Source organism: Gordonia sp. ABSL11-1 (genome assembly GCF_030315685.1).
Classification (GTDB): domain Bacteria; phylum Actinomycetota; class Actinomycetes; order Mycobacteriales; family Mycobacteriaceae; genus Gordonia.
Genome location: NZ_JASXSI010000032.1, coordinates 1 through 45,589, shown reverse-complemented (window position 1 = coordinate 45,589; position 45,589 = coordinate 1). Strand labels below are relative to the sequence as shown.

Below are 45,589 nucleotides of genomic sequence, written 5' to 3'. Positions count from 1 at the left end.
TCAAACAAGCCCATTTCGGACCGGGTGGTTTCGCAGAGCAGACGAACGAGCAGTCCGCAGCGCATCAGATCAGATGACGAACAGCGGACTCACACGACCAACAGCGGGTTGACGGGGCTGCCGGATCCGCCGGTTATGCGTAGTGGTGCGGTGATGAACATTCCCGCATAGGCGTTGTCTGCGACTGGTTCCCGGAGATCGAGAAGCTCGATGAATGAGATACCGCGCTTCGTGATCATCTCGCGATGCACTTCGATGAACTCGTCGCCGTCGCGTCCGAGGACCTCCACCGCAGGATTGTCGGCCCCGACAGCGGCGATATCTCGATCGGCCAGATACCGTGCGCCGCCCATATCGAGACCGGGGGTGCGGTCGAGGGGGACTGAGTAGCCCTCGCGAACCCCGTCGAGATAGTGGCGGAGCCAACCGGTGTGAATCAGCACGATATCGCCCCTGCCGACTTGCATGCCCGCCATGACTTCAGCGGCCTTGAGCATGTCAGCTGTGACCGCCTCGGTCTCCGGGAGATGGTCAACGTTGGCGGCGGCGGCCACATCGAGCACCACGCCACGTCCCACAATCCCTCCCACTTTGTCGATCCCGCACCGATGTGCGCCGTCCGATGGCGTGAAAGATGAACTGGGGAATCCGTTGTACACCCGGTGATCATCGAACACATGCGACAGGGCATCGATATGAGTGCCATTGTGAGTGGGTGTGATGAGTAGGTCCGCGTTGGCGCCGGCCCCTTGTGGGGCGCCGGCGGCCGACCAACGGTGCTCATCCCGTTCCGTCGTGAGCGTTAGGCGTTGGGAGGGACCGCGGTAGGCGAAGACGGGAACGCCTTCGCGTTGGATCGGCAGGCCCAGCGGGTACACCTGACCGGTGCGTACTGAATGTGCTGCGGCGACGGTTCGGTCGGGGGTGATGAGATTCAGGGCGCCTCGTTCATCCTCGTGGCCCCAACGCCCCCACGAGTCAGTCATCGCGGCAACGGTGCCCGACGACACTCGTCTGGGCGTGGGGTGAAAGCGGCGGGCACGGCGGTCATCGTTTCTTGGCGGTGGCGACGAGTTCGCGCGCGACGTCGACGAGCCAGATGTTGTCCACGTGGAGGTGTTGGGCGGCGACGTTCGCGTCCCGGACCACCCGCCCGAGAACTGACGGATTGCGGAATGCCTGTGTGCCACCCCAGAGGCGAGCGAAGGCAACGACCTCTTCCATAACCCGGTGCACCCACACCGCGGCGTGGCGCATACGCGCTCGGAGTTCGGTGCTGATCTGCCCTTCCTGAATGGCCTGGGCCTCGGCCGCCCGATAGGTCTCCAGAAGGTAGGCCCGCGCGCTGTGGTACTGCGCGTCGGCCTTGGCGAACTCGAACAAAAATACCGGATACTCGTCCACAGGGCCGGGATAGCCGCGTCGGCCTTTGCCTTCGGTGATCTCTGCGACTTCCTGAAGAGCGCGTTTCATGATGCCCAGCGCGACGCCCGCATGCCCGGCCACCGCGATGCCATCTTTGCCCAGGGCGAAGACAGACTCCGGGCGCACCGGGTCGAGCGAGTAGGCATCCATGATTCGGTCGTCGGGCACGAAGACCTTGGTGACGTCGATGTCGTGACTTCCGGTGCCTGCCAGGCCGGTGACGTCCCAGTTGCGCACGATGTCACCCGAGGTGCTGGGCAGGACCGCGTACAGGGCCTGCCGGGCGCCCTTGTCATCGAGGAGGGGAGCGCCGTCGGCGTCGACCACGGTGAAACCCAACCCGAACCAGTCTGCCCAGTCCGAGCCGCTGGCAAAGGTCCATCGCCCCGATAGAATATAGCCGCCGTCGACTTTCTCCCCCTTTCCCACCGGTGCCGCAAATCCGGCGACCATGCTCTGAGTGGTCGGCGAATAGAGTTGGGAGGCACCGGCTTCGGGCATATATCCGGCGATCATTCCGGCGGCGCTGATGTTGACCATGGCGATCCAGCCGGCAGAGGCATCGGCACGGGAGAGCTCTTCGACAACCTCGATGGCATCGATGGTGCTGCCACCGGATCCGCCGGCGGCCTCCGGGATGCCGGCCCAGAACAACCCTTGCTCGCGAATCGCGGCAACGGCTTTCCCGGTGACCTTCCCGCCTTGTTCGGTCTCGTCGGCCTCGGCATCGATGAGTGCCGCCACTTCGCGTGCACGGTCGATCAGGAGGTTGCGGACTTCGTGCTCGGCAGCGTCGGTTGCTGATGTGAAGTCGGTGGTCATGGTGATCGTCTCCTTGCGGAATGTGGAACTGTCGGCAAAGCCGTCGATGAACTCACGCACCTACCCACCACGTGGTGTGGCGCCGTGCGCTGTAGCCAACGACAAGCACTGGCGCGAGTCTGCTGAAATTGCCAGTTCACCGTGGCAAGCGTTCAATAATGCGAACACAGGATCGCGATTGCAAACAAACCCTACAGTGTTCCAGATCACGTGTCAATCGTCTTCCGGGCGCTGTCACTCCACAGATTTCGGCCCCAGAGACGGGCTCAGGTGGTGGCCGCCGCCTGATTCATTGCGGCCGTGAGTTCGCCAACGGTCGGATTGCGTCGCAGTGTGAGACCGCCATTGACGTGGAGGGTCTGGCCGGTCATGAAGCATTCGTCAGAGGCGACAAAGACTGCGGCATTGGCCACGTCCTCGGCGGTGTTGAGGCGCCCCAATGGGATCTCGCGGCAGAATGCTTCGACTACGCCTGGTGCGGAGAAGCGCTCAGCCATAGGGGTTTGGGTGTATCCGGGGGCGATCGAGTTGGCGCGAATGCCCGCCCTCCCGTAGTCGTTCGCGACAGATCTGGTGAGGTGCTCGAGGCCTGCCTTGGCGCCCATGTAAATGCCGTGATTCTCGAACATGATGGAAGCGACCGCGCTGGTGACGGTGATGATCGAACCGCCCTTGTCCTGCATGGAGTCAACGGCGGCCTGAAGGAAGTAGAAGCCGCCCTTGAAGATGGTTGAAGCCATCGATTCCACGTCGTCCTCGGTCGTATCGAGAATGGTTGTCGGCAATAGGCCGGTAGCCGCGGTGCTCACGGCGACATCGACACCGCCGTGTAGCCGTGCCACCTCGTGGAAGAGGTCGAATACCTCGGTTCGTGAGCGGACATCGCAGGCCAGCGCCGATGCCCCGCGGAGCTCGGCGAACCGGTTGGCCTCGTCAATGTCTCGGCCGGAAACGACGACGTCGGCGCCTTCGGCAATGAAGGCGCGTGCGATCGTCTGTCCCATGTTTCCAGGCTTCGACGCACCCAGTACCAGTGCGGTCTTCCCTTTGAGTCGTGTCATGGTTCGCTTTCTGGTGCGGGGGGCTACGGGAACTGTCGGCGAGGTGCCGAACCGGATGTGGTCGGCCGATCCGAACGCGGTGCCGTGTTGCGGGCTGACGATGCACCGGCGCAATTAGTGTGACGTAAACCATGAACATCGTCAACAGGTGACTCGGGGCACATAGCGGGGAATTGCCAGTTCGAATCGTGAGTTCCGTGAGTATTCCGGTCTATGGTTTGCGTTGAATCGTAGTCGCGTAGCCTCTGATCGGCCCGCGGCCAGGAGTGCGCGACAATCGACCGGCCGGAGTGTGGCCCCGCTGCTCACCTCGTCGAATAGGCGGAGTGGCCGCGGCCCTCGCCGCAACCGCCACCATCGTCGCCCACGGCCTACGACGGTTGCGTGCTCCCGGGGAATGCCCTTGCCTCGGTGTATGGTTTGACGTACCGACCCTGTCGGGGACGGCGATAACGTCGTGCCTCAGTGTGATGTAGAGAGGGATTTTGGCTGTGGCTAGCCCACCCATTACGCGCGTGATGCGGGTGCTCGACTATCTCGCATCGCATCCAGACGATGGGTTCACGGTGTCTGAATTGGCTCGACGACTCTCGCTCAACAAGGCGACCTGTCATGCGATCGTGACCACTCTCGCCGAACGTCGGTACCTTACGAAAGAGACGTCCAGTGGCCGGTATGCGTTGGGGCCTGCGCTGATTCCGCTTGGGTTGGTCGCCGAGCGGCGATTCCAGCCGCTCGATCTGGCCAAAGATGAACTCAATGCGCTCGCCGACGATCTCGGCGTTGCCGTGATGACAAGTATCCGTGACGGAGGCGAGATTCTGCACCTGACCTACTACGGTCCGATGACCATCTTCGGCGCAATGGCCCGACCCGGGCAGCGGTTGCCGCTGGTACCGCCGCTGGGTACCACCTTCTTCGCATGGGCGCCTGATGATGTCGTGAAACAATGGCTGGCGGGAGTCGACGCGGATAGCGAGTCGGTCGAGGTGTACCTCGAATCACTGGCGGAAACCCGCGCCGCAGGGTATGTCGCGTCGCGCGACATACCCTCCTGGCGTTCGGTGTTGACCACGGTTGAGACCAACGACCTCGACTCGGCCAACACGCGGCGGGCCATCGAGACACAAATAGGCGGAACGGGTTTGGGCTCCTACCTCCTCACTCCTGACGGTGAGGCCGATGTCGCCTCGCCGCGGTCCAACGCCATCTTCATCGCTGCGCCGGTCTTCGACCCCGCCGGAGATGTTCGGCTGGCGGTCACCGTGCACCTTCCCGACAGCAGTTCGGTGACGATTGACGAGGCTGTCGATCGACTACTGAACCTGACCTCACATATGACAGTAGCCATCGGGGGTCACATTCCCCTCCGCCAGGATCGGCTGCGCGTCGAATAGTCGCCGGGGCCGCTTGCGGTGACGGCCTCCGTCGGCGGTCACCGGGTGCTCTCGACACGAGGAAGCACAGTGCGATACTCGCGGTGGCCGATATCGGTGAGGATATCCAGCCTGGTGGCGTCCGGTTGCCAGCCTAGCTCGGTACGGCTCCGGTGGGCACGTGCCCGGCTGCATACGCTGAAATAGATGATGGCTGTGGTCTTGCCCCAAATATCAATTGCTTGGCTCAAATCGATGCTCTGGCAAGGGACCCCGATGTCATCGGCCACGGCCCGGGCCAATGTCCGGTAGCTGGTCTCGCCCGAGACCGCATGGTAGATGCCGCTGGCCTGATCGTCGTCCACAATCATCCCGTACAGTGACGCGACGTCGTCGACATGCACATTTGAATACAGATTGAGCCCGGCTCCGAGGTATCCCACAAATCCGCGTTCGATGGCGCCGCGGTAGAACTCTCGAATCATGGGGCATCCGCCGTGGCCCCAGATCATTCCGGGCCGAACGATGGCGGTGCGGACCCCGCGATCGGCGAATCCCAGCACCTCGTTTTCGGTATCAACCCGTGCACCAATGTATTTCGACGGTGTGAACTGGTCAGCTTCGGCGAAAGTGTCTTCACTCCAGTCGCCATCTGTACGCTGAGACAACACGCCGGTACCCGAGGTGAAGAGAAACACCGCGCCTGTGCCGGCGAGCGAGTCGAGGAGCGCCCGGACCGCCGTGCGTTCCGGCTCCATCAGCAGTTGCGCGGCGAAGACGACGGCCTGTGCGCCGTCAACCGCGGCGACGGTACTCGCGATGTCAGCGAGGTCCCCCCGGACTACTTCCGCGCCGGCCGCCCGCGCCCTTGCCGCAGCAGAATCGCTGCGGACAAATCCCGAGACGGCATGCCCCTTGTCCGCGAGATGCCGGGTGATCGCTGATCCGAGAAATCCACCTGCGCCGAAAACTGTTATCTTCATGAGGTTTTCCAATCCGTGAAGTCTGGGACAGAGTATGTGGGGCCTGGTGACGCCTACCTGACCGATTGGTGCCCGGAGGATTTCGACCGAGTCCGATGGCGTCGCGATCGTAAGGTTGTAGGACGGTTGTCAGGGTGCGTCGCGCCTGCTCGCGGCCAGTTCGCGTACCTTGCCCTTTGCGATCTTGCCCGAGGCAGTCATCGGTAGATCCTTGGTGATGAGGAGTCGGGTGGGGAGCTTGAACCTCGCGAGGTGTCCGGCGCAGTGGTCCCGTACCTGGTCGAGATCGAGATCCTGACCGGGTTTGAGTGACACCACCGCCACGATCGTCTCGCCCCACCGCTGGTCGGGAGCGCCGACGACTGCGACCTGATTGACCGCCGGGTGAGCAGCGATTACTCGTTCGACTTCGATTGCGGCCACGCTTTCTCCGCCGGTCTTGATGACGTCCTTCACGCGGCCGACCAAATACATGTCACCGTCGGCATCGAGCCTGGCGATGTCGCCGGTGCGGAACCAATTGTCGCCATCGAAAGCCTCGGCGTCGGCGGCGGGATTGTTCCAGTACCCGCGCGTCACGGCCGGGCCCCGAAGCCACAGCTCGCCGGGCGAGTCGGGAACGTTCACCTCCTCGCCATCCTCGAGCGAGACGATACGAACATCGTTCAAGGACAGCGGTTTACCCACCGAGGTCGGCTTCTCGTCGATCAGCTCAGGAGCGAGTGCGACTGCCGTGCAGCACTCGGTCATTCCCGCGGCCATGTAGACCTTCGTGCCGTGTTCGCGGAACGTGTTCACCTGGTCGACCGGGATCGCCGCACCCCCGACATTGAGCGAGCGCAAGCCGGACAGATCGGTGTCGTCGAAACCCGGCGTGGCAAACAGCACGCCAAGCGCTGCGGTGACGGTATCGATGCGTGTGACACCACGATCGGCGATCGCGGCAATTGCCGCCTGCCCACTCATCTTGGGGAGCAGTACGATCTCGCCGCCATAGGCCCAGATGGTCGGTGGGTTGGTCGAGAAGCCTGCTGTGTGAAACAGCGGGGTCATGACTAGCCCCACGTCGTCGCGCTGCGTTCCGAGCAGGCGGGCAAGGTTGATGGCGTTACTGAGAATCATGCGGTGCGAATGCACGACACCCTTGCTGCGTCCGGTGCTCCCGGATGTGTAGAGAATGGCGGCGGGATCGTCGAGATCCGGTGAGCAGCGGCACAGTGGCGTATTGCCCGCCACCAATGCGCCGATGCTTTCGACGCCGGTGCCGTCGGCCGAGAGGATGTGGACCGACTGTGTCTCCGGACGGTTGCGCAACGACTGAGTGAACTCCTCTCGGACATCGTCTGAGACGACCAGCATCGATGGACGCAGATCGTCGACAACCCATTCCCGTTCAGGCGGAGCCAGTCGCGGATCAACTGGCACGAAGACAGCACCGAGGTCCATCACGGCAAACATGGTGAAGATCAGCGACGGGTGGTTGAGTCCGGCGTAGACAACCCGATCGCCTGGGCGCAGACCTCGCTCGAGCAAGCCTGCGGCGAGGGATTCGAACGACTCCACGACTTCTGCGTAGCTGAAGGTTTGCTCGTCGAAAGTCAGAGCACGTCGATCAGGATCACGAAATGCTCTGCGGCGAAACAACTCTGGATAGTTCTTCTCCATTGGGCTACTGCTCATCTCGTGGGGTTGTCGGCCGCTTCGCCAGGTGCGGGCGAGGTGTGATCGCCGCTGGGGGCGCCGCGGATCTCATCGATCTCGGGCATGTGTGCAGCGACATCGAGCGGGAGGAAAGGGAACCACCCATCGCCGTTCCACCGAGTGAATCCGGCTGCAGCGCTGGTTCCGCCGTCGATGTGGAGGGCCTGGCCGGTCACGTACCGGGATAGTCCGGAGGCCAAGAAGAGCAGGCCACCGGCCCAGTCCTCGAGGTCGCCGCCACGACCGAGGGGGATGGTCGCGCGATAGCGTGCGCTGACCGCCTCCGGTGAAGCGTGTTCGTGTCCGAGGATCTTCAACAGTGCGGGAGTCTCGAGAATATCGGGAGCCATGGTGTTGACACGGATCCCGTCCGGCGCGAGTTCGACAGCCAGCGAAGCGCTCATGCTGGTCAGGGCGGATTTCATGGCGGCGTAGACCGAAATGGCCGGTGCACCGCGGTGAGCCTCGATAGAGGTGACATTGATAATCGAGGCACCCGCGCTCGACGCTGCCGAACCCTGCCTCAGCAGTGGCAGGAAGCAGCGAATCGCGGCGATTGGAGCGTGAAAGTTCAGGCGCACGAGGCTATCGATGGCGTTGTCGCTCAGCTGATCGAGTTCGGACCAGAAGGTCCCACCAACAATATTGACGAGGATGTCGATGCTCTCGCCAGCTGCCTTCCGTGTCTCCTCCAGCGCGTCTGGTCGCCGCGCATCACCGACGACTATACCGATGGCCTCGCCCAGTTCGGCTTGGAGTGCCTGCGCGGCTTCGGCATCTCGGTCGAGTACGGTGACCTGGACTCCGCAGCCGACGAAGGCGCGGACCGACATTGCGCCGAGGCCGCCGGCGCCACCGATGACCACGGCGGTCTTACCCTCCAGCTGGGCAAGTTGATTGAGGTAGTTCACGAAGTCTGCTCTCGTCGAATAGTTCTCAGTTGGATAGCCTCAGCCGGGGTATCGCCTGGGCCTATGCCGTTTGTGTAGCGATGTGTGTGATCACGGCCCGTCTGGTGTCTGGCTCCACACGATGAAATTGTTCCAATCTTGAGTGAATCCGCCGGACAGACCCACCGTCGCGGGTTGAGTGATCTGCCGTTTACCCGCCCGGAGCTGAATCTGCTGAATCGAGTCGGTGTGGCTCCACCATCGGGTGCGTCCGCCGCCGATGTTGCCGCCGCTCGGAGAAACCGGATGTGGGCCGGAAATACTGATGTCGGTCTGGTAGAGGTCGAGTGCCTCGCCTGGCCGTATTCCGGCGTAGCCGAATCCCTCGATATGGAACGGATGCAAGAAGCTGAAACCGTCATAGCAGTTCTCGAAAGCCAGGTCTGCCGCGGTGACCTGGGCAGATTCGTATACCCGCCGCGCGGTTGCGGCGGCGAGGTCCTCGGCTTCTTCGAGTGTCTGCATGGTGCTGCGCGGCGCGACTCCGGTGTACGACTCACCATCGACGACCCCGGTTCCGGCATGACCGAGGACATAGGCCGGGCGGTGGCGAAGGTCGATGGCACGCTCTGATGTGGTGATCACATAGGCCGCCGCGGCATGGATGGGCAGATCATTGTCGAGCAGATTGGCCGGCTCGGCGATCGGCCGAGCGTGGACGTAGTCGTCGATCGTGATCGGGGTCGGGGAATGCTGGGCCCAGTACCCCTCGGGAAAGAGCAGCCCGTTGTCCCGAGAGTTGACGACGAAGGGCGCCATCATTTCGCGTGTCTTGCCGTACTTGTGTAGGTAGCGACGAAACTGCGTGGCGATGCCGAAACAATTCGTGCCGGCGACGCCGTACCCGTGCACGCCGTACTTCGCGTTGCCCGTCTGCACTGATTCGGCAGTGGCGCCGCGGACACCGTAACGTCCAGGAAGATTGTGCCACGCTTTCACCGCTACGCATGTAGTGCCCACGCCCCTACCGACGGCTTCTGCGGAGGCGGCCAGCACCATCGAAATACATTCAGTGGCAAGGATTACGAGTTTCACCCCGGATAGTTCGGGCAGATTGAGCAAGAGCCACTGCGGACTCAGCTGCGCCACGCCGTCGAGAGGGTTCGAGGAGGAGATGAATTGTTCGACTACCTCTTTGGGTACCGACTCACCAACCGGCCATGGCGAACCTCCCGCGGTCGTCTTGCAGTCCATCACGAGCAGATCGACCTCGCTGGCGTCGACTCCCGCATCCTTGATGGCGGTGCGGATCGCCGCGATTGTCTGTGCGCCGATCGCGGTATCCGGAGTGCCGTCCCAACGCCTGGCGGTGGGGGAATGTCCGATTCCGACAGCGGCGACCTTGCCGCGGTAGGGCCACGGACCCAGTCCGTCGTGAGTGCGGTAGAGCCCGGCGGCCGACTCCTTGATGGTGGGCGCAGGTGCCACGGGTGTGTCCTCGCTATCTTTCGGTCAGGAGTGGTGCGTTGAACGGGGAGGCTTGTGGATCGGCGCGGGCAACTCGGTCGGGAGCTGGCCGAAGCGTCAATGCGGTGGCGGTCATTGCAGCACCCATTCGGGAACCTTCTGGTCAGTGGCCACGGTGGGAACAAAGGTCACACGGACCGCGAGCCCGATCTCGACATCGCCAGGGCTGCTGGCGTGAATATGCGAGACCATCACGATGCCCGGGCACTCGTTCAACTCGATCACAGCGGCCGCGAAGGGAAGCTCGTCGCGTAGCACCGCGATCTGTGTGTCGTGGACAATGGCAAACGAGTAAATCGTGCCGTCGCCGGAGACCTGTCGCCACACCAGCCCGATGGAGTGCGAGCATGCCGAACAGTTGTGCTTGGGGGGGTACTGCCAGCGGTCGCAGTCGGTGCAGAACTGAATGACCAGTCGATCTTCGTTGGCAGCGGCGTAGAAAGGTGCGTCGAGTTCATCGGGTATCGGTGATTGTCGCGGCATCAGAAAGCCTTTCGGTGCGCGTGAGTACGCGGAAATGCCGTGCTGGGCAAGCTCATCGCTACCCCAGCTGACGGTATTCGCTGCGGAAGAAGACCAACGGCGGTTTCGAGGAGTCGAGGTCAAGCTCCCGGACGCGGCCGAAGACGACGTAGTGATCGCCGGCCTCGGTGACTTCGGTGATATCGCAGTCGATCCATGCGATCACATCATCGATGATGGGGGAGCCGCTGCTCGCCGGCCGCCAGGGAATATCGGCGAACTTGTCGCCTCCCTTCGCGGAGAACGCGCGGCTGTAGGGCTCCTGGTGGGCGCCGAGCACATTCGCGCAGAAGGTGCCTGCCGCGAGGATCTCCGGCAACGTGGTCGAACTCTTCGATGGCAGGAAGGCGACCAACGGGGGGTCGAGCGAGACAGAGGTGAATGAACCCACGGCGATCCCGACAGGGTTGTGCTCGGTCGAGATGGCTGTCACCACGGCCACGCCTGTGGGGAAGTGTCCGAGCACACGCCGGAACTGGGGCGCCTCGGGAAGGATCGATGTGCCGTCCATGGATACCTCACTCGTCTTTCATGTGGATGCGCACGCTCATAGCGGTCGATAGACAGCCTGACGGGACTACGTTCATATATATGAATACTCGTTCGTATATACGACCCAATGATGCCGACAGTACTCAGCGGTGTGACGTGGCGCAACCAGCGTCTGGCGTGTGATCAGTCGCTTCCGCTATTGACGACTGTGGTCTACGACACCTACAGTGTTCAATAATACAGTCGAATGTTCATATATACGAACGGACTCATGTGAATCACCGCCAGCCTTCGTCGTCGACCCAGCAGGGTTCTGGTTCGGCAGCTACCGCACCAGACGATGCCCCACCGGTACCAGCGCTGGATCGATTTGTGGTTGGTGGCGCCCCCAATGGGGTGCGTCTTCCCGAAAATGTGCGTGGCCGGCTGCCGGCTGATACCTGGGACGCCGCGCATGTGAGCGCTGGACTGGCACTCCGGCTGGTGTCCTATGCCGAGGCCGTGGCGGTTGATCTCGTAGTGTCCCCCCGCCACAGGTTGGCGGCTCCAACCATGGGAGAGGTGATCTCGGTCTGGGTTGGTTCTGAGTGCCGGGCGGCGGTCGAGGTGCCGGAATTCGGCGGCCGGGTACGGGTGCCACTGTCCTCGGACGGTGAGACGCACACCATCTACCTACCTGAATCGCGACAAGCGTTCCCGACCGGGTTGGTGCCGATCGGCGGGTGCATTCTTCCCGTAGAGCCGGCCCCCCGGTGGATCGCGTACGGTGACTCCATCACTCAGGGTTGGTCGGTTTCTGACCCGGGCCGGTCATACCCGGCGATCGCCGGCCGATCGTTAGGCCTGGACGTCTGGAACCTGGGCTTCGCCGCATCCGCCCGCGGTGAACTGGTCATCGCCGAGTATCTCGCGACCCTTGAATCGCACGTCGTGACACTCGCATTCGGAACCAACAACTGGAGCACCATCCCGACCGGTGCGATCCACCTCGGCGGGATAGTGCGCGACTTCGTGGGCATCATTCGGGGTGTTCGCCCGCAGGTTCCGATCGTGGTCATCAGTCCGATAGTGCGACCGGCGGCGGAATCCACGCCCAATCTCCTCGGAGCGACGCTTACTGAGCTGCGCCGCGCAATTGAGGACACAGTGAGCGAACTCGCGTCCACAGATCGGGCACTGGCGTTGATCCCTGGCGCGCACCTCGTGGACAAAGCGGATCTGGTCGACGGAATCCACCCTGGTGACGCCGGCCACCTACAGATTGCAGACGCGCTGATCAGTGCGATTGGTGACGTGACAGATATTGGGAGACAGGAAAATTCGAGTGAAGGCGAGTAACACTCCGTGAGTACCAATAGTGACAACCGATCATGCGGCGAAGCCTGGGATATCGGCCTCGCAGGGCGGAGCGCGGTGGTCGTCGGTACGGGCCCGGCCATCGGCCGAGCATGTGTTGAGGGGCTGGCCCGCGTGGGGGCGCAGGTCGCATGTCTGGATCGCGACGCGAGTGCGGCACACGACTCGGCGGCGGCCGCACGTGCCCTCGGCGTCGAGAGTTCCGCGCATACGGTCGATGTTCTTGATCGGGAGTCTGTCCATGACACCTTCGCCCAGATCGCACGTCAACGCGGTGGTATCGACATCCTGGTCAATGTCGTCGGGTCGTCGCGGTGGTCGCCGACCGCAGATGCTTCAGATGATGACTGGGACACGGTATTCGCGCTCAATCTGCGACAGCAGTGGGTGGTTGCGCAAGAAGCTCTGCACCTGATGATTCCCGCGCGGCAGGGTTCGATTGTGGCCATCTCGTCGGTCAGTGCGTTGGCTTCATCGACGCTGCACGGTGCCTACGGTGCGGCAAAGGCCGGGGTCAACAGCCTCGTGAGGACGTTGGCTATCGAGAACGGTCAGTACGGGGTGCGGGTCAATGCCATCGCTCCGGGAACGATCGACACGCCCGCGCGCGCCGGCGACACCGCGTTGGCGGCGAAGGTGCCTCTGCAACGTCGCGGACGTCCTTCCGATATCGGTGGCGCTGCAGTATTCCTGGCGTCGGCGGCAGCGTCGTACATCACCGGACAAGTACTCGTCGTCGATGGTGGCGTATCGGCCACACATGCCTTGATCGACATGAGTTCGGACGACCAGAACCACAGTGAGTAGAGACATGATGACACTGAGAAGCCGCAATCGCGGACCGGATCCAACGATCGCCATCATCGGGGTCGGTTTCGCCGGCATCGGGGCGGCGGTGAAACTGCGTCGCGCGGGGTATCGGCGGATCACCCTCTTCGACCGCGCCACAGGACCGGGTGGTACGTGGTGGCACAACACCTACGTCGGAGCGGAGGTCGACACGCCTTCGGTCCTCTACAGCTTCTCGTGGATGCCGTGGAATTGGAGTCGTACACACGTCCGGCAGGCCGAGCTCCAGCAGTATCTGTCAGCGGTCGTCGACGCCTACGACTTGCGCAAGGATTGCCGATTCGGTGTGGATATCCAATCGGTGATCTGGGATGAGGACGCGTGCGAGTACTCGATCATCTCCGGGGGAGAAGAGATCATGCGGGCACGATACGTGGTGAGTGGAGTCGGACTGCTCAGCGACCCGAACATCCCGAACCTTCCCGGGTTGTCGAGTTTCGAAGGAACAATGTTCCACTCTGCCCAGTGGAACCATGACGTCGATCTCACCGGCAAGCGGGTGGCGATCGTTGGATCCGGATCGACGGCGACACAACTCGTCCCGGCTCTGAAAGGGGTGGCAAAACAAGTCACGATGTTTAGTCGTGAACCAAACTGGATTGTCCCCAAGCGCGCCCGCGACTACACGCCGCGAGAACGTCTGGCCCTGGAATCGCCAGTAGCTCAACGCATCGTGCGACTGAAGACGTTGTTCCAGCGAGACCGGGCGCAGTTCGGTGCCGCGCTGTGGCGGCCGGGATCGCGCCAGAACCGTGCAGCTGAAGCCGGGGCACGACAGTATCTCGAATCGTCTCTGGAAGGTCACCCGGACCTCATCGAGGCTGTGACGCCCCGACATCCATACGGGGGCAAGCGCCCGGTGATCAGCGACACGTACTTCCAAGCCCTGTTGTCGGACAACGTGAAACTCGTATCGCGAGCGGTTGCTGAGGTCACCGAGAATGGCGTGATCGACGCCGCAGGTGATCATCACGAAGTCGATGTGCTGATCATGTCGACCGGGTTCAAAGCGGAGTTCCTCTCGACCCTCGAGGTGATCGGGAGTGAGGGGAAGAGCCTGCACGACTATTGGGATGGCGATGATCGGGCATTTCTGGGCCTGATGGTGCCAGAGTTTCCGAACTTCTTCATCATGTACGGACCGAATACCAACGGCGGCACCATCGTCTCCAACCTCGAACTGCAGGCGTCGTTCGTGAGTTCCACGATCCGGCATGCCGAGCGGTGTCGTGCCAAGTTCGTGGAGGTCCGCGGTTGGGCGGCAGATATCTACGATGTGGTGGTGCAGCGCATGCTCGCCGGGACGGCATTCCAGTACGAGCACAATTACTACCGAAGTGATTCCGGACGCATTGCGACTCAGTGGCCGGACGGAGTCATTTCCTATGGCGTACTCACCAAAGTGCTCAGGTCTCCGTTCCTGCGCTATGCGACGGGAACACGTCGTTCACCAGTGGTGACGGCTACACAGCCTGCGCCGAGAGAAGGTGACCACTGATGAGATATGCAGCGGCCGGAGTCGTCTGCGTGGCGACCGCGGGTGTCGTGTTGAACGGTCGGATTCGCAAGGCGTTCGACACCATTGAGGCCATCAGGGTCCTCTCGGCGGTCGACACCGGTTCGATTGTCAGTGGGGCAGCGGCGCCAACCACGACCGCGACCGAGCCCGTTCCCGGCTCACCGTCGTAATCCGTTCGTGAAAAAGGAGAATTCCAGTGTCAGTTAACGGTTCAAGCGAGACCGTGCTCGACGGCATCGCGGTTCTTGATCTCAGCGTCGCGTCGGTCGGGCGTATCGCCGCCATGCTGATGGGTGACTTCGGCGCTGACGTGATTCGCCCAGGTGATTCCGACACCTCTCCTCCCGAGGCGCCGATGTGGGATCGCAATAAGCGTCTACTCGACGCAGACCGTAACTCGGACAAGGTGATCACCCTCGCGGCCGACGCTGATGTCATCATCACCACCGGTGCCGGAGCCGCAGAGGTGATCGACCTACTCGGCGAGCGGAACCCGCGAGTCGTTCATTTGTCTCTCACCCGATTCAGGGTGGGTGATGAGGTCCCCGACCGTGCGGCCGATGGGCTGATGAGTGCAGCCACGGGCATCGGGCGTCGTCAGTCGTCGAGTGATGGCGGCCCAGTCGAACCCGTCTTTCCCTACCTCACCTACGAGCAGGCACTGTGGGGAGCGACGTGCACGGTTGCCGCGCTCATCGAGCGCGAGCGAAGCGGTAGGGGTCAGCTGGTGACGGTGGATGGCATGAACGCCGCACAGATCACCGCTGCCGCCACCATGGTCGTCGACCCGGATTCTCCGCCTCCATCGACGGCAGTCGGCGCCCATGGACCCAATCCCCCCTACTCGACGTATCGGTGTGCCGACGGCAACTGGCTGCTGCTGGGTGCGCTTCTGCCCAAGTTCCAGATCGCCGCGTTCAAGCTTCTCGGGGTCGCAGACATCCTGACCGACCCCAGAATTGACGGGCAACACACGAAGCTGTATTCGGTTGAGAATCGGGACTGGGTGCGAGCGCGGATAGCTGAGGCATTCGCCACTCGCCCGTGTGCGGAATGGCTGACCGCGCTAGACGAGGTCGATTGTCCGGCGAGTATCGTCGCCGATGCCGGCGAGTTTCTGGACCATCCGCAGTCGGTGGCTCTGGAGCAACGGCAGGTTGTCGATGATCCCGTGGTCGGATCAGTCGAGATGCCCTGGACTCCCGTTGATCTCACCGGTTCTCGGGCGCAACGACCGCGGCCTCGACAGTTCGTCGACGCCGCGTGTTGGTCGTCGGGTTCGTCGAACACCGCACCGGGCACCGGTGGGCCCTCGTCCGGCGGGCCATTGACTGGGTTTCGGGTGCTTGATCTGGGAGCGGTACTAGCCGGCCCATTGGCAGGCTCCCTTCTCGCTGACCTGGGTGCCGACGTAGTCAAGGTCGAGCCGAGCGCGGGAGACAATTTCCGGGGCATCGGCTGGCATTACAATCGTGGCCAGCGAAGCCTTGCGTTGGATCTGCGTAATACGGCCGGTTCCAAGGTATTTCGTGACATTGTCAAGAGCAGCGATGTGGTTCTGGACAACTTCCGGCCAGGGGTACTTCGACGTCTCGGGATCGACCATGAGTCACTGACACGGGTGCGTCCGGATATCATCACCGGATCCATTACCGGTTTCGGCGAGGTCGGCCCACTCGCCGGTAAACCCGGATTCGATCCCATTCTGCAGGCGGTGTCAGGCATGATGGCAGCGCAGGGCGGTGACGCTGATCCGGTGTTCTCCAGCATTGCTGTCAACGATGTCACCGCTGCGTGTGCGATGGCATTCGCGTCGTGCTTGGCGCTCTATCATCGCCTTCGCCGTGGGGTCGGGCAACGATTCGATGTGTCGCTGACCATCGTGGCAGCGTATATGCAATGCGGGGAACTGGTCCGCTACCAAAGTCGGCCGCCGGTGCAGCTAGGTGGTCTCGACTATCCGGGTCCGAGCCCATTGGACCGCTACTACCGAACCTTGAATGGGTATGTGCGCGTGTGGCTGCCGTCAGTCGACTCGGCAATTGCAGCGTGTCTGTTGCCCGCTGGGCAGTCCGATGGGCAAGACCTGGCCGCGCAGATTCAGACGACGCTCGAGTCGCTGACGACCGACGACGTGGTCAGCCGTGTCGATGGGGCGGGAGGTGCGGCCGCCGAGGCGATCACCTATCACGATCTGGCCGCCGAACCGAAGATCCTTCGCGACCACTATCTTGGCGCGTTGTCGCGTGCGGATGGCAAAGAGTTCTTTGTCCCGGCCCGCTATGCGACCTTCGAGCGGGGGCGGCCGGCTGAGGTCCTCGGACCGCCCGGGTTGGGTGAGCATTCGCGCCAGGTTTTGGAGTCGGTGGGCATCCCATGCGCCGATATCGATGAGCTCGTCGAATCCGGTGCCCTATGGGAAGGCTCCGCGATGACCGACTTCGCGGTGTCGTTGTATCGCTGACCAGTATCAGGAGATAGGGCCATATCAGGAGATAGGGCCATACGAAGATAAGGCCATCAGGAGACAAGGATGAGTGAAATTTCCGCAACGACGAAGATCGCGGTTGTTACCGGCGCGAACAAGGGCGTGGGATTCGCTATCGCACAGGGGCTGGCCGACGCCGGGGCGACGGTCTTCGTCGGGTCGCGCGACCGTCATCGAGGGGAGGAGGCTGTCGATGCATTGATATCGGCGCGACCAGCTGGTGCCATAGACGTACGTCTGTTGGAGATCGACGTGACCGACGACGAGAGTGTCGTGGCCGCGGCAAAGCAGGTCGCCCAGAGTGTACCTCGTGTCGATGTCTTGGTGAACAATGCCGGTCTCGCTCATGGTTTCACGACCCTTCCCTCAGTAGAGACCCTCGACGGCATCAAGCAGATCTATGAGGTCAATGTCTTTGGTGCCATCCGTGTCACGCAGGCATTCCTCCCGCTCGTGCGTACGGCCCCCGCAGGAAGCATCGTCATGGTGAGTAGCATGACGGGTTCTCTGACCGCCGCTCTTGATCCGGAGGGCCAGTTCTATCGGGTCAACTCGCTGGGTTACAACTCATCGAAGTCGGCACTCAATGCTGCCGTCATCGCCTTCGCAAAAGAGCTCTCGGACAGCAATATTCGAGTGAATGCGGTTGAGCCGGGGTTCGTCAGCACCGATATGAACGCGAATCGAGGTGTGTTGTCGCCTGCTGACGGCGCCGCGCCCGCCATCAGAGTGGCGCTCGATGACTCCGACGACCGCCCGACTGCGAGCTTCTTTGGCGCGGACGGACCCCACCCGTGGTAGGGGAATCCGCCGGCCGCGGCGTGATGAGTCGGACCGTCAGCGAGCCGGTACCCGCTGGCGTCAGCTCCAGAGTGCTTCGACGCGAACCGGTGTGGGAACTGGTCGGACGTCTGGTTGATGTGGCGGTGACGCGGGGCGAGTACGCCTGGGAGGCTTTCGGTATCACCCGCGCCGAGTTCGACCTGTTGCGCCATGCCCGCGCGTGGGCGCCGTTTCATGGGTCCACCGATGCCGACATCTTCCTGGAGTTCGGCATCTCCCGCGCGGACTACCTGCAACGGCTATCGACGATCGTCGACGCCATACGCTGCACCGGTACTCATGGTCGAGGGCCGTGCAGTGCGGCCGGTGGTGGCGCAGGTATTCGTCACATGTCACGGCAGCGCCCCGAGATACTGTCGGCTGAATCACCACAGCGGACCGTGCAGAGGTGACCGTGACAGATGATGTGAATGGTATCCGAGAGCGGACGGTGATCGTGGGGGCCGCGCAGGGCATCGGCAAGGCCGTTGCGGAGCTGCTCGGCGTGTGCGGGCACGAACTGGTGCTGGCCGACGTCGAGGTCGACCGGCTGGCAGTGGTCGCATCAGATCTGCGGACAAAGGGAGCCGAGGTCAGAGATCATCACCTTGACCTTGCTGACACCGATTCGATAGCAACGTTTTTCGAGGAAGTGGGCGCCGTCACCGGTCTGGTCTCGACCGCTGCGGTGATGCACAGTGCCGATCCGCTGACCGTCGATCCTGCCCAGTTCGAGAAGGTGCTCAAACTCAACCTCATCGGCAACTACGCGCTGGCGCAAGCCGCCGCACGGTCGATGATCTCGCACGACAGTGCCGGATCCATCGTCGTAGTGACCTCTGCCGCAGCACGTCGTCCGCACCCGAACATCGGGGTATACGCGGCGTCGAAAGCTGCTGTGACGCAAGCACTGCGCGTCCTGGGCCTCGCGACGCAGCCTTACGGAATTCGGATCAATACCGTGGCGCCGACCGCAACCCGCACGGAGATGCTCACGAACGAAGCATCGTACGGCGCCGGCGTGGTCCCGGCATATGTGAACGATCCCGATGATATTGCGAACGCGATCGCCTTTCTGCTGTCGCCGGCGAGTCGGGCGATAAACCTCCGTGAGGTGCCACTTGACGGTGGGACCCTTCTCGGTCTGTAACGCTTACATTTTTCTTCGCCGGCGGGTTGGGCGATAGACCTCCGTGAGGTGCCACCTCATGGAGCAATGCATCTCTGTCTGCGACACCCTTCATTCTCAACGATTGGAAAGCACTCGATGACTACCGAACAGAATGTTTCAGCACCACCGGATGCCGGCGACGTAGGTGAACGTATGACCCCCGCGGCTCGCCGCGCGCTGCTGGGTGCCGCGGCGGGCACGCTGATCGAGTGGTTTGATTACGCACTCTATGGCTCCCTGGCGGCGATCCTCGCGCGCGAACTGTTCTTTCCGGAAGTGTCTCCGGGATTGGGTGTCTTGGCTGCTTTTGGCGCATACGGCGTCGCCTTTGTCGTCCGTCCGCTCGGCGGCCTCGTCATCGGCCGGATTGGTGACCGGTATGGACGCAAGCCTGGCCTGGTACTGAGTCTGACCATCATGGGCCTTTCGACATTCGCGATCGCATTTCTGCCCACCTTCGCTGTCGCCGGATACTGGGCTGCGGTGCTCCTTGTTGTGTTGCGCCTGTTCCAGGGGTTCGGTGCGGGTGCCGAGAACGCCGGTGCCCTTGCGCTGGTTGCGGAGTACGCGCCGTTACGACAACGGGGTTTCTATACGGCCCTGATGCAAAGTGTCGTCCTTGTCGGCGTCCTTCTGGCGACCGTTGCCTTTCTCCTGGTGTCGGCGCTTCCGCGTGAGGCACAATTGAGCTGGGGATGGAGGGTTCCCTTTCTTTCGGCTGGACTGATGCTCCTGATTGCTTTCTATATTCGCTCCCGCCTGGAGGAATCGCCGGAGTTTGTGGCCGTAGCCGAAAAGACGCGGAAAGCCGGTTCCAAGCCGGTGCAACCGATCGGTCTGCTCTTTGGAACCATGAAGGCGCGGCTCGCCGCGATGTTCGTCATCATCAGTGCTTACAACGTGTTTGCCGCATGTTTGACCTCGTTCGTGTCCAGCTACTTGCGAAATACGGTGGAAGTCACGGCGATGCAAGCTCTTGGTGCCGTATCGGTTGGCACACTCTTCGGAGCCGTGGCAGCACCGGCCTTCGGTGCCGCATGCGACCGCTACGGCTTCCGCCCCGTGTGGCGAGTCGCTGCGTGGACGACCATTCCCGGCGTGTTCGCGATGTTCTACGGCCTGAGTACGGGGAACTTCTGGATAGCTGCGCTGAGCATCTCGCTGGCATACGTCATCCCGTACGCAGCAGGGGCGGGGGCATTCCCCGGACTTCTCGCGAATGTGTTCCCCGCCCAGGTCCGTTTCTCCGGGATCGCCACCGTCCGAGAGTTCAGTGCCGCACTCGTCGCGGGAACATTTCCCTTTGTCGCAACGGCTCTCGTGCTGGTTTCCGACGGTGCACCGTGGCTCGTAGCGAGCTACATCGCGATCTGGTCGGTGCTGGGGCTGTTGGCAATCGGATGGCTCGGTCATCACTCTGAGACACCCGCGACACGCAATCTGATGGTGGACCAGTGCGAACCCAAACTCATGACGGACGGCTGACAAACACCCGTGGATGTCGGGTGCGTCGGCATACCTGAAGCGACTGTGGGGGACGTGTCGGACTGGTCCACCGCGACGAGAAGCGCCATCCGCGCTTCTCGTCGCGTCCCGGTTTGTGGCGGTAGGTGTCAGAGTCCTAGTGACTTGCTGATAATCGACTTCATGACTTCGCTTGTACCGCCGTAGATCCTGGTGACCCGTGCATCGGCGTACAACCGAGCAATAGGGTACTCGGTGACATATCCGTAGCCACCGAACAACTGCAGGCACCGATCCACCACCCGTCCCTGCAATTCGGTACTGAACAGTTTGACCTTGGCAGCATCGGCCGGCGTGAGGGTCTTGGCGACCAGACCTTTGACGGCGGTGTCGACGAGGACCTGAGCAGCGGTCAGATCTGTTTCCATCGCGGCCAGTTCGAACTTGGTGTTCTGGAAGCTCGAGATCGGTGTGCCGAACGCCTTGCGTGTGGCGACGTAATCGAGTGTGTGGTCAAACGCCGAACGGGCCGCGGCCACCGCGCCGACGGCGATGGCCAGCCGCTCCTGAGCGAGGTTGCGGCCGAGGTAGCCGAATGCCTTGCCCTCCTCGCCAAGAAGGTTGGCGACCGGCACCGATACGTCGGAGAACGATAATTCCACGGTGTCCTGGACCTTGATTCCGATCTTTGGCAAGGCTCGGCCCACTTCATAGCCGGGCATACCGCGTTCGACAACCAGCAGCGACAGGCCGGCGCGGCGGTTGTCCGCCGGTGCTGGAGACGTCCTGGCCAAGACGACGACGAGATCGGCATGAAGGCCGCCACTGATGAAAGTCTTCGCCCCGTTGAGAATGAATCGGTCACCCTCACGGCGGGCGTTGGTGGTGACGCCGGCAAGGTCGGAGCCCGTCCCGGGCTCGGTCATCGCGATTGCTGTGAACAGCTCTCCGGTCGCAAAGCCAGGAAACCACCGGGCACGCTGCTTGTCGTTCGACAGTTCCAGGAAGTACGGAAGAATGACGTCCATATGAGTGCGCAAGGTCCCGAGTGTGAATGCGGCACGGTTGATTTCTTCCTGGAGTACCACATTGAAGCGGTAGTCGGTCTGCCCCCCGCCGCCGAACTCCTCGGGGATCGTCAGCCCGATGATGCCCAGCTCACCGAGTCTGCTGTACAGCGATCGTGGTACCGTGCCGCGTGCTTCCCAGTCCGCGAAATGCGGATCGACCTCCTTTGTGAGGAAGTCTCGGATGAGCTTTCGGAAGTCTTGCTGTTCCTCGGTGAATATCTGGTCGCGCATTCTATTGCTCCTTGATGTCGGCAGCGGTCGGATCGATGTCGGTTGACGCAGCGGTGGGCGGCGCGGTCGCCGCGGGGACCGAGAGGGCCTTCTCGGCTTGCCCGTGGATCGCGCGGTAGTCCGGCTTTCCGACATAGGTACGTGGAACGTGATCGACACGGATCCACTTCTTCGGGCATTTGTAGGGCGTCAGCAATGCCCGGCAATGGGCGTCGAGTTCCGCGTCGCTAACCTCGACGCCGGTATGGATGACACCCGTGACGGCCTGTCCCCACTTGGGGTCAGGCACGCCGACGATCGCAGCATCCTCGACCGCGGGGTGATCGCGAACGACGATCTCCACTTCTTCGGGCCAGACCTTTTCGCCACCGGTGTTGATGCACGCGTTGCCTCTGCCCAGAATCCTGATGGTGCCGTCGCCGTTGACCATCGCGTCGTCACCGATGACCAGGTATCGCACGCCGTCGACCTCCCGAAAAGCGGCTGCCGTCTTCACCGGGTCGTTGAGGTAGCCGATCGGTAGGCGTCCGGACGTGGCAATGACCCCGACCTGCCCGGAACCAGGGGCCACCAGGCTGCCATCCTCTGCGATCACTACCAAGCCGGCCCGGGCACTGAAGCCTTTGCCGTCGACATCGCGACTTACCAGCGCCTCTGTCGACCCGAAGTTGTCGATCAGCGAAATATTCGGCAGATGGGTGCGCAGCGCTGCGCGAACCTCCGGACTCCAGACTGCACCGGAGGAGGAGATTGCCGAGAGTGACGAGAGCCGTCCCGCCCACCGGCCGGTGTCGAGTTCTGCCAGCAGCGGTCGCGCATAGGCGTCACCGACGATACCCAGCACCCGAACGCGGTGTTGTTCGATGAGTGCGAGGGTCGCGGCGGCGTCAAAGGACGACTGTTCATGCAGCACCGTGGTACCGCCACCGTTCAGAGCGTTGAGTGCCAACCCCATCGCGGTTCCGTGGGCCATGGGTGAGGCCGGCAAGGTGGTGGGTGCCGGGCGGGAGCCGCCTCGTGCCAGATCGACAGGGTCCGGTGGCCTGCGGTCGGGCCTGATGACCTCCCACAGCATCCGATAGTGCGTGTCGACTTCCCAGATCACGCCCTTGGGCCGCCCCGTTGTGCCGCCGGTATACCACAGGATGTGATCCTCGGGCGACAGTTCTCGCTTCGGTGGGGGAGGCGAGGTGATCGCCGTGTGGTACTCGGGCGACCCCGCCTCCAGGAGCACGATGGGGTGATCAAGACTGGTTACCGCGGCACGCACCTGTTCGCGTGCTGACGCCTCATAGATGATCGCGCCGGCATCACAATCGGTGAGGATCTCGGCGACCTCGGGCGCGGTGTAGCGAGTGTTGACGTTGGCCGGCGGCGACCCCATGATCAGCGCGGCGTAGAAGGACTCGACGATCGCCGGCCGGTTGACCAGCATGGCCGCCACGGGGCGTCCCGACTCAACACCCTTCCGGGTCAGATAGCCGGCTAGGCCTTTCGAATTCGAATACAACTCGGCGGCGGTCATCGTGTTGTCTGACGTGGCCAGCAGCACTCGGTCCGCGCTGTACTGGGCAAATGCCGCGAGCGTCTTGACGTAGTGAAAGTAGTCCACAGGGAACCTCCTCAAAATGAATTCAACTTGCTACTATCTTTGCATGACAGATGAGCAAGTGAGAACCCGCCACGGAAAGTCGTTGCGGTACATGTTCACCAAAGTGCCCTTCGTGGCAGCGCTGGGTCTGGAGCTGGTGCAGTGGGAGACGGAAGGGGTTGTCACCGTGCGTATGCCGGTAAGTGACCTCGTCGACAATGGTGGTGGGACGCCGCATGGCGGTGCCATCGCGACGTTGCTGGATACCGCCGGTGCCGCAGCCGTATGGAACGGGCACGACTACGAGCGTGGAACCAAGGGTTCGACGGTGTCGTTGTCGGTCAACTATCTCGGCGCTGCTCGCGGTGAGGCGGTGACCGCGGAGGCGCGTTGCGTCCGCCGCGCCCGGGAACTCAACTACGCCCTCATCGAGGCCGTCAGTGAGTCGGGCCGACCGGTGGCCAGCGCGATCCTTACCTATCGGATCGTGCCATGATGACCGAGAATCCCGATCCACTTCTCGGAAGGCAGGGCACAGCCTTCGAATTCCCGATTGAGCTGGGTAAGGTCCGTGAGTTCTGCCGGGCCATCAAGACCCGCGCTCCCGAGTATCAGGACGGTGCGGTAACACCGCCCACCTTCCTGATGGCCTCTGCGCTCTGGCAATCTCGTGAGAACTCCCCGTGGGGCGACGACGCGCCGAACTTGTCCCGGCTGCTACACGCGGAGCAGGAGTTCGTCTTCCATGGTCCGCCACCGGGGATCGGTACCGTACTCACCGGTCGATCCCGGATCGACCGACGCTATACAAAGACTCGGAAATCAGGAGGTGTCCTCGTGTTCACCGAAATCGTCACCGACTACCGAGTCGAGGATCGGTTGGTCGCGCAGGTTCGGCAAACGCTGGTGGAGACATCGAAGGCGGCAGCACAGTGACCGATCACAGCCGAGAACTGGCGGTGGGCGGCACAGCAGACCCATACGTCGACAAGCCGCTGAAGATAACCGACTTCGTCAGGTATCAAGGCGCCTCCGGTGACTTCAACCCGATGCATCATGACCACCGGCGCGCTGTCGCCGCTGGATTCGATCAGCCCTTCGCCGTGGGCATGTATGCGGCGGGTGTAATGGGCGGATATGCCACAGAGTGGATGGGGCCGAACAATATCCGACGTTTTCGCGTGAGATTCGCCGAACAGGCGTGGCCAGGAGATGTGCTCACCTTCACCGGAAGAATAGTCGATGTCCGGGAGTCCGAGGTCGGCCGTGAGGTCGATGTCGAACTCGCGGCCACGCGACAAACCGGAAGTGTTCACATCCATGGGTGGGCGACATTTGCGGTGCCGGGCGGGGAATCCTGATGGCGGGCTCGGTCGCGACGGTCCTGGTCCTCGACGGGCCAGGGAAGCTGGTTACACGCGACATCACGCTGCCGGCGCTGGCGCCGGGGCAGGCGATCCTGCGGGTCGAGGCCTGCGGTCTCTGCGGGACCGATCACGAGATGTTCTCAGGGGCGATGCCGGCGCCCCTTCCGCTGGTCCCCGGACATGAGGTGGTAGGTGTCATAGAGTCGGCGACCGACGAGTTCTGGCAGTGCCATCCGGGACTCGGCGACCAGGCCCGGGTAGCGCTGGAAGTATTCCAACGCTGCGGCGAATGCGATCCTTGTCGCAACGGCCAGTACATGCTGTGCCGCAACCACGGGCTGCGGGATTCGTATGGGAATACCCCGCTGGACCACGGTTCGGGGTTGTGGGGCGGTTACGCCACGCACCTGCTCCTCACCGCTGATGCGATCGTTCATCCGGTCCCGACCGTGCTCGACCCCGTGCAAGCGACGCTATTCAACCCACTCGGTGCCGGAATACGTTGGGGCGTAAATCTTCCCAGTGTCTCTGAGGGAGATGTCGTCACAGTGCTCGGGCCTGGGCTGCGGGGCCTCAGTGCCGTGGCTGCGGCGGCGGGTGCCGGAGCGAAGTACATCATGCTCACCGGAGTCGGACGCCGCGATGCCGAGCGCCTACAGCTGGGTGTACACCTGGGTGCGCACGCGGCGGTGGATATCGGCATCGTGGACGCGAAGGCGCACCTCAAGAGTGACACGGGTGGACTGGCCGATGTCGTGGTGGACGTGACCGCTGCTGCGCCGGCGGCATTCGTGCAAGCAATCGATCTTGTACGCCCGGGTGGCACCGTCGTCGTCGCAGGCACACGCGGACACCGCACTCTGGACTCGTTCAACCCTGACCGGATTGTTCTCAAAGAGCTTCGGATCCTTGGCGCCAGAGGAGTTGACGGCGCCGCATACATTCAGGCCTTGGATATGCTCGCCCGTACGCCGGAGCTTCGCGGGATTGACCATCACACAGCACCATTGGATGCTGACGAGGTATCAACGCTGCTCCATGACATGGCTCAGGGCGCACATCCGCCACTGCATGCGGTGGTGACGGTATGAGCGCGGATGCAGACAAGGTCACTGGTGTGGTCGAATCGGACCGGGTCGGGCTGTTGAGCGCCGAGGATGCTGCCGCAGCAGCGGTAGAGGTGGGTATCGATCCGAAGTATCTGACCCAGCCAATTTGGACCATGCTCCTGCGGCGACCGAAGTACGCCCGTGCCCTGTATTCAGTGCTCACCGATCTACTGTTCCGCAACGTGCTGCCGGAACGCCTGCGTGAGTTGCTCATCATGCGCATCGGATGGGCGACGAATGCGGAGTTCGAGTGGGCTCAACACTGGAAAGTGGCAGGTCAACTCGGCGTTCCGGAGGCGGACATCCTCGCGGTTCGCGACTGGACTGCGAGCGATCGCTTCGACCCGGCGGATCGGGCGGCCCTACGTGCCGCCGACGAGGTGATCGCCCAAGGCGCGATCAGCGACGAGACGTGGGCTGCGCTGGGTGAGCACTTCGGCGAAGAGGATCTGATCGAGTTGGTGGCCGTTCTCGCGACCTGGTATTCGGTGAGCATCATGGTTCGCAGTTTGCACGTACCCCTCGACGAGGGTATGCAGTCGTGGCCGCCGCACGGCACCGCACCTGCCGGTCGCCGCGGCGACTGAATGGAGGGATGCTGTTGTCCGCGTGGGATATCAGGGCCTCAGTACCCCACGCGGACACTTTCGGTGGGACACTCAGATCGGAACCGACATGGAATCGGGGTCGATCTCGAGGGGGTTGACCGCCGGGTAGCTCTCGGCCGTCATTACCCGACGTCCGAATTCGATGGTCGTTTCCCGATGCCCACCGAGTATCGCGTCGAGGATGAGTGCGCGACGTACGATGCGGTGCAGCGGAAACTCCCACGTCAATCCCATTGCGCCGCAGACTTGTATGGCCTTTCGGCACGCGGTTTCGGTGGCGCTGCCAGCCAAGTTCTTGGCAAGCGCGCAGGCCAGCGGAGTTTCCGAGGCGTATGCGAGTCGAACCGCTTCAGCAGCAGACTCCACCGCGACTCGGGCCTCGGCGAGATGGAATCGGGTGGCCTGAAATGAGCCGATCGAGCGCCCGAACTGCTGCCGCTTGACTGCGTGATCGATCGCGAGGTCGAGCGCATATGCTGCCAGCCCGACCAGTTCCGCGGCCAACGAGCGTCGTGCGACCGAGACCATATCCTCCCAGGCCAGAGTGTTGGGGCCGGAGTAACTCTGCGCGGCGCGGACATCGACGTCGACGGTGATGATGTCTTCATCCGGATCCCAGGGAGCCGGGGACTGGGCGGTGATCGCCGTCTGCGCAACCTCGACAAGATGTGTATCGCCGCTGTCACCAACGGCGATTAACAGCTTGTCATACCCCTCGGGCCGACGAATCACTCCGCTCACCCGGCCATCACCCGATGGTGGCGCGGTCGGCGCGAACAGTTGCTCACGGTTCGCGGCAGGGTAGACAGTGGTGGGGTAGAGAACCGCACGCCGGTGCGGATCAATGTCCAGGAATCGCAGCGCACTGTCATCCAGGGTCCCGCCTGAAGCGACGGCATAGCCACGCTCCCGGAACAGCAGCATTGCCGCACTTGGCTCGTCGGCAACAACGTCATGCCACCCTAGTTCGTCGAGTGCGCTGCTGAGCCCGATCGGGTTGGACGCGTACTCGGCGAGGAGGGAGTTGAGAGTCGTCTGAAACTCTGTGCGTTCCGAATGGTCCATAGCTGTCATCCTTCTTTCGGCAGACCGAGCACCCGGTCAGCGATGATGCTCCGTTGAATCTCCGCGGATCCCCCGTAGAGCGTCGAAGCGCGTGTGTAGAACCAGTCGGCCCGCCATTGACGATTCTGATCATCGGCCGACAGAACGAACTCGTGCGGCCGCGCATTGATGGCCGCATCGCATACACGCTGCTCCGCGGTGCCGAGCAGGACCTTGTCCACCGAGATCTCTGGTCCGAGTTCGGCTCCAGCACAGAGCCGTTGCACTGTTCGGCCGCATTTGATGCGTAACGATTGCTGGGCGAGCCATGCCGCTCCGATCTCCTGAGCCTGCAGGTTGTCGGTCTCGTCGCATTCCGCGGCGAGGCCGGCCACCAGGCGCCCGATGTGCGCTTGCCTGACCCAGGCGTAGTTGCCTCGCTCATACTGCAACAAGAACATCGCGACACCCCAGCCCTGGTCCTGCGCTCCGACGAGCCGTTCGGCGGGCACCCGGACGTTGTCGAAGAAGACCTCTGCCAGCTCGTTCTCGCCATTGGCGTATCGGATCGGACGCACCTCGACCCCTGGGCTGTCCAGGTCGATCATCAACATCGATATCCCACGGTGGCGGCTCTCGATCGTGCCGGTTCGCACCAGGGTTCCGATCCGGGAGGCGCCGATACCCTGGCTCGTCCACACCTTCTGTCCGGAGACCACGTACACCTCGCCATCACGACGCGCCCGGCACCGCAGACCGGCGAGGTCGCTGCCGGCCTCGGGTTCGGAAAAGCCTTGCGCCCAAGCATGTTCACCGGTCAGGGCGGAGGGAATCAGCTCCGCGGCCACCTCCGGCGCGAATTTCATCACTGCCGGTGCCAGGGTCTCGAGCATCTCGTACTGGACCGGTACCGCGATGCCCGCCGCCTCCAGACGGTCGTACATGACGGCACGAAACAACGTGTTTCCGCCCAGTCCGCCGACTTCCGTCGGCCATCCCCACCGGCCCGCGCCGGAATCATGCAGCATGCGTTGAACGCGACGGCCCGCAGCCAGCAATTCCTCTGCTGAATGCCCTGACTGTCTGGCTTGGTCGACGAGCTGGTGGTGATTCTCCGCTATCCAGCGCGTGACCGCCGCACTGAAAGTGGCAACGGTGGCGTCGGCGGATACCTGTACGCCGGCGGTCCCGGCGGCTAATGAGCCTGACACGTACTTCCCTTCGTCCGCGGTGCGGTGATGAACAAGAAGGTTGTCATCAAGCAGCACGCATGCCAACAGATTACGCAAGTTGAATTCAAAATGCTAGTCTCGATACCACCGTTGACGGCTAGTCATTGAATTCAATCCGCGATATCATGCGTAGGTGCCAAGTGATGTATTGACCGAGTTGCACGCGGGCGGTGTCCTCGTGATCACCCTGAACCGGCCGGACCGGCTCAATGCCTGGACCTATGATCTGGGTGATCGCTACTTTGAGGAACTCGATCGCGCAGATGATGATCCCGATGTGCGGGCGGTCGTCGTGACGGGGGCGGGGCGAGCGTTTTGCGCCGGAATGGACGTGGACACCCTGCGTGAGGTTTCGGCCGGCGGCCGCCCACGCGTTCCGGCGGCAGGGCGGCGAATGACCCATGCCCAACAGTTCCGAAAGCCATTGGTCGCGGCTATCAACGGTGCGTGCGTGGGCTTCGGGCTGGTTCAAGTGCTCGCTTGCGACATCAGATTCATCTCCGAGTCGGCCTACTTGCTTCCCGCGTTCACTCAACGCGGACTCAATGCTGAATATGGCGCCAGTTGGCTGCTTCCGCGGATGATCGGGCAGACGCGCGCCGCGGAGTGGCTCTTCTCAGGACGCCGGATGGGAGCGGTGGAGGCCGAGCGGATCGGGTTGGTCAATTACGTCGCGAGTGATGATGCGTTGCTTGCTGAGTGTCTCGGGTACACACGCACGTTGGCCGAGACTTCCTCGCCGGTGGCGTTGGCGGACACGAAGGCGCAGATCTCGCAGGATTGGCTCCGGTCGCGTGTCGAGGCAGAAGATCACGCAAAGTCGTTCTCGACAATGCCCGCGCACCGGGTGGACTTCGCTGAGGGGGTACGCAGTTTCGTCGAACGACGGCTGCCGGCCTTCGCGCCACTGCCCCCGCGGACGAGTTCCGACGATGATCCCAATGCTCGGTAGACCTCACACACCACGCACCGCAAATATGGACCTGTCAGGACGTTACGCACCGATACCGCGACAGCACGTAGAAAGCACGGTTTCCGATGTCCGAGAATGATCAGTCAGTTGTTCGTGTGACGGCCGACGGGCCGATCCGCACTATTACCCTTTCGCGCCCCGAGCAGCTCAACGCTGCCGACGCGGATATGCATCGGCAGCTGGGGTTGGTATGGCGCGGTATCGCCGACGATCCTGGCGCACGCGCGGTGATCGTGACCGGCGCCGGACGCGCATTCAGCGCCGGTGGCGATTTCGACTTCATGGAGGAGCACCGGGACGCTTCAGCGCGCTGGCGAATAATCGAGGAAGCCCGGCGGATCCTCATCGAGATGGTGCAGTTCCCGCTGCCCGTGGTCGCCGCGGTGAATGGGCCCGCGGTGGGCCTCGGATCGACGCTGGCGATGCTCTGCGACATCGTGGTGATGTCCGAGGATGCGTTTCTGTCCGATCCGCATGTCACTATCGGGCTGGTCGCCGGTGACGGTGGGGCCGCGACGGCACCGGCGCATATGAGCCTTCTCCATGCCAAGGAGTACCTGCTGCTGGGTGGGCGGGTCGATGCGCGCCGGGCGTATGAGATCGGACTGGCCAATCGCGTCGTGGAAGCGTCGGCTGTGATGAGCGAAGCGCGGTCGATCGCCGAGCGGCTCGCGGCCCAGCCCGCGCATGCTTTACAAGACACCAAGCGAGCACTCAACCAGAGCCTGGAACTGGCCCTCGCGAGCACACGAAACTATGGTCTGGTCGCCGAGCGTTATAGTATGACCCACCCGGATCATCTTGCCTTCCTTGACCGGAACGCACACCACGGATCGTCGGAGGGCGCGTGAGTCAGCAGCCCCCCGGCGGGGTTGTACGGACAAGGAGCTGACGTGCCGAAGCGGTACGGGATCAAGGACAGAGACGTAGCGGCGGCCTGGGTCATCGAGCGAGTCTTCGACGGCACGTTGCGGTCCGGGGATCGGCTCGACCGGCAGGAGATCGCTGATGCGGTGGGTATCAGCCGGGTTCCCGTTCAGGAGATGCTCGCTCAGCTCGAACGGGACGGCATTGTCCGCACCGAATACCATCGCGGCGCCTACCTCGAGCGCTTCGATCCCGAAGTCATCCGGGAAACCTATGACTTGTTCGGGATGGTCAGCGGACGTGCCAGTGAGTCGGCTGCTCGTGCCATGACACGTGAGCTCTCCGATGAGCTCGACGACATCGTGACCCGCATGCGTGACAGCGATGATGATGAGCTCAATGATCTGAGCTGGGAGTTTCGGAGGTTGGTCAACACCGCCGCCAGCGGCCCCAGGATGCGGGCTATGTTGTCGACATTCCGAACATTCATGCCGACGGCATTTGTTCTTCTCCTCGATCGCAAGCGCAACCGCTCTCGAATACTGCAGCACTATCGGACCGAGTATGCTGCTCTGGCGCGGCGGGACGCCGCCGGTGCCCGGCGCGCCGCCGAGGTGCGCAGTGCGGAAGAGGGTGAGATGCTCATCACTGAGCTCGTACGTCGAGGTGTCTTCGAATCGGATGGACGTTCGGAGCTGGCCTGAGTGTCGCTGCGTTGCGATACCTTGTGCCGCAGGCATGTTCGGCATCTGTGGACTGGCGCAAGCCAGAGCTGGCCGGGTGGCCGCCGGCCCGCGCGAGTGGGTGCGCACAGGCCGGCGAACGGAGTGGGAACAAGGCGGCTTATGTCAGCAGTTCCACGATGGTTGCGTTTGCGGTACCGCCGCCCTCACACATCGTTTGGAGCCCGTAGCGGATGTCGTTGTCACGCATGTGATGGATCATGCGTGTCATCAAGACGGCGCCGGATGCGCCCAGCGGGTGCCCGACAGCAATGGCGCCGCCGAGCGGGTTGAGGCGCTCGGGGTCCGCGCCGACATCAGCCAGCCAGGCCAAGGGGACCGGTGCGAATGCTTCGTTGACCTCAAAGACTCCGATGTCGTCGGGGGTGAGGCCGGAGCGCTTGAGGATCTTTTGTGTCGCGGGGATCGGACCGGTCAGGACGAGAACCGGATCGGCACCGCTGACCGCGCCGGAGTGGTAGCGCACGATCGGGCGCAGGCCGAGCTCGCGGGCACGTTCGGGTGAGGTCACCAGTAGGGCTGCGGCACCGTCGGTGATCTGCGACGAGTTCCCCGGGTGGATGCGTCCATCTTCTCGGAAGGACGGCTTGAGGCCTGCGAGAGTGTCGACATTGCTCCCGCGGCGAACTCCCTCATCAATGGAGACCACTCCTGATTCGGTGGTCACCGGCAGGATCTGATCGTCGAAGGCTCCGGCGTCGATGGCCGCGGCCGCCTTCGCATGTGAGTGCGCGGAGAACTCATCGAGTGCCCGGCGTGAGAGATTCCAGCGTTCGGCAATGAGTTCGGCGCCCTCTCCCTGGGTGAACTCGGATCCGTCATAGCGCGCTCGAGCGGCAGGACCGTAGGGCAACCCGGTGGCACGCGCGGCACCGAGCGGTACCCTGCTCATCGATTCGACTCCGCCCGCCACGACGACCTCCTGCTGACCCGACATGACGGCCCATGCCGCGTGGTCGAGGGCCTGCTGACTCGACCCGCAGGCCCTATTGATGGTGACACCGGGTACAAACTCCGGCCATCCCGCCGCGAGTACGGCAAAACGGCCGACGTTACTGGACTGATCGCCCATCTGGGTCACGCAGCCCCACTGGACGTCGTCGATGATAGCGGGGTCAATACCGGTGCGGCGCTGGAGTTCTCGGAGCACATTTGCGGCCAGATCCACCGGGTGGACACCTGCCAACCCGCCGTTGCGCTTGCCGAGTGGGGTGCGCACTGCCTCGACAATTACTGCGTCACGCATGTTGTTCCTTCTGTTGGTTGATGTTCCTCGCCCGCGATGCAGGCGTTGGTGTTGACGCCAAATCAGCGACCGGTCCAGACCGGTGCACGCTTCTGGGCAAATGCTGCCGCGCCCTCCGCCGCATCATGCGAGGTGAAGACGGGATCGGAGATAGCTTGTTGGCGCGAGAAGAGTTCGCCTTGCGGCCAGTCCTCGGATTCGTCCACGATCTGCTTGCTCACGGCCACTGCCAATGGTGCGTTGACCGAGATGCGTCGTGCCAGGTCGACGGCAGCGTCAAGCGCATCTCCGTCGGGGACAACGGTATTCACCATCCCGAATGATGCGGCGGTCTGGGCGGATAGGGGTTCGCCGGTCAGTATCGCTTCCAGTGCTATCGCACGGGGCAGGCGGCGGGGTAGCCGAACGACCCCGCCGCCTCGTGCGATGAGCCCACGTCGAACTTCGGGAAGGCCGAAGCGGGCACCGGCCGCGGCGACGACGAGGTCACAGGCAAGCACTATTTCGAACCCGCCGCCAAGCGCCCACCCTTCGACGGCAGCGATGATCGGCTTCTTCGGAGGCGCCTCGACGAACCCGGCGAAGCCTCCGACCTCGGTACGTGGCAGCTCGCCTGCTGCGAACCGTTTCAGATCCATTCCCGCGCAGAATGAGCCACCGGCGCCGGTGATCACCGCGGCACCCAGGTCGCTGCGCGAGTCCAGTTCGCGTAGCGCGTCGGCGATGATGTGCGCCGCCGCCTTGGTCATCGCGTTTCGTTGATCCGGCCGGTTGATGGTGATCACCATGATCCCTGGATCCCGTTGCGTCACCACTGCATCGGGGGTGTCGCTCTCGACTGGCGCGCTCATCGCGGTGCCATCCGGATAGCGCCGTCGAGGCGAACGGTCTGTCCGTTCAGGTAGGAGTTCTCCAACATCTCCACCGCGAGGCGACCGTATTCCTCCGGCTTGCCCAGGCGTCTCGGGTGCGGGACCGATGCGGCCAGGCCTTCGCGGATGTCGTCGCGCAGCCGTCCCAGCATCGGGGTCTCGAAGGTGCCGGGGGCGATCGTGTTCACCCGGATCGCCCAGGTCGCCAGATCTCGGGCGGCGACCAGCGTGATTCCGTGAACCGCCGCTTTGGCGGCGGTGTAGGAAGTTTGGCCGATCTGTCCGTCGAACGCGGCGACGGACGCGGTCAGCACAATCGCGCCGCGGTCGCCGTCGAGTGGCTCATTGCCTGCGATTCGTTGTGCGCCAAGGCGAAGCACGTTATAAGTTCCGAAGAGATTGACTCGTATGACATCTTCGAACGAGTTCAGGGGTGCCGGCGTACGGTCCTTGCCGATGATGCGCAGTCGGTCGCCTCCGCGGCCGGCGCAGTGCACGATCCCGCGCAGTGGCCCACTCTTATCGGCAGCGTCGAAGGCCGCGGACAATTGCGCTTCGTCGGTGATGTCGGCCGGAACGTAGCCGGCACCGATGTCAGCGGCGACTGCCTCTCCCGGTGACGTCGGGAGATCGACGATCACGACGTTGGCGCCGCGATCACGCAAGGCGCGCGCCGTCGCCAGGCCTAGTCCCGACCCGCCCCCGGTAACCAGGGTTGATACGTCAGTCAGTTGCATACTTCCTCCATGTGTTCGTCGGGTCGTTCGCCCGATGGGGTTGCCGAGATTGGGGCGATGGCCTCAGTGGCCGGTGAAGGTGGCGGGCCGCTTTTCTCGCGCTGCGGCGATTCCTTCGGCGTAATCGTCTGTTGTCATCAGCTCGGCCTGGATCGCGATCTCATCCGCGATGGCCTGGTCGAGGTCGTTGCCGATACTTGCGAAGTGGCGTTTGAGCAGCGACAACGCGCGTGGGGGGAGCGTCGCGAGTCGGCGAGCGTCGTCGAGCGCTCGCCCAAGGACATCTTCGGGCGGCACCACGACGTCGACGATTCCGCGGTTGCACGCCTCCGGCCCGCGCAGGCGTTCGGGGAAGATCATCATCTGTTGTGCGCGCGCGACTCCGACGCGTCGGGCCAGCGCCCAACTCGCCGCTAGGTCAGTGCCGAGGCCGACCCGGACGAATCCGGTGTCGAACACCGCGGTGGTCGAGGCCACAACGCGATCGCAGCACAGAGCCAGACCAAGGCCGGCGGCAACCGCGCCGCCGTCGACGGCGGCGACCACCGGGGTGCCACTCCCGGCGATGGCCCGGGCAATTCGTTGTGCGGCCTGGAGCCGGGGTACTGAATCGTGCGGGGTCATCTTGTGCATGATCGACAGATCGCCACCGGAGCAGAACGCGCCGTCCCGGCCGGTCAAGACCACGGCCCGAACGTCGGGGTCGGCGTCTGCCTCATCGAAGACCGCGGTCAAGACCGGCCGTATTTCAAGGTCTATGGGATTGCGCCGCTCAGGACGGTCCAGTGTCACCACGCGGACATGACCTTCATCGTGGACCCGCAGCCCGTACAGCACTCGTTCGTCACTCATCGACAACTCGCATTCCGTGCTCGTGTTGTGCCCAAGGATTGCACACTTGAATTCAAAATCGCTAGTCTTGGCTTGCGCTTCCCTGGTGAGCGTGTGCTGGCTCGACGGGCGCCAGTGGCTGCCAGTGGTGATGAAAGGCATGGGTGTGCGATGACCGTTGACGACGAGACGGCCTCCGATCGGGATTCCCGCGGACCGTTGGCAGGCGTCCGAGTTCTTGAACTCGGGGGGATCGGGCCCGGCCCCTTCGCCGCGATGCTGCTCGCTGACCTGGGGGCGGACGTCGTGCGTATCGATCGGCCGGGTGCCGGCGGCATCTTCCCGGGCAGTGCCGAGCAAAACCTGCTGAATCGAGGAAAACGTTCAATCCAATTGAACCTCAAGAACTCTGATGATCGTCGGATGGCTCGGGAGCTGGTCGCAAGAGCTGATGTGGTGATCGAGGGATTTCGTCCCGGCGCGGCGGAGCGGATGGGGCTGGGACCCGGTGATTGTCTCGTTCTGGCTCCGCATGTTGTCTATGGACGGATGACCGGATGGGGACAGGACGGCCCGGTTGCCCGGACCGCCGGTCATGATCTGAACTACATCGCGCGTACTGGAGTGCTCCACGCGATCGGGCCCGCATCGGGTACGCCGCAGATCCCGTTGAACATGATCGGTGACTTCGGTGGCGGCGGAATGTATTTGGTTGTCGGAATCCTGGCGGCGCTGCACGAGGTGGATCGCGGACAACCCGGTCAGGTGATCGACGCCGCGATCGTCGACGGGGTATCACATCTACTCGCCGGTACTCATGCGCGGCTCGCGTCGGGAACCTGGGTGGATCGTCGCGAGTCCAATGTTCTCGACGGCGCAGCCCCGTACTATCACGTCTACGAGACGTCAGATGGTCGATACCTCGCGGTCGGCGCCATCGAACCGCAGTTCTACCGGGAGTTTCTCGTCGGTCTCGGTCTTGCCATTGACCCGGAGACCCAAGACGACCGCGATACCTGGCCGACGGTGATCAATGCGATAAGTGCTCGGATTCGCTCGGAATCGCTCGACCACTGGCTCGGCGTCTTCGACGGAACCGACGCCTGCGTGTCTCCCGTGCGCTCCTTGCGCGAAGCGGCCCACGATACGCACCTGGCTGAACGGGGTTCGCTCATCGAGGTGGACGGGGTGCTCCAGCCAGGTACGGCACCACGGTTCTCCCGTCACCAGGCCAATCGCTTCACTCGACCACCCCGTCCAGGCGAACACACACATGCAGTGATCGCCGACTGGCTAGTACCGAAGAACGACCAATAGTTGAATTCATTAGTGAGGTTGAAGACGTGTTGAGATTCGACGCCACGATGTCCGTTCCCATCGAGGACGGCGCGGCGCAGGCGCGACGATGTGAATCCGAGGGATTTCAGACCCTCTGGACCGGTGAGTCCAAACATGACCCGTTCCTGCGGTGTCTGCTGGCTGCCGATGCCACCGACCGCTTGCGCGTCGGAACTGCTGTGGCGATTGCCTTTGGGCGTTCCCCACTCACCGTTGCGACCACGGCGTATGACCTCGCTCGCTATACGAAAGGCCGCTTTGTGCTTGGTCTGGGATCGCAGGTGAAGCCGCATATCGAGCGCCGCTTCAGCATGCCCTGGTCAAAGCCGGCGGCGCGTATGCGCGAATATGTGCAGGCCCTGCATGCGATCTGGGATTCGTGGGATAACGACACCGAAATGTCGTTCGATGGCGAGTTCTACACGCATACGCTGATGCCGCCGTTCTTTCGACCGCCGCGTCACGAGTTCGGTCGGCCAGAGGTATTCGTCGCTGCGGTGGGCGAGCGGATGTCGGAGGTTGCGGGAGAGGTATGTGACGGGCTGTTCTTCCATCCGTTCAACACTCGGCGCTACCTGCAGTCGGTGACGTTACCTGCGATCATGCGTGGCCGGGACAGGGCGGGGCGTAGCGGCGAGGGTATCGCTCTGTGTGGTCCGGTGCTCACAGCGACCGGTCGCACCGACGCGGAACTCGATAGTGCGATCGCGGGAGTCCGGCATCAGATCGCGTTCTACGCCTCCACCCCCGCGTACCGGGCAGTGCTGGATCTGCACGGGTGGGGAGATATCGCCCCGGAGCTGACCGCGATGACCAAAGCGGGCCGGTGGACGGAACTCGGCACGCTGGTCGACGACGAGATGTTGCGTACCTTCGCGGTTGTCGGCGGGCCCGACGAGGTGGCAAGCGAACTCATCGATCGTTACGGCGATCTGGCCCATTCGATCTCGTTCTCGGCGCCCTACCAGCACGATGACGAGGTATTCGCGCTGGTGGCCGCCTCGGTTCGTGCGCTGTCGGTGTGAACAAGACCCGCATCGTCGAACGTGCAGTGATCGAATATACGAACGGGACATCAAAATATTGACACACTAGCTAGCTATGTCATACGCTTCCGAAGGAAGTGTTGCTAGTCACATCAGAAATCAAAGTTGATCTGGCACACAAAATTCTGCTGGCCGCTTTCGTGGGGCCCGCTCAACAGGAGGTCGACCGGCGTATGACAGTCGAGCAGCAGTGGAACGACTTTGATCACCTGTCGGCAGCAGGACTTGAGGACCCGCATTCCTTCTTCAGAGACGTGCGGGGCCAATGTCCCATCGGCCACAGCGCCAAGCATGGCGGATTCTGGACCATCACCGGTTTCCAGGACGTGAACGAGGCTGCCCGGGATGCGCAGACGTTCAGCTCTCGGCAGCCGGGACCTGGCTTCCCGATCTTCCAGGGCGGCCCGCCGATGATCGCCAACGATCCGCCCCTGCATCGAGAATTCCGCGCACCGCTGTCAAAGCTCTTTTCGCCGGCCTCGGCCGAGAAGATGCGCGAGGTGGTCCGAGCAATCATCACCGAGCTGATCGACGGATTCATCGCCGATGGAAAAGCTGACCTTGCCGCTCAGCTGTGCACTCCGTTGCCGGCTATCGTCACCTTCGCGCTACTGGATCTGCCCGAATCCGCGCGTGAGGACCTCCCACGCTGGAATGCGCAGCTTCTCGCTGAAGGGCCGTCTTCGGCGGGCGCCGGGCACGTGGGGGCTATGGTGCATGATCTTTATGACGTGCGCACCGCCTCTCCCGGTGACGATATCGCGAGCCAGGTGCTCGGCTTCAAGATCGATGGCCGGCCGATCAGCCGTGAGGAGTGGGAGGGGCTGATCGTCCTGCTCATCATGGCCGGCCTGGACACCACATCCAACGGCGGCGCGCTGATCCTGAAGTATCTGAGCGACAATCTCGAGGTCAGGCGCTTCATCAAGGACAATCCGGATCAATTGCGGCCGGCCATCGAGGAGCTGCTTCGCTTGGCCACTCCCGTGCCGCAGCATTCGCGTGGCGTCACCCACGATGTCGAGATCGGCGGCATCGAGTTTCATCAGGGGGAGGTTGTGTTGCTGAGCTGGATCGCGGCGAACCGGGACCCGGAGTGCTTCAGCGACCCGGACACATTCTCCCTCGACCGGCCTTCCAACCGGCACGTCGCCTTCGGCGCCGGGACACATCGCTGCCTCGGCACTCATCTGGCGAAGGTTGAATTGCAGGTTCTGGTAGAGGAAGTGCTCGAACGTCTGCCCGACTACCACGTGATCGACGAGGAAGTCGAGCATGTTCCCGGTCTGAACCGGGGAATGACGAGGCTCGGTGCGGTATTCACCGCCGGGGCACGCAGCGATGAAGGGAATGCGACAGCATGACGCAAACAGATTTGCTCGACGGCAAAGTATGTGTGGTCACCGGGGCGGCGCGAGGAATTGGGCGGGCCACCGCCATCGCCTTCGCCCGGTCGGGTGCATCGACGGTTGTCGTGTTGGATCTGCCTGACAGCGACCCTGTCGAGGAACCGAGCACCGCTGACCTGGTGAGCGAAGCCGGTGCGAAATGCATTGTGATCTCCGGAGATGTGAGCGCTTCCGGTGACGTGGACCGTGCTGTGGCCGCCGCAGAGGACAACGGAGGCTTGGACGTCATCGTGAACAACGCCGGAATCTCGCCGCAAGTGCCGCCACTGATCGAGTTCAGTGATGAGCAGTTTCAACGGATTGCCTCGGTGAACCTGTTCGGCACGTTCTATGGCTGTCGTGCCGCAGCGCGCGCGATGATGCCGCGCGGCCGTGGTTCCATCATCAACATGTCGAGCATCGCCGGACTTGTCGGCGCAGCGGGCAACTGTGCTTACGGGGCGTCGAAGGGTGGTATACGCCTGTTGACTTACTCGCTTGCAGTTGAGCTGGGGCCGTTGGGAATTCGTGTGAACGCGCTGCATCCAGGCGTCATTGACACCGATATGTCCAAGCAGGCTTTTGCAGATCCGGATGTCGTGGCGGCGATCAGCGGCCACATCCCATCGGGGAGAATCGGCACCGCCGACGAAGTTGCAAGCGCCGCAGTGTATCTCGCGAGCGACCTCTCCTCGTATGTCAACGGTGCCTCGCAGACCGTTGACGGCGGACTGGCCATCGCCTTCTGAGTTCTGACTCTCATGGCCTCCACCGTGCCGATCTCCTGACTACTTCTATCGAGGACAACTTCCATGGGAAACCCGACTATCGCTGCCGTCGCCGTCATGAAGCCGACCGAGGGTAACACCGACGCGCTGCACCGCCACCTGTCGTCGCTTGCGGCGGTTACGCTCGATGAAGCGGGTAGTACGTCCTGCGCCGTCGTCCAAGTCGATGCTGCGGAACCGTACTTCGTCATCGTCGAATCATTCGTCGACCAGGCCGCCTATGATGCGCATGAAGCCAGCCCGCAGGTGCTCGAGATCGCCGGAGCGATCGGTGAAGTACTCGCTGAGGCCACCATCCACGCCGGTTCGGTCAGCTCCGGACGGTTCTGAGGTACGGTTACCGTGCAGTATCGGGTCGCGTATGGCAGCGAAACCGGAAATGCGCAATCAGTCGCGGAGAGACTTACCGCACTCGCCACGTCCAGCGGACTCGAAGTCACTTGTTCACGCCTGAACGACGCCGACCCGGTGTTGCTGGCCGGTGAGACGACATTGTTGATCGTCATATCCACCACGGATGACGGCGACATTCCGTACAACGCGGCGGGCTTTTGGTCGGCGATAACAGCAGAATCAGCACCCGAGTTCGACCACGCCAGTTATGCGGTTCTTGCGCTGGGCGATTCTGACTATCTCGACTTCTGTCAGGCCGGCATCGACCTCGACCGCCGACTGGCAGAGCTTGGCGGCACACGGCTGTGTTCGATCGTCACCTGTGATGCGGACTTTGAAGCCGACGCGCAACGGTGGACGCGCGAGGTCCTCGATCTCATCGTCGAGTCTCCGACTGTTGCTCCGGTCATGCACTCCGCAGTGAGCCTGGCGTCCGCTGGTCGGGATGAGGACCAGCACCTCGCACATCACGCCGACGTTCCCTTCTGCGTGGTGCAGAAGTACAGACTGTCCGGCCCCAACTCTGCCAAGCCGGTATGGCATCTGTGCCTTGACGTTTCGGACTCGGGAGTGAGCTATTCCCCCGGCGATTGTGTTCGTATCCTGCCCCGCAACGATGCCGACTATGTGGATCAGCTCCTCGCGGCACCCGTCGCCTCGTCTGATTTCGCGGTCGACGTTGCGTCGGTGCGCGCTGACCTGATGAATCGATTCGAGATTCGCCGTCCCTCCCGCGAGCTGATCAGTGAGGTCATCGCGCGAACGAGTGACGAGTCGGTCAAGCGAGTGCTATCTGGCGATGATCGCCGATCGTTGCATTCTTTCCTCTGGGACCGCGATGTGCTCGACCTGGTGCGCCTTGCCGATCGCCGACCATTTCACCTGGGGGAGATCGTCGACACCCTTCGCCCACTTGCGACGCGTTCCTACTCGATATCGTCAAGCCGGCTGCACACACCTGATCATCTGGAGATCACGGTGGCTGCGCTGGAATACAGTGCGCACGGCCGCGATCGCCATGGTGTGTGTTCTTCCTACCTGACCGATCGCATTGCCGCCGATCGCATGGTGTGGGGCGCGATCGACGTGAATTCGACGTTTCACCTGCCCGACGATGACGACACTGCGGTGATCATGGTCGGACCCGGAACCGGGATCGCGCCGTTCCGCGGATTCTTGTACGAGCGACAGGCCCGTACGGCGCGAGGGCGTAACTGGCTGTTCTTCGGCGCTCGAACGAGCGCCCATGATCATTTGTACGCCGATGAGCTCAAGGCGTTCGAGCGCGAACGCCTGCTCACCCGTCTCGATGTGGCGTTCTCGCGAGACGGCGGCGGGCACCGATACGTCCAGCACCTCATGTGGGAGAACGGAAGAGAGTTATTCCGTTGGCTTTCCGAGGGTGCGTACATCTACGTGTGCGGCGATGCTACGGCGATGGCGCGCGATGTGGATACGACTCTTCGAGAGATCGTTGTCGAGCACGGGGGACTGCCACCCGAGGCGGCGGCGTCGTATGTGGATGGTCTATCGCGAGAGGGTCGGTATCTTCGGGACGTGTATTGAGCGAGATCGCTCATTCCCAATCCACGATCTGGTTCTGATCGGGATGACTTGCCGGATAGTGGTTCATGTGCGCTGTCATCAACGCCTCGGCTTCGGCCGCAGCGCCGCGGATAATGGCCTCCCCGATCGGGATATGTTCGCCGAGAAGGTTGGTCCACGACTCCTCGTGCCCGATTCGTAGCGGTCCGAGCACCAGCTGCAGTGCCATGCACAGCGGCGCCAACACCGGCTCGTGGCTCGCCACGGCGACGCTCAAATGGAATGTATCGCTCTCGGCAAACGCTTCATTAGGGGTGACTTCCTCCGTACGGTGCAACAACTCGGCGAGCTGCTGGCGCTCCGTCTCGGTGGCGTTCTGCGCGGCCAGGCGCGCCAGCGTGGGTTCGATTGCGCGCCTGGCCGAGTTGACATCGGCATAAGTTACCCGGCGCGAACCGAATTGGAGGGCGAGGAGTCGGGCGAGATCCCGCGTATCGCTCCGGCGAACACGAGGGCCACCACTACGGCCCGGCTTGATCGTGATCAGACCGTTCACCTCCAAAATGCGCAGTGCCTCACGCAAAGTCGGCCGACCGATCTTGTACTGACTCAGCATCACCGGTTCCGGGGGGAGGGGAGCGCCCTCACCCATACCAAGCTCGATGATGTCTCGCACGATGGCGCGTGCAACCTGACGGGCGACCTTCTCGCCGGAGGTTCGCTCGACCAGGAATGTGCCGGTTGGACCGCCAGGGTTCTCGTTCGCATTGTGCATATCTCAATCCTCGCATGCGCGGGGTGTTCACCGGCGCCTGCCGGGCCCTCGCCAGGTGAAGCAGCGCCGCCTCCCGGACGTCTCCGGCCGCGATTGTGGGGTTGACGACTCGTTGGGGCCGGCGTATACCGCCAGGAGTTATCCATATACATGATTAGAAACCCATCACCACAGTTCACAGGGTTTCGGACGCTGAAATATGGGAGCAAAGAGCGTTGACAGTGAGCATGATATCAGTCACACTAGACATTGCCCCAGGGATGGATCACAGAGCCTGCCCGCTCTGTCCTCCCTTGGTTAGGCGTTCATCTCGTCCCCCCAAGCAATGAATGCGAGAGGCAACCATGACCTCAACCACAACCCGTCAGCAGCATGATGCGACGCTGTCTGCTCTCGAATACGCCGAACGGCTACTACATGCCCAGGCTCAGGCCGATCTCCATGTGGAAAAGGAAATCACCGAGGACATCGAACAGATCCTCGAGACCCTGTCGCCTGAAGGTCCGTATGCTTACACAGCGCTCCCGGTTCTGGAGGATGGGCATCTCGTATCTCGGGTTGCCCACGACATCGAACAGATCCGTCAATGCTATGAGGGTATTCACTCCAACATCGGGCTTCGTGGATGGCGCTCGACCACCCGACTGCTTTCGTCGTGGTACACCTTTCATGCTGGTTGGGCTGCTACCGAATCCAAAGAGGACGGTTCGATGGTGGACTACGAGGCGTTGGTCATCTTCCCGACGATGGGCAACAGGGGGATCACCGGCGAGCTCTTCTGGAACCGGACCTCGCCCGGTGTGACGCCACGAAGCGGCGAATCCCCCAGCGATGTCCGTCGGCGCATCATGGCAGATCAAGAGGCATACCTGGAGGCAACCCGATCGGGAGATGCCGAAGGCATGCTCGCTGCCGTGACCCCAGATGTGCAGGTGAACTTCCGTGGATATGTCAATGAACAACCGGGGAGGCTCACCGAACTCAACGGTCGCGACGAGATGGCTGCCCACATTGCGGAGTCTCAAAGCCGCTACCTGCCCGAGACAGTCGACGTGGTGCACCTGCAGATCGAGGATTGGTACGTGTTCTCGGAGAAGCTGTGGACAGTCAAGTCGGTGCATGACGACACACGGCTGCGCTACCTCACCGCCGAGTACGCCGAACTGGCGCCCGATGGCAAGATGATCGCCCGTATCGGTCACGGAACCGAGCCTGTTGCGATCTGATCGATCCGCACTGCGGGTCCAGCGGGTCCGTTGTGGTGGCGGAGCGGCGTACCGTGCCGGCCTCCGCCGCTACACCGCTACCGCGCGGATCTTCATGCGAGAACGCACCGAAAGCTGAGTCTGGCGCCTTGGTTGGTGCACACCATAGCCGCATTGCGATCTGCTGCGCTGCTCGCAGGACGCGTTCCGGACGACCCCGAACGCGGCACCCGGTGTCGGCCAACCCGAGTGAAGAAACAACATCAATGATGTTAGGAGTTTTCGTGTCCGAAACAGAAGTCCGTACGGACGATTCTGCTCTGCTTGCCGTGCGTCACTGGCGGAGAAACGTGGGGGCCGCGGTCGCGGGCAATGTCATCGAGTACGCCGATTTCGCCATGTGGTCGGCGTTCACCATTTACTTTGCCACACAGTTCTTTCCCACCGAGAACCGGACCGCCCAACTCATGTACGGCGCGGGCATCTTCGCCGTCGGTCAGATCGCACGGCCGTTGGGGGCCTTGTTCTTCGGCCGACTTGCCGATCGGCGCGGGCGTCGGCTCGCTTTGACGGCGTCGGTGACCTTGATGGGTTTGGCGTCGGTCGCGATGGCGGCGGCGCCGACCTATGAAATGGCAGGAATGTCCGGTGCCATCATCCTGTTGGTTGCGCGCATCGTCCAGGGACTCAGTGTGGGTGGCGAGCATGGGGCTGCCGCTGCCTACATCGTGGAGTCGGCACCGAAGTCGCGGCGGGGGTTGGCGTCGAGCGGCCAATATATCGGTGTCATGGCGGGTAGCATTCTGGCGGCCCTGATCATGGTGGTGAGCCAGATCTGGCTCTCGGAGACACAGATGGAGCAGTGGGGTTGGCGTGTCGCGTTCGCCGCCATGGGTCTGGTTGCAGTCGGCGCTTTCGTGATTCGGACTCGAATGACCGAGACCGAGGAATTCACCCGAGAGCAGCGCCGCATCGAGCAGAAGCAAGCGGAACTCGGTACGGCGGTCGTTGACCGGCGCGGAAGTCTGGGTGTGCTCTGGAAGCATCGGAATGCGTTGGTCTTCGTATTCGTCCTTGGTTCGGCGACCACGCTCCTGTTTCAGACATTCGCCTCATACAGCATCACCTATCTGGTGGATACGGTGGGAATGTCCAGACCGGACGCGGCGATGGTACGGCTTGTCGGGCTATTTGCCCCTATTATCGCGCTTCCGATGTTTGGGGCTCTCTCGGATCGGATTGGGCGTAGGCCACTATTGATTGGCGGCTTCGCTGGTTCGGCATTGCTGACCATTCCGATCTTCATCGGGTACAGCCCCGATCCGGCGTGGTCGGTGCTGTTGTATGCCGTCGGGCTGATCCCGGTTGCCGCGGCGCTATCGGTCATGGCCTTGGTTAGTGCGTCGGCCTTTCCCACCTCGGTTCGTACGCTCGGAGTGAGCTTGCCGTATGCCCTGGCCATAGCGGTTGTGGGTGGCAGCTCGGAATTTCTGGCGTTGGCGTTCAGGACCGCGGGCTGGGACGCGGCCTACTTCGGTTACGCGATCATGTGGGCGGTACTGGGCTTGGTGGTCAGTATCCGGTCTCGACATGCCGAACCCGGAACGTTGGACAATTCGACGGCGGATATCCCGACTCCGGACAACGCGGAAGTTGGCCGGATACCGAGATGAGCGCGAGATGCAGAAGGATCGGCGAGGCGGTTCTTGGTGCTCGTGAGAATGTGATCGGTGAATTGGTGCTCTTCAAAGTTGAGCGGGCAACGTTGCTCAGCAGTGGAGTTGCTGGATGCTGGCCCGCTCGGTGCGGGTGCAGTGGAATCGTATCCGACGGCGCGAGTTTTCGGTGTTGCGGAACCCCCGCAGGCAACGCGTTTGACCTTGCTTGACCAGCCGGTTGCAGCCCTCGGGGCGGGCGTTGGTCAAGCCGGTGTGCAAGAACGCCAGGATCGCCGGCCACCAGGCCTCGATGATGGTCGCCAACCGGGTGATTTGGGGAATGCCCGCATCAGCACACCAGCGGTAGAACCGGTAGAGCCGACGGCGCATCTCACTGTCGTCGGCGCCGTCACTTGCGGCGGAAAGCAACTGCCGCAGTTCCTCTTTCGCAATGTAAGCCGCCA

The 45,589-nt window shown here is 62.7% G+C and carries 45 protein-coding genes; 26 read left to right on the top strand and 19 right to left on the bottom strand.

Going from position 1 to position 45,589, the window contains the following annotated elements:
* Positions 1-89 precede the first annotated feature (89 nt).
* The 3 genes from QSJ19_RS24185 to QSJ19_RS24175 all read right to left on the bottom strand — a co-directional run bounded on the left by QSJ19_RS24185 (position 90) and on the right by QSJ19_RS24175 (position 3,308).
* The gene (locus tag QSJ19_RS24185) at positions 90-878 is read right to left on the bottom strand and encodes a cyclase family protein (RefSeq protein WP_286323582.1); all 789 of its coding nucleotides are present in this window, start codon (positions 876-878) and stop codon (positions 90-92) included.
* Positions 879-1,047: 169 nt separating this feature from the next.
* Complete coding sequence (locus tag QSJ19_RS24180) at positions 1,048-2,307, bottom strand: acyl-CoA dehydrogenase family protein (RefSeq protein ID WP_286323580.1); 1,260 nt, start codon at positions 2,305-2,307, stop codon at positions 1,048-1,050.
* Positions 2,308-2,513: 206 nt separating this feature from the next.
* Positions 2,514-3,308: an SDR family NAD(P)-dependent oxidoreductase gene (locus tag QSJ19_RS24175; protein ID WP_286323578.1), complete on the bottom strand. Its 795-nt coding sequence runs from the start codon at positions 3,306-3,308 to the stop codon at positions 2,514-2,516.
* A gap of 518 nt (positions 3,309-3,826) precedes the next feature.
* Here QSJ19_RS24175 and QSJ19_RS24170 point away from each other — a divergent pair.
* Positions 3,827-4,705: an IclR family transcriptional regulator gene (locus QSJ19_RS24170; protein WP_286323577.1), complete on the top strand. Its 879-nt coding sequence runs from the start codon at positions 3,827-3,829 to the stop codon at positions 4,703-4,705.
* A gap of 38 nt (positions 4,706-4,743) precedes the next feature.
* On the opposite strand, the gene QSJ19_RS24165 is transcribed toward QSJ19_RS24170, so the two are convergent.
* The 6 genes from QSJ19_RS24165 to QSJ19_RS24140 all read right to left on the bottom strand — a co-directional run bounded on the left by QSJ19_RS24165 (position 4,744) and on the right by QSJ19_RS24140 (position 10,818).
* Positions 4,744-5,679: an NAD-dependent epimerase/dehydratase family protein gene (locus QSJ19_RS24165; protein WP_286323576.1), complete on the bottom strand. Its 936-nt coding sequence runs from the start codon at positions 5,677-5,679 to the stop codon at positions 4,744-4,746.
* Positions 5,680-5,796: 117 nt separating this feature from the next.
* Positions 5,797-7,332, bottom strand: a complete 1,536-nt coding sequence (locus QSJ19_RS24160; RefSeq protein WP_286323585.1) for a class I adenylate-forming enzyme family protein — start codon at positions 7,330-7,332, stop codon at positions 5,797-5,799.
* Between the two features lie 11 nt (positions 7,333-7,343).
* Positions 7,344-8,279 (bottom strand): SDR family NAD(P)-dependent oxidoreductase, encoded by a 936-nt coding sequence (locus QSJ19_RS24155; protein WP_286323575.1) that lies wholly within the window; start codon positions 8,277-8,279, stop codon positions 7,344-7,346.
* Between the two features lie 90 nt (positions 8,280-8,369).
* Positions 8,370-9,746: a thiolase C-terminal domain-containing protein gene (locus tag QSJ19_RS24150; RefSeq protein ID WP_286323574.1), complete on the bottom strand. Its 1,377-nt coding sequence runs from the start codon at positions 9,744-9,746 to the stop codon at positions 8,370-8,372.
* A gap of 111 nt (positions 9,747-9,857) precedes the next feature.
* Complete coding sequence (locus QSJ19_RS24145) at positions 9,858-10,268, bottom strand: Zn-ribbon domain-containing OB-fold protein (protein ID WP_286323573.1); 411 nt, start codon at positions 10,266-10,268, stop codon at positions 9,858-9,860.
* A gap of 58 nt (positions 10,269-10,326) precedes the next feature.
* Complete coding sequence (locus tag QSJ19_RS24140; RefSeq protein WP_286323572.1) at positions 10,327-10,818, bottom strand: flavin reductase family protein; 492 nt, start codon at positions 10,816-10,818, stop codon at positions 10,327-10,329.
* A gap of 533 nt (positions 10,819-11,351) precedes the next feature.
* Between QSJ19_RS24140 and QSJ19_RS24135 the strand changes: the two genes are divergently transcribed.
* The 9 genes from QSJ19_RS24135 to QSJ19_RS24095 all read left to right on the top strand — a co-directional run bounded on the left by QSJ19_RS24135 (position 11,352) and on the right by QSJ19_RS24095 (position 20,489).
* Positions 11,352-12,137 (top strand): SGNH/GDSL hydrolase family protein, encoded by a 786-nt coding sequence (locus QSJ19_RS24135; RefSeq protein WP_286323571.1) that lies wholly within the window; start codon positions 11,352-11,354, stop codon positions 12,135-12,137.
* A 6-nt stretch (positions 12,138-12,143) separates the two neighbouring features.
* Positions 12,144-12,962, top strand: a complete 819-nt coding sequence (locus QSJ19_RS24130; RefSeq protein ID WP_286323570.1) for an SDR family NAD(P)-dependent oxidoreductase — start codon at positions 12,144-12,146, stop codon at positions 12,960-12,962.
* Positions 12,963-12,966: 4 nt separating this feature from the next.
* Positions 12,967-14,502: a flavin-containing monooxygenase gene (locus tag QSJ19_RS24125; protein WP_353507175.1), complete on the top strand. Its 1,536-nt coding sequence runs from the start codon at positions 12,967-12,969 to the stop codon at positions 14,500-14,502.
* Positions 14,502-14,693 carry a hypothetical protein gene (locus tag QSJ19_RS24120; protein WP_286323569.1) on the top strand — a complete coding sequence of 64 codons (192 nt, stop codon included), beginning with the start codon at positions 14,502-14,504 and terminating at the stop codon, positions 14,691-14,693. Before QSJ19_RS24125 ends, QSJ19_RS24120 begins: the two co-directional genes overlap by 1 nt.
* Before the next feature lie 26 nt (positions 14,694-14,719).
* Positions 14,720-16,987: a CaiB/BaiF CoA-transferase family protein gene (locus QSJ19_RS24115; protein ID WP_286323568.1), complete on the top strand. Its 2,268-nt coding sequence runs from the start codon at positions 14,720-14,722 to the stop codon at positions 16,985-16,987.
* A 69-nt stretch (positions 16,988-17,056) separates the two neighbouring features.
* Complete coding sequence (locus QSJ19_RS24110) at positions 17,057-17,812, top strand: SDR family NAD(P)-dependent oxidoreductase (RefSeq protein ID WP_286323567.1); 756 nt, start codon at positions 17,057-17,059, stop codon at positions 17,810-17,812.
* On the top strand, positions 17,806-18,246 hold the full coding sequence (locus tag QSJ19_RS24105) for a hypothetical protein (protein WP_286323566.1): 441 nt from the start codon (positions 17,806-17,808) through the stop codon (positions 18,244-18,246). The genes QSJ19_RS24110 and QSJ19_RS24105 overlap by 7 nt, the downstream gene beginning before the upstream one ends.
* 44 nt (positions 18,247-18,290) lie before the next feature.
* Positions 18,291-18,983 carry an SDR family NAD(P)-dependent oxidoreductase gene (locus QSJ19_RS24100; protein ID WP_286323565.1) on the top strand — a complete coding sequence of 231 codons (693 nt, stop codon included), beginning with the start codon at positions 18,291-18,293 and terminating at the stop codon, positions 18,981-18,983.
* Positions 18,984-19,100: 117 nt separating this feature from the next.
* Positions 19,101-20,489 carry an MFS transporter gene (locus QSJ19_RS24095; protein ID WP_286323564.1) on the top strand — a complete coding sequence of 463 codons (1,389 nt, stop codon included), beginning with the start codon at positions 19,101-19,103 and terminating at the stop codon, positions 20,487-20,489.
* Positions 20,490-20,617: 128 nt separating this feature from the next.
* On the opposite strand, the gene QSJ19_RS24090 is transcribed toward QSJ19_RS24095, so the two are convergent.
* Both QSJ19_RS24090 and QSJ19_RS24085 read right to left on the bottom strand, forming a co-directional pair.
* Positions 20,618-21,769: an acyl-CoA dehydrogenase family protein gene (locus QSJ19_RS24090; protein ID WP_286323563.1), complete on the bottom strand. Its 1,152-nt coding sequence runs from the start codon at positions 21,767-21,769 to the stop codon at positions 20,618-20,620.
* A gap of 1 nt (position 21,770) precedes the next feature.
* The gene (locus QSJ19_RS24085; RefSeq protein WP_286323562.1) at positions 21,771-23,381 is read right to left on the bottom strand and encodes an AMP-binding protein; all 1,611 of its coding nucleotides are present in this window, start codon (positions 23,379-23,381) and stop codon (positions 21,771-21,773) included.
* Positions 23,382-23,424: 43 nt separating this feature from the next.
* On the opposite strand from QSJ19_RS24085, the gene QSJ19_RS24080 reads away from it, so the two are divergent.
* The 5 genes from QSJ19_RS24080 to QSJ19_RS24060 are packed head-to-tail and all read left to right on the top strand — an operon-like array spanning position 23,425 to position 26,423.
* The gene (locus tag QSJ19_RS24080) at positions 23,425-23,856 is read left to right on the top strand and encodes a PaaI family thioesterase (RefSeq protein WP_286323561.1); all 432 of its coding nucleotides are present in this window, start codon (positions 23,425-23,427) and stop codon (positions 23,854-23,856) included.
* Positions 23,856-24,296 (top strand): FAS1-like dehydratase domain-containing protein, encoded by a 441-nt coding sequence (locus tag QSJ19_RS24075; RefSeq protein WP_286323560.1) that lies wholly within the window; start codon positions 23,856-23,858, stop codon positions 24,294-24,296. Before QSJ19_RS24080 ends, QSJ19_RS24075 begins: the two co-directional genes overlap by 1 nt.
* Complete coding sequence (locus QSJ19_RS24070; protein ID WP_286323559.1) at positions 24,293-24,721, top strand: MaoC/PaaZ C-terminal domain-containing protein; 429 nt, start codon at positions 24,293-24,295, stop codon at positions 24,719-24,721. Before QSJ19_RS24075 ends, QSJ19_RS24070 begins: the two co-directional genes overlap by 4 nt.
* Positions 24,721-25,818, top strand: coding sequence for a zinc-dependent alcohol dehydrogenase (locus QSJ19_RS24065; protein ID WP_286323558.1), 1,098 nt, complete (start codon positions 24,721-24,723; stop codon positions 25,816-25,818). Before QSJ19_RS24070 ends, QSJ19_RS24065 begins: the two co-directional genes overlap by 1 nt.
* Positions 25,815-26,423 (top strand): carboxymuconolactone decarboxylase family protein, encoded by a 609-nt coding sequence (locus tag QSJ19_RS24060; RefSeq protein WP_286323556.1) that lies wholly within the window; start codon positions 25,815-25,817, stop codon positions 26,421-26,423. The genes QSJ19_RS24065 and QSJ19_RS24060 overlap by 4 nt, the downstream gene beginning before the upstream one ends.
* A gap of 72 nt (positions 26,424-26,495) precedes the next feature.
* On the opposite strand, the gene QSJ19_RS24055 is transcribed toward QSJ19_RS24060, so the two are convergent.
* Positions 26,496-27,509, bottom strand: coding sequence for an acyl-CoA dehydrogenase family protein (locus tag QSJ19_RS24055; protein ID WP_286323555.1), 1,014 nt, complete (start codon positions 27,507-27,509; stop codon positions 26,496-26,498).
* Between the two features lie 5 nt (positions 27,510-27,514).
* A complete protein-coding gene (locus tag QSJ19_RS24050; RefSeq protein WP_353507174.1) occupies positions 27,515-28,516 on the bottom strand; it encodes an acyl-CoA dehydrogenase family protein in 1,002 nt (333 codons plus the stop codon).
* Between the two features lie 337 nt (positions 28,517-28,853).
* Here QSJ19_RS24050 and QSJ19_RS24045 point away from each other — a divergent pair, with 337 nt between their 5' ends.
* From QSJ19_RS24045 to QSJ19_RS24035, 3 genes are all read left to right on the top strand, one after another.
* A complete protein-coding gene (locus tag QSJ19_RS24045) occupies positions 28,854-29,672 on the top strand; it encodes an enoyl-CoA hydratase-related protein (RefSeq protein ID WP_286323553.1) in 819 nt (272 codons plus the stop codon).
* 86 nt (positions 29,673-29,758) lie between these two features.
* Positions 29,759-30,544, top strand: coding sequence for an enoyl-CoA hydratase/isomerase family protein (locus tag QSJ19_RS24040; protein ID WP_286323552.1), 786 nt, complete (start codon positions 29,759-29,761; stop codon positions 30,542-30,544).
* A 42-nt stretch (positions 30,545-30,586) separates the two neighbouring features.
* Entirely contained in the window at positions 30,587-31,264 is a 678-nt protein-coding gene (locus QSJ19_RS24035; RefSeq protein ID WP_286323551.1) for a GntR family transcriptional regulator, read from the top strand.
* Positions 31,265-31,403: 139 nt separating this feature from the next.
* Here QSJ19_RS24035 and QSJ19_RS24030 read toward each other — a convergent pair whose 3' ends face one another.
* From QSJ19_RS24030 to QSJ19_RS24015, 4 genes are all read right to left on the bottom strand, one after another.
* Complete coding sequence (locus QSJ19_RS24030; RefSeq protein ID WP_286323550.1) at positions 31,404-32,549, bottom strand: thiolase family protein; 1,146 nt, start codon at positions 32,547-32,549, stop codon at positions 31,404-31,406.
* Positions 32,550-32,611: 62 nt separating this feature from the next.
* Positions 32,612-33,400: a crotonase/enoyl-CoA hydratase family protein gene (locus QSJ19_RS24025; protein WP_286323549.1), complete on the bottom strand. Its 789-nt coding sequence runs from the start codon at positions 33,398-33,400 to the stop codon at positions 32,612-32,614.
* Positions 33,397-34,158 (bottom strand): SDR family NAD(P)-dependent oxidoreductase, encoded by a 762-nt coding sequence (locus tag QSJ19_RS24020; RefSeq protein ID WP_286323548.1) that lies wholly within the window; start codon positions 34,156-34,158, stop codon positions 33,397-33,399. The genes QSJ19_RS24025 and QSJ19_RS24020 overlap by 4 nt, the downstream gene beginning before the upstream one ends.
* Before the next feature lie 63 nt (positions 34,159-34,221).
* Positions 34,222-35,010, bottom strand: a complete 789-nt coding sequence (locus tag QSJ19_RS24015; protein WP_286323547.1) for an enoyl-CoA hydratase/isomerase family protein — start codon at positions 35,008-35,010, stop codon at positions 34,222-34,224.
* Here QSJ19_RS24015 and QSJ19_RS24010 point away from each other — a divergent pair.
* From QSJ19_RS24010 to QSJ19_RS23985, 6 genes are all read left to right on the top strand, one after another.
* Entirely contained in the window at positions 34,960-36,306 is a 1,347-nt protein-coding gene (locus QSJ19_RS24010) for a CaiB/BaiF CoA transferase family protein (RefSeq protein WP_286323546.1), read from the top strand. The genes QSJ19_RS24015 and QSJ19_RS24010 overlap by 51 nt on opposite strands.
* Before the next feature lie 26 nt (positions 36,307-36,332).
* On the top strand, positions 36,333-37,352 hold the full coding sequence (locus tag QSJ19_RS24005; RefSeq protein ID WP_286323545.1) for a TIGR03617 family F420-dependent LLM class oxidoreductase: 1,020 nt from the start codon (positions 36,333-36,335) through the stop codon (positions 37,350-37,352).
* 98 nt (positions 37,353-37,450) lie between these two features.
* The gene (locus tag QSJ19_RS24000; RefSeq protein WP_286323544.1) at positions 37,451-38,737 is read left to right on the top strand and encodes a cytochrome P450; all 1,287 of its coding nucleotides are present in this window, start codon (positions 37,451-37,453) and stop codon (positions 38,735-38,737) included.
* Positions 38,734-39,510, top strand: coding sequence for an SDR family NAD(P)-dependent oxidoreductase (locus tag QSJ19_RS23995; protein ID WP_286323543.1), 777 nt, complete (start codon positions 38,734-38,736; stop codon positions 39,508-39,510). The genes QSJ19_RS24000 and QSJ19_RS23995 overlap by 4 nt, the downstream gene beginning before the upstream one ends.
* A gap of 63 nt (positions 39,511-39,573) precedes the next feature.
* A complete protein-coding gene (locus QSJ19_RS23990; protein ID WP_286323542.1) occupies positions 39,574-39,879 on the top strand; it encodes a putative quinol monooxygenase in 306 nt (101 codons plus the stop codon).
* A 12-nt stretch (positions 39,880-39,891) separates the two neighbouring features.
* A complete protein-coding gene (locus QSJ19_RS23985; protein WP_286323541.1) occupies positions 39,892-41,508 on the top strand; it encodes a diflavin oxidoreductase in 1,617 nt (538 codons plus the stop codon).
* Between the two features lie 10 nt (positions 41,509-41,518).
* On the opposite strand, the gene QSJ19_RS23980 is transcribed toward QSJ19_RS23985, so the two are convergent.
* Positions 41,519-42,262, bottom strand: a complete 744-nt coding sequence (locus tag QSJ19_RS23980) for a FadR/GntR family transcriptional regulator (RefSeq protein ID WP_286323540.1) — start codon at positions 42,260-42,262, stop codon at positions 41,519-41,521.
* Positions 42,263-42,606: 344 nt separating this feature from the next.
* Between QSJ19_RS23980 and QSJ19_RS23975 the strand changes: the two genes are divergently transcribed.
* Positions 42,607-43,488: a nuclear transport factor 2 family protein gene (locus QSJ19_RS23975; RefSeq protein WP_286323539.1), complete on the top strand. Its 882-nt coding sequence runs from the start codon at positions 42,607-42,609 to the stop codon at positions 43,486-43,488.
* A 263-nt stretch (positions 43,489-43,751) separates the two neighbouring features.
* The gene (locus QSJ19_RS23970; protein ID WP_286323538.1) at positions 43,752-45,140 is read left to right on the top strand and encodes an MFS transporter; all 1,389 of its coding nucleotides are present in this window, start codon (positions 43,752-43,754) and stop codon (positions 45,138-45,140) included.
* A 96-nt stretch (positions 45,141-45,236) separates the two neighbouring features.
* On the opposite strand, the gene QSJ19_RS23965 is transcribed toward QSJ19_RS23970, so the two are convergent.
* The coding region (locus QSJ19_RS23965) for a transposase (RefSeq protein ID WP_286323537.1) at positions 45,237-45,589 on the bottom strand (353 nt) is incomplete at its 5' end.

Bases quoted from the DNA above. Each gene is read 5' to 3' on its own strand.
- QSJ19_RS24175 (WP_286323578.1), bottom strand. From the start codon at position 3,308: ATGACACGACTCAAAGGGAAGACCGCACTGGTACTGGGTGCGTCGAAG.
- QSJ19_RS24110 (WP_286323567.1), top strand. From the start codon at position 17,057: ATGAGTGAAATTTCCGCAACGACGAAGATCGCGGTTGTTACCGGCGCG.
- QSJ19_RS24040 (WP_286323552.1), top strand. From the start codon at position 29,759: ATGTCCGAGAATGATCAGTCAGTTGTTCGTGTGACGGCCGACGGGCCG.
- QSJ19_RS24025 (WP_286323549.1), bottom strand. From the start codon at position 33,400: ATGAGCGCGCCAGTCGAGAGCGACACCCCCGATGCAGTGGTGACGCAA.
- QSJ19_RS24050 (WP_353507174.1), bottom strand. From the start codon at position 28,516: ATGCTGCATGATTCCGGCGCGGGCCGGTGGGGATGGCCGACGGAAGTC.
- QSJ19_RS24020 (WP_286323548.1), bottom strand. From the start codon at position 34,158: ATGCAACTGACTGACGTATCAACCCTGGTTACCGGGGGCGGGTCGGGA.
- QSJ19_RS24030 (WP_286323550.1), bottom strand. From the start codon at position 32,549: ATGCGTGACGCAGTAATTGTCGAGGCAGTGCGCACCCCACTCGGCAAG.
- QSJ19_RS24140 (WP_286323572.1), bottom strand. From the start codon at position 10,818: ATGGACGGCACATCGATCCTTCCCGAGGCGCCCCAGTTCCGGCGTGTG.
- QSJ19_RS24120 (WP_286323569.1), top strand. From the start codon at position 14,502: ATGAGATATGCAGCGGCCGGAGTCGTCTGCGTGGCGACCGCGGGTGTC.
- QSJ19_RS24075 (WP_286323560.1), top strand. From the start codon at position 23,856: ATGACCGAGAATCCCGATCCACTTCTCGGAAGGCAGGGCACAGCCTTC.
- QSJ19_RS24160 (WP_286323585.1), bottom strand. From the start codon at position 7,332: ATGGAGAAGAACTATCCAGAGTTGTTTCGCCGCAGAGCATTTCGTGAT.
- QSJ19_RS23980 (WP_286323540.1), bottom strand. From the start codon at position 42,262: ATGCACAATGCGAACGAGAACCCTGGCGGTCCAACCGGCACATTCCTG.
- QSJ19_RS24015 (WP_286323547.1), bottom strand. From the start codon at position 35,010: ATGAGTGACGAACGAGTGCTGTACGGGCTGCGGGTCCACGATGAAGGT.
- QSJ19_RS24125 (WP_353507175.1), top strand. From the start codon at position 12,967: ATGATGACACTGAGAAGCCGCAATCGCGGACCGGATCCAACGATCGCC.
- QSJ19_RS23995 (WP_286323543.1), top strand. From the start codon at position 38,734: ATGACGCAAACAGATTTGCTCGACGGCAAAGTATGTGTGGTCACCGGG.
- QSJ19_RS24095 (WP_286323564.1), top strand. From the start codon at position 19,101: ATGACTACCGAACAGAATGTTTCAGCACCACCGGATGCCGGCGACGTA.
- QSJ19_RS24065 (WP_286323558.1), top strand. From the start codon at position 24,721: ATGGCGGGCTCGGTCGCGACGGTCCTGGTCCTCGACGGGCCAGGGAAG.
- QSJ19_RS24060 (WP_286323556.1), top strand. From the start codon at position 25,815: ATGAGCGCGGATGCAGACAAGGTCACTGGTGTGGTCGAATCGGACCGG.
- QSJ19_RS23990 (WP_286323542.1), top strand. From the start codon at position 39,574: ATGGGAAACCCGACTATCGCTGCCGTCGCCGTCATGAAGCCGACCGAG.
- QSJ19_RS24055 (WP_286323555.1), bottom strand. From the start codon at position 27,509: ATGGACCATTCGGAACGCACAGAGTTTCAGACGACTCTCAACTCCCTC.
- QSJ19_RS23975 (WP_286323539.1), top strand. From the start codon at position 42,607: ATGACCTCAACCACAACCCGTCAGCAGCATGATGCGACGCTGTCTGCT.
- QSJ19_RS24090 (WP_286323563.1), bottom strand. From the start codon at position 21,769: ATGCGCGACCAGATATTCACCGAGGAACAGCAAGACTTCCGAAAGCTC.
- QSJ19_RS24010 (WP_286323546.1), top strand. From the start codon at position 34,960: ATGACCTTCATCGTGGACCCGCAGCCCGTACAGCACTCGTTCGTCACT.
- QSJ19_RS24145 (WP_286323573.1), bottom strand. From the start codon at position 10,268: ATGCCGCGACAATCACCGATACCCGATGAACTCGACGCACCTTTCTAC.
- QSJ19_RS24080 (WP_286323561.1), top strand. From the start codon at position 23,425: ATGACAGATGAGCAAGTGAGAACCCGCCACGGAAAGTCGTTGCGGTAC.
- QSJ19_RS24135 (WP_286323571.1), top strand. From the start codon at position 11,352: ATGGGAGAGGTGATCTCGGTCTGGGTTGGTTCTGAGTGCCGGGCGGCG.
- QSJ19_RS24170 (WP_286323577.1), top strand. From the start codon at position 3,827: ATGCGGGTGCTCGACTATCTCGCATCGCATCCAGACGATGGGTTCACG.